Source organism: Halalkalibacter hemicellulosilyticusJCM 9152 (assembly GCF_000513115.1).
Lineage (GTDB): Bacteria > Bacillota > Bacilli > Bacillales > Bacillaceae_D > Halalkalibacter > Halalkalibacter hemicellulosilyticus.
Window position 1 is genome coordinate 1 of sequence record NZ_BAUU01000028.1, and the last position, 57,671, is coordinate 57,671.

At 38.4% G+C, this 57,671-nt stretch carries 50 protein-coding genes and 2 pseudogenes (1 of these 52 running past the window's edge); 47 read left to right on the forward strand and 5 right to left on the reverse strand.

All coding sequences use genetic code 11. The features are described 5' to 3' along the window. Positions 1-213: 213 nt before the first annotated feature. Genes JCM9152_RS16190 through JCM9152_RS22410 form a run of 3 tightly spaced genes read left to right on the forward strand, consistent with a single transcriptional unit; the run spans position 214 to position 1,407 of the window. Positions 214-792, forward strand: a complete 579-nt coding sequence (locus JCM9152_RS16190) for a TetR/AcrR family transcriptional regulator (RefSeq protein ID WP_035346278.1) — start codon at positions 214-216, stop codon at positions 790-792. A gap of 34 nt (positions 793-826) precedes the next feature. Next, a complete protein-coding gene (locus tag JCM9152_RS16195; protein ID WP_035346281.1) occupies positions 827-1,243 on the forward strand; it encodes a DUF3995 domain-containing protein in 417 nt (138 codons plus the stop codon). 32 nt (positions 1,244-1,275) lie between these two features. Then, positions 1,276-1,407 (forward strand): NAD(P)-binding protein, encoded by a 132-nt coding sequence (locus JCM9152_RS22410; protein WP_148296531.1) that lies wholly within the window; start codon positions 1,276-1,278, stop codon positions 1,405-1,407. A gap of 232 nt (positions 1,408-1,639) precedes the next feature. Here JCM9152_RS22410 and JCM9152_RS16200 read toward each other — a convergent pair whose 3' ends face one another. Then, positions 1,640-3,271 carry a PucR family transcriptional regulator gene (locus JCM9152_RS16200; RefSeq protein ID WP_035346283.1) on the reverse strand — a complete coding sequence of 544 codons (1,632 nt, stop codon included), beginning with the start codon at positions 3,269-3,271 and terminating at the stop codon, positions 1,640-1,642. A 522-nt stretch (positions 3,272-3,793) separates the two neighbouring features. Between JCM9152_RS16200 and allB the strand changes: the two genes are divergently transcribed. The 25 genes from allB (at position 3,794) to JCM9152_RS16320 (ending at position 31,030) form a co-directional block, all read left to right on the forward strand. Then, positions 3,794-5,158 carry an allantoinase AllB gene (gene allB / locus JCM9152_RS16205; RefSeq protein ID WP_052016024.1) on the forward strand — a complete coding sequence of 455 codons (1,365 nt, stop codon included), beginning with the start codon at positions 3,794-3,796 and terminating at the stop codon, positions 5,156-5,158. A gap of 191 nt (positions 5,159-5,349) precedes the next feature. Beyond that, complete coding sequence (locus JCM9152_RS16210; RefSeq protein ID WP_035346285.1) at positions 5,350-6,117, forward strand: ABC transporter ATP-binding protein; 768 nt, start codon at positions 5,350-5,352, stop codon at positions 6,115-6,117. Between the two features lie 4 nt (positions 6,118-6,121). Further along, the gene (locus tag JCM9152_RS16215) at positions 6,122-7,000 is read left to right on the forward strand and encodes an ABC transporter permease (protein WP_081728084.1); all 879 of its coding nucleotides are present in this window, start codon (positions 6,122-6,124) and stop codon (positions 6,998-7,000) included. A gap of 98 nt (positions 7,001-7,098) precedes the next feature. Then, positions 7,099-8,226 carry an ABC transporter substrate-binding protein gene (locus JCM9152_RS16220; protein ID WP_052016026.1) on the forward strand — a complete coding sequence of 376 codons (1,128 nt, stop codon included), beginning with the start codon at positions 7,099-7,101 and terminating at the stop codon, positions 8,224-8,226. 144 nt (positions 8,227-8,370) lie between these two features. Further along, the gene (gene allC / locus JCM9152_RS16225; protein WP_035346286.1) at positions 8,371-9,630 is read left to right on the forward strand and encodes an allantoate deiminase; all 1,260 of its coding nucleotides are present in this window, start codon (positions 8,371-8,373) and stop codon (positions 9,628-9,630) included. Next, positions 9,627-10,883: a pyridoxal-phosphate-dependent aminotransferase family protein gene (locus tag JCM9152_RS16230; protein ID WP_035346288.1), complete on the forward strand. Its 1,257-nt coding sequence runs from the start codon at positions 9,627-9,629 to the stop codon at positions 10,881-10,883. Before allC ends, JCM9152_RS16230 begins: the two co-directional genes overlap by 4 nt. 341 nt (positions 10,884-11,224) lie before the next feature. Continuing rightward, positions 11,225-11,986 (forward strand): sterol desaturase family protein, encoded by a 762-nt coding sequence (locus tag JCM9152_RS16235; RefSeq protein WP_035346290.1) that lies wholly within the window; start codon positions 11,225-11,227, stop codon positions 11,984-11,986. Between the two features lie 1,519 nt (positions 11,987-13,505). Beyond that, positions 13,506-13,802: a WXG100 family type VII secretion target gene (locus JCM9152_RS16240; protein ID WP_035346291.1), complete on the forward strand. Its 297-nt coding sequence runs from the start codon at positions 13,506-13,508 to the stop codon at positions 13,800-13,802. A 249-nt stretch (positions 13,803-14,051) separates the two neighbouring features. After that, entirely contained in the window at positions 14,052-15,698 is a 1,647-nt protein-coding gene (gene esaA / locus JCM9152_RS16245; RefSeq protein WP_035346293.1) for a type VII secretion protein EsaA, read from the forward strand. Beyond that, a complete protein-coding gene (locus JCM9152_RS16250; RefSeq protein WP_052016028.1) occupies positions 15,662-17,476 on the forward strand; it encodes a hypothetical protein in 1,815 nt (604 codons plus the stop codon). The genes esaA and JCM9152_RS16250 overlap by 37 nt, the downstream gene beginning before the upstream one ends. After that, a complete protein-coding gene (essA, locus tag JCM9152_RS16255) occupies positions 17,451-17,951 on the forward strand; it encodes a type VII secretion protein EssA (protein WP_035346295.1) in 501 nt (166 codons plus the stop codon). Before JCM9152_RS16250 ends, essA begins: the two co-directional genes overlap by 26 nt. 11 nt (positions 17,952-17,962) lie before the next feature. Beyond that, positions 17,963-18,214 (forward strand): EsaB/YukD family protein, encoded by a 252-nt coding sequence (locus JCM9152_RS16260; RefSeq protein ID WP_035346297.1) that lies wholly within the window; start codon positions 17,963-17,965, stop codon positions 18,212-18,214. Positions 18,215-18,258: 44 nt separating this feature from the next. Beyond that, complete coding sequence (gene essB / locus JCM9152_RS16265; protein ID WP_035346299.1) at positions 18,259-19,527, forward strand: type VII secretion protein EssB; 1,269 nt, start codon at positions 18,259-18,261, stop codon at positions 19,525-19,527. 37 nt (positions 19,528-19,564) lie between these two features. Beyond that, entirely contained in the window at positions 19,565-23,794 is a 4,230-nt protein-coding gene (gene essC, locus JCM9152_RS16270) for a type VII secretion protein EssC (RefSeq protein ID WP_439644212.1), read from the forward strand. After that, positions 23,746-24,018 carry a hypothetical protein gene (locus tag JCM9152_RS24325; protein ID WP_439644213.1) on the forward strand — a complete coding sequence of 91 codons (273 nt, stop codon included), beginning with the start codon at positions 23,746-23,748 and terminating at the stop codon, positions 24,016-24,018. The genes essC and JCM9152_RS24325 overlap by 49 nt, the downstream gene beginning before the upstream one ends. 13 nt (positions 24,019-24,031) lie before the next feature. Then, positions 24,032-24,451 (forward strand): YwqH-like family protein, encoded by a 420-nt coding sequence (locus JCM9152_RS16275; RefSeq protein WP_035346301.1) that lies wholly within the window; start codon positions 24,032-24,034, stop codon positions 24,449-24,451. Continuing rightward, on the forward strand, positions 24,452-24,745 hold the full coding sequence (locus JCM9152_RS16280; protein WP_035346303.1) for a TIGR04197 family type VII secretion effector: 294 nt from the start codon (positions 24,452-24,454) through the stop codon (positions 24,743-24,745). It begins immediately after the preceding gene. 19 nt (positions 24,746-24,764) lie between these two features. Further along, positions 24,765-26,339 (forward strand): T7SS effector LXG polymorphic toxin, encoded by a 1,575-nt coding sequence (locus JCM9152_RS21495; protein WP_052016030.1) that lies wholly within the window; start codon positions 24,765-24,767, stop codon positions 26,337-26,339. Between the two features lie 5 nt (positions 26,340-26,344). Further along, a complete protein-coding gene (locus JCM9152_RS16290; RefSeq protein ID WP_035346305.1) occupies positions 26,345-26,989 on the forward strand; it encodes a DUF443 family protein in 645 nt (214 codons plus the stop codon). Between the two features lie 189 nt (positions 26,990-27,178). Further along, positions 27,179-27,820 (forward strand): DUF443 domain-containing protein, encoded by a 642-nt coding sequence (locus JCM9152_RS16295; RefSeq protein ID WP_035346307.1) that lies wholly within the window; start codon positions 27,179-27,181, stop codon positions 27,818-27,820. Between the two features lie 101 nt (positions 27,821-27,921). Continuing rightward, positions 27,922-28,227, forward strand: a complete 306-nt coding sequence (locus JCM9152_RS16300; RefSeq protein ID WP_035346309.1) for a DUF4176 domain-containing protein — start codon at positions 27,922-27,924, stop codon at positions 28,225-28,227. Between the two features lie 393 nt (positions 28,228-28,620). Further along, positions 28,621-29,415, forward strand: a complete 795-nt coding sequence (locus JCM9152_RS16305; RefSeq protein WP_035346311.1) for a hypothetical protein — start codon at positions 28,621-28,623, stop codon at positions 29,413-29,415. 27 nt (positions 29,416-29,442) lie between these two features. Next, positions 29,443-29,895: a hypothetical protein gene (locus JCM9152_RS16310; protein WP_052016032.1), complete on the forward strand. Its 453-nt coding sequence runs from the start codon at positions 29,443-29,445 to the stop codon at positions 29,893-29,895. A 2-nt stretch (positions 29,896-29,897) separates the two neighbouring features. Beyond that, positions 29,898-30,341: a DUF5085 family protein gene (locus JCM9152_RS16315; protein WP_235715737.1), complete on the forward strand. Its 444-nt coding sequence runs from the start codon at positions 29,898-29,900 to the stop codon at positions 30,339-30,341. Positions 30,342-30,364: 23 nt separating this feature from the next. Next, positions 30,365-31,030 (forward strand): hypothetical protein, encoded by a 666-nt coding sequence (locus JCM9152_RS16320; RefSeq protein WP_035346315.1) that lies wholly within the window; start codon positions 30,365-30,367, stop codon positions 31,028-31,030. Positions 31,031-32,045: 1,015 nt separating this feature from the next. Here JCM9152_RS16320 and JCM9152_RS23440 read toward each other — a convergent pair. Both JCM9152_RS23440 and JCM9152_RS23445 read right to left on the reverse strand, forming a co-directional pair. Next, positions 32,046-33,062 carry a methyl-accepting chemotaxis protein gene (locus tag JCM9152_RS23440; RefSeq protein ID WP_235715738.1) on the reverse strand — a complete coding sequence of 339 codons (1,017 nt, stop codon included), beginning with the start codon at positions 33,060-33,062 and terminating at the stop codon, positions 32,046-32,048. Then, on the reverse strand, positions 33,059-34,045 hold the full coding sequence (locus JCM9152_RS23445) for a PDC sensor domain-containing protein (RefSeq protein ID WP_235715739.1): 987 nt from the start codon (positions 34,043-34,045) through the stop codon (positions 33,059-33,061). The genes JCM9152_RS23440 and JCM9152_RS23445 overlap by 4 nt, the downstream gene beginning before the upstream one ends. 400 nt (positions 34,046-34,445) lie before the next feature. On the opposite strand from JCM9152_RS23445, the gene JCM9152_RS16335 reads away from it, so the two are divergent. The 12 genes from JCM9152_RS16335 to JCM9152_RS16390 all read left to right on the forward strand — a co-directional run bounded on the left by JCM9152_RS16335 (position 34,446) and on the right by JCM9152_RS16390 (position 48,592). Then, the gene (locus JCM9152_RS16335) at positions 34,446-36,068 is read left to right on the forward strand and encodes a Na/Pi cotransporter family protein (protein ID WP_035346317.1); all 1,623 of its coding nucleotides are present in this window, start codon (positions 34,446-34,448) and stop codon (positions 36,066-36,068) included. Between the two features lie 317 nt (positions 36,069-36,385). Next, positions 36,386-37,798: a glucuronate isomerase gene (gene uxaC, locus JCM9152_RS16340; protein WP_035346319.1), complete on the forward strand. Its 1,413-nt coding sequence runs from the start codon at positions 36,386-36,388 to the stop codon at positions 37,796-37,798. A gap of 21 nt (positions 37,799-37,819) precedes the next feature. Continuing rightward, positions 37,820-39,319, forward strand: coding sequence for a UxaA family hydrolase (locus JCM9152_RS16345; protein WP_035346322.1), 1,500 nt, complete (start codon positions 37,820-37,822; stop codon positions 39,317-39,319). Positions 39,320-39,337: 18 nt separating this feature from the next. Beyond that, positions 39,338-40,864 carry a tagaturonate reductase gene (locus tag JCM9152_RS16350; RefSeq protein ID WP_035346324.1) on the forward strand — a complete coding sequence of 509 codons (1,527 nt, stop codon included), beginning with the start codon at positions 39,338-39,340 and terminating at the stop codon, positions 40,862-40,864. A 98-nt stretch (positions 40,865-40,962) separates the two neighbouring features. Further along, on the forward strand, positions 40,963-42,246 hold the full coding sequence (locus tag JCM9152_RS16355; protein ID WP_035346326.1) for a Gfo/Idh/MocA family oxidoreductase: 1,284 nt from the start codon (positions 40,963-40,965) through the stop codon (positions 42,244-42,246). 399 nt (positions 42,247-42,645) lie between these two features. Then, entirely contained in the window at positions 42,646-44,337 is a 1,692-nt protein-coding gene (locus JCM9152_RS16360) for a methyl-accepting chemotaxis protein (RefSeq protein ID WP_035346327.1), read from the forward strand. Positions 44,338-44,539: 202 nt separating this feature from the next. Beyond that, positions 44,540-45,283 (forward strand): response regulator transcription factor, encoded by a 744-nt coding sequence (locus JCM9152_RS16365; protein WP_035346329.1) that lies wholly within the window; start codon positions 44,540-44,542, stop codon positions 45,281-45,283. Positions 45,284-45,406: 123 nt separating this feature from the next. Next, complete coding sequence (locus JCM9152_RS16370; protein ID WP_148296532.1) at positions 45,407-45,646, forward strand: hypothetical protein; 240 nt, start codon at positions 45,407-45,409, stop codon at positions 45,644-45,646. A 210-nt stretch (positions 45,647-45,856) separates the two neighbouring features. Next, complete coding sequence (locus JCM9152_RS16375; RefSeq protein WP_035346333.1) at positions 45,857-47,278, forward strand: lanthionine synthetase LanC family protein; 1,422 nt, start codon at positions 45,857-45,859, stop codon at positions 47,276-47,278. An 18-nt stretch (positions 47,279-47,296) separates the two neighbouring features. Beyond that, positions 47,297-47,497: a hypothetical protein gene (locus tag JCM9152_RS16380; protein WP_035346335.1), complete on the forward strand. Its 201-nt coding sequence runs from the start codon at positions 47,297-47,299 to the stop codon at positions 47,495-47,497. 289 nt (positions 47,498-47,786) lie between these two features. Continuing rightward, positions 47,787-48,047 (forward strand): metal-sensitive transcriptional regulator, encoded by a 261-nt coding sequence (locus JCM9152_RS16385; protein ID WP_035346337.1) that lies wholly within the window; start codon positions 47,787-47,789, stop codon positions 48,045-48,047. A gap of 32 nt (positions 48,048-48,079) precedes the next feature. Further along, complete coding sequence (locus JCM9152_RS16390) at positions 48,080-48,592, forward strand: MogA/MoaB family molybdenum cofactor biosynthesis protein (protein WP_035346339.1); 513 nt, start codon at positions 48,080-48,082, stop codon at positions 48,590-48,592. A gap of 535 nt (positions 48,593-49,127) precedes the next feature. Here the strand turns inward: JCM9152_RS16390 and JCM9152_RS22705 are convergent. After that, positions 49,128-49,304, reverse strand: coding sequence for a hypothetical protein (locus JCM9152_RS22705; RefSeq protein WP_156315003.1), 177 nt, complete (start codon positions 49,302-49,304; stop codon positions 49,128-49,130). Between the two features lie 230 nt (positions 49,305-49,534). Here JCM9152_RS22705 and JCM9152_RS16395 point away from each other — a divergent pair, with 230 nt between their 5' ends. The 3 genes and pseudogenes from JCM9152_RS16395 (at position 49,535) to JCM9152_RS16405 (ending at position 52,773) form a co-directional block, all read left to right on the forward strand. Then, entirely contained in the window at positions 49,535-51,262 is a 1,728-nt protein-coding gene (locus tag JCM9152_RS16395; protein WP_035346341.1) for an ABC transporter ATP-binding protein, read from the forward strand. Positions 51,263-51,291: 29 nt separating this feature from the next. Further along, the gene (locus JCM9152_RS16400; RefSeq protein WP_035346343.1) at positions 51,292-51,939 is read left to right on the forward strand and encodes a futalosine hydrolase; all 648 of its coding nucleotides are present in this window, start codon (positions 51,292-51,294) and stop codon (positions 51,937-51,939) included. 1 nt (position 51,940) lies between these two features. Beyond that, positions 51,941-52,773: pseudogene (locus JCM9152_RS16405) on the forward strand (1,4-dihydroxy-6-naphtoate synthase). 48 nt (positions 52,774-52,821) lie between these two features. On the opposite strand, the pseudogene JCM9152_RS16410 reads toward JCM9152_RS16405, so the two are convergent. Continuing rightward, positions 52,822-53,999 (reverse strand): annotated as a pseudogene (locus JCM9152_RS16410) (DHH family phosphoesterase). Positions 54,000-54,149: 150 nt separating this feature from the next. On the opposite strand from JCM9152_RS16410, the gene JCM9152_RS16415 reads away from it, so the two are divergent. The 4 genes in view from JCM9152_RS16415 to JCM9152_RS16430 are tightly spaced (at most 16 nt apart) and all read left to right on the forward strand, a layout consistent with a single transcriptional unit that may run on beyond the window. Continuing rightward, on the forward strand, positions 54,150-55,106 hold the full coding sequence (locus JCM9152_RS16415; protein ID WP_035346345.1) for an AAA family ATPase: 957 nt from the start codon (positions 54,150-54,152) through the stop codon (positions 55,104-55,106). Then, positions 55,106-55,711 (forward strand): DUF58 domain-containing protein, encoded by a 606-nt coding sequence (locus JCM9152_RS16420; protein ID WP_035346347.1) that lies wholly within the window; start codon positions 55,106-55,108, stop codon positions 55,709-55,711. The genes JCM9152_RS16415 and JCM9152_RS16420 overlap by 1 nt, the downstream gene beginning before the upstream one ends. After that, complete coding sequence (locus tag JCM9152_RS16425; RefSeq protein WP_081728088.1) at positions 55,708-56,244, forward strand: DUF58 domain-containing protein; 537 nt, start codon at positions 55,708-55,710, stop codon at positions 56,242-56,244. Before JCM9152_RS16420 ends, JCM9152_RS16425 begins: the two co-directional genes overlap by 4 nt. 16 nt (positions 56,245-56,260) lie before the next feature. Beyond that, positions 56,261-57,671, forward strand: the 5' portion of a protein-coding gene (locus tag JCM9152_RS16430; RefSeq protein ID WP_035346351.1) for a transglutaminase TgpA family protein. It continues 776 nt past the right edge of the window; 1,411 of the gene's 2,187 nt are visible here — the first part of the coding sequence; the start codon lies at positions 56,261-56,263; the stop codon falls past the right edge of the window.

Sequence of the window (57,671 nt, forward strand, 5' to 3'; positions counted from 1 at the left end):
GATATGATGTGTTGCATGCTGTGTATTGCAATAGACATTCCATCCATACGTCTACCTACGTTTTTAACCGCAAAAGGATAACCGTTTTCTTTGTTATAGTCATTACCTAATTTCCTATTCGTACGAGAAAAAACACTTTAAATAATAAAAAAATAATGATAAAATGACTGTAGTCACAAAATGACTATGGTCATTTTATATTGGGGTGGTAAAATGCTACGACATGAACGAAAAAAAGAACTAAAACAGAAAATATTTTTAACGTCCATTAAATTGTTTAAGGAGTACGGATACGACAATGTAACCGTTGATAAAATTGTGTCTACTTGTGGAATTGCAAAGGGGACGTTTTTTAGATATTTCCCCAAAAAAGAACATGTGTTATTGCATTTAGGACAAACACAAAACGACTTAATTATGGAAGTAATCCAAAAGCAACAAGAGAAAAATCTTAAGGAAAGGTTAAAGCTCATTTTTGGTGAAATGTTTAAAGTATATGAAGAACATGGGGAGTTATTACAATTAACCTTATCTGAAACTATTCGAGCAGCTTTAAAGGAGGAATCAACTAATATATCGAAGTTTCATGAAGTTCTGACAGCTGTAATTGACGAATCAATACAAAGCGGATTGTTTCAGAGTCACACTGAGCCCAAGCATATTGCTTCTGTGTTAGTAGGAATATATTTCAATTCAATTATGACATGGTCGATCGCGGGAACAAATGAAGATTTAAAAGAGATCTTTCATACCCAATTTGAAATTGTATGGAAAGGAATTGAAGCACAATAAACAAGCAGGTTAAAAAGAGGGGGACGAGGGTATCATGTCATTTTTAGTCTATTCTTCTGTAGCAGTGCTAACGTTCATTAGTTTTATCCATTTTTATTGGTTATTTGGTGGGAGGCGAGGTCTAACTGCGGTATTACCCGAAAAAAAAGACGGCGGGGCATTGTTTACTCCTAGGGTAATCGAAACATTCATAGTAGCCTTTGGATTATTGCTTGTTGGATTCATGTTACTCGTTCAATTTGGGGCAATTCCTTTTCTTCAACCTAATGTCCTATCGCAAGCAGTCTGTATAATATTTACCTTTGTGTTCTTTTTAAGAGCAATTGGTGATTTTAAATACTTGGGATTCACAAAAAAAATGAAGGATTCTGCTTTCGCAAAGTATGATACAAGATACTATAGTCCTCTTTGTTTGTATCTAGCGATTACGCTTTTATTCGTGTGGTTGTAGGAGTTTATCACGTTAGTGAAATGGGGTAAATCATGAATCATAAAGTGCTTATTATTGGAGCTGGAATTAGCGGTTTAGCAAGCGCCCTTATGCTCGAAAGAATTGGATATACACCCGTTATCTTTGAAAAGTCAGGCGCCTTCGAAATGAAGGAGGCGATCTAACCTTATGGTCTAATGGAACGGATGCCTTTCATTTGATGAATACTATACGTTATCAAAAACAGTTAGCATTGGATACAAAGTACACAAAGTAATCAAAATGGAATTATCCGTGCCAACCGAACACGCCTATTCCTTATGCACTCTGATAAAAAAATAATTGTACAAGGAAGGACATCCTTAAACCACCTCTTACTAATACACATGAGGTGGTTTTCGATTGGGATCGAACCCACTATATAAACGTTCCTACTAGCAGTGCGGTTCGTAGTTTGTGGATATGACTGGCGTCTTTTAAGTCTACATTGAGGAGCGATTCGCATTTTTTAATGCGATAGATGACCGTATTTCGGTGAATGAAGAGCTCCTTGGAAGTTTCTGAGATTTGACAGTTTTTTTCAATATAAACAGAGAGAGTTTCCAAAAGCTCTTGTTTATCCCTTTCTGTGGAGTAGGCTAAGTCTTTTAAGGAGGACAAGTAAAAGTCTTTTAGCTTTTGAGAAGGGATTGTTCTTAGTAATTCGGTTACTTCCTTTGTATGACATGTTTGAATGAACAGCTTTTTTTTCAAACGATACCCGGAACGGAGTGCGTCTAAAGCTTCTTGATAGGACATGGGAATCGTTACGAGCTGCTCGGCTACATTGCCGACTCCAAATGATAACGAAATAAAGAAAGTGTCAAGAAATTCTCTTTGAATTTCTTGTAAGTTGGCAGTGATCTTTTGTTCCGCAGCTTCCCCAAATCCCTTCACCTCCACTATGATTAAAAAGAGATCGCCTTTTGTAAATAAAATAAAGTCCTGTTGATAATATCGTAATAAGGTTTCCAGGTGCTCGTAGATAGAATCTGAATATAGCACCATCGGATCATCCCCGCTAGTAAAATGGTTGTCGTCATCCATTTTACAGACAATACACATATATTGGTGGTTCTTTTTTAAGCCATAGTGGCGGCCTCTGTTGGCAATATCCTCAGTGGAGGAGTAACTACCTTCCAATAAATCAGCAAAAAACTCATTTTTTAATCGTCTCGAATTTTGCTCTAGAGCATGTAGCTTCATCAATTCAAAGGAAACTACATTGGCAGCTTGTTCAATGGCTAAATTTGTGGTGGAATCTTGAGGAGATATCGTTTTAAACACGACCATAAAGCCCTTTTGATACGTATTTGTTTGAACGGGAAATAAAGTCGCCGAGTGCTTCTCCTTGTACTGAGAAAATTGCACGTGTAGTACTAATTTTTCCTCGAAAAAAAGATCCCTAGCCTTCATTTCCTCGTTTATGTGTGTGGCAATTTGATAGCAAAACACTTCATCGAATTTTGGAGAGGAAGTAATCGTCTCTAGTCGATGATTTAATAACATCACCTTAGCATGAACTAATTTACTGAGACGATCAATCACTTCAAAAAGTCCTTTTCCAGAAATGATCATATCTGTGAACTTCCGGTGGATGTCTAGTGCATAATGAAGTTCTTCAGTACGAGCCTCTAAAATAATTTTTAAGGTTTCATTAACGAGATCACCTAAGGAACGGTGCATCGGGAGTTCAATAATTGGAAGGTTCATCTCATTGGCTAATTGGATCACAGCCTGAGGGATCACTTTTATAAAACGCTTTGTCTTGAGGCCGAGGCCTGCGCAACCCTGCTTAGCCATGGAGCGAACTAATTCCAATAAAATATCTGGACGGTTTTTGATAGAGTATGCAGTGGTAAAAAGCAGTTGGTTTTCTTTTAAATAATTCATGATGTCTGGTGCATCCATCATATTGACTGATTCAACTTTTCTATTTAGTCCTTGATGACCTGCGACAACGGTACTATCTTTTAAAAGCGATTGCTGCAAAATATCGTTTAGCTCCATAGTTTAACCTCCTCTATCAATTTCCCAGGATGACTTAGTCATTTTCTGAGCATCGATTTTGACAACCTTCTTAACCACTTTTTTTAATTAATTAATTTCCTTGCCTTACCTGTAGTTGCAAGTAACCTACCCGATGGGCACGATCTATATTTCACTTCAACAATATAATGTAATCTTAGAAAAATAAAGAATTCTGTCAACAAATGATACAAACAAAATGCTTTTTTTAGTTAGTTGACCCAAAATGGTAACCAAGCAAAAAAGTAGAGTTCCTTACTGAGGTACTAACTAAAGGAAGTCTTAGTTGATTCTTAGAACATTCAGTCATTTTTAAGCACGCTTCACTGTTTTGGTTACTTTGTACAGAAGTAGAAATGAAAATCAGCGATTTAAATGAAATGACAGGCGACAATCCGTATCATATAGTCGGCAACTAAGAGACAAATGTCAATCGAAGACTGAATTAAACATATAAGAATCGTTATCTATTAATCTGAATGTAACGAAAGGTAGGCTAAAATAATGAAAAAAGTCATTAAAAACGCAAGGCTGTACGATAAACAAGAAGAAAAAAAGAACATCGTAATGGAAGGAGACGAGATTACAGCAATCCTTCCATTATCTGATGCAACGGTTGAAGGTATGCAACTAATATACGATGCAGCAGGTGCCTATGTTTTCCCCGGATTTATCGATGTCCATGTTCACTTTAATGATCCCGGGAGATGTGATTGGGAGGGGTTTCCTACCGGTAGTACTGCAGCTGTGGCCGGGGGGGTCACTACCGTAGTTGATATGCCACTGAATTGTCATCCTTCTGTGATAGACATGATTACGTTAAAAAATAAACAGAATCATCTTCGAGGAAGATCTTATTGTAACTACGGATTATGGGCTGGTATCACGGCTAATAACGTTCACCAGGAGAAGGAGTTAGAGCAAATGGCTTTGGCCGGAATCGTGGGCTTTAAAGGCTTTCTTTCTGAAAGTGGTATTGAAGATTTCCCTTATCTAGACGAAGCATCATTGTCATCTGCTATGAAGTATTGTGCACAGCTTAACACAGTTCTTGCCCTACATGCTGAATGGGAGAATGATATTGCGCCATTGGAAAAAAGATTAAGGGCTGCAGGAAGAACCGATGTAAGAGCTTTTCTTGAAAGTAGACCAGTGGAGGCAGAACTATCTGCTATTAATAGAGTGATAGAAATAGCGGGGAAATATGGAACAAAGATCCATGTTGTTCATGTGAGTCATCCGGAAGTAGTGGCATTGCTTCAGCAGGCGAAGGCATCTGGTATTGATGTTTTCATCGAAACCTGTCCTCATTATTTACTATTTCATGAGGAGGATTTTATCCAACAAGGACCGGTGTTGAAATGTGCACCGCCTTTAAGGAGCAGGGACAGTGTAGAAGGGCTTTGGGAATGTATTGACCGAGGCTGGATAGATAGTATTGGGTCGGATCATTCTCCTTGTCTCCCTTCTATGAAGGATAGGGGAAAGGAGAATATTTGGTTAGCTTGGGGAGGTATTCAAGGAGTGCAGTTTGGGAATCAGGCATTTATTTCCGAAGGGGTTCGAAGGCAATTATCATTGTCCAAACTTGTGCCATTATTAACGAGTAATCTAGCGAGTCGTTTTGATTTGTTAAAAAATGAAGGAGAAATTTCTGAAGGAAAGCAAGCAAATTTTGTAATTTATCAAACTCAGAGAACGAAGTATGTAAGGAAAGATGACCTCCTGTTTCGTCATAAATTTTCTCCATATGTAGGTATGGAATTTCAAGGTGAAATACAGGCTACTATCGTCAATGGAAGCCTTTCCTATGAAAGGGAGAAGGGTATGTTAGGCAATCTGATGGGAGAGAGGCTTTCACCTCGATGACTAGTTAAAGTATCTAAAATAGCAGCTCATGGTTGTTTGCTTTAAACAATGACATGATGAATAACCATTTTTATAATAGGTTTAACAATTGAAAATTGGCTTTCTTAAGCTCTGTTGTTGATTGCTACTCCAAGTACTCGTATGAATTATTGGTAACTAAATGTATATCACTATGAAGGGGTGACGGAAAAGTGAGTTTACAAATAAGAAATGTATCGAAAACGTTCAAGTCGGAGAAGGAAGTTAAGCATGTGCTTAGAGAGATAAGCTTTGACGTAAAAGACAATGAATTTGTTTGTATATTAGGTCATAGTGGCTGTGGGAAATCAACGTTATTGAATATGATTGCCGGGTTCCTACGGCCGGATGAAGGAGAAATCATTGTGGAGGGAGAGTCTGTTACAGGTCCATCAAAACAAAGGGGCGTTGTTTTTCAAGAGCATGCCTTATTCCCTTGGTCCTCTGTTATTGAAAACATTGCCTTCGGACCGAAGCTTCAAGGTTTATCGAAGGAAGAGGCCTTATCGAAAGCGGAAGAATATCTGAAGCTAGTAGGTTTAGAAGCTGCTAGGGATCAGTATCCTAGTCAATTATCTGGTGGGATGCAGCAACGGGTCGGAATTGCTAGAGCACTAGCCAATGAGCCAGAAATCCTTTTAATGGATGAACCTTTTGGCGCTCTCGATATATTGACTAGGGAAACGATGCGTAGGGAGTTATTAGGCATTTGGATGGAACTAAGAACAAAGGTGTTGTTTATTACCCATAGTATTCCGGAAGCTGTTTATTTAGCAGACAGGATCATCGTTATGAAGGATGGTGATGTAGTAGCTAACGAGGAAGTAACAATGAAGCGTCCACGAGATGCAAAGCAAAAAGAATTCGGAGAATTAGTTTCCTATTTGGAAGGTACTTTAATAGAGGAAACGTCAGTAATTAAAAAGGCAGAAGGGATGTGATTGTATGCCAGTAATAGAAAATACAACAAGGTCCAAGCAATTACTCACGACAAGGGAGAAAAAATCTAACATCAGTATTCGTTTTTCGAAGTTTTGGGACAAAGATCGAATAAGTCGAATGGGGACGATTATTGGCTTTTTCGTACTATGGCAAATCATTGGGATGTTAAATGTACGTGCAGAATGGTTTAATCCGGTTTTCCTTCCGACACCCATCAATGTGATGGAAGCAGCACTTCATTTGCATGATCGCGGTGTGTTAATCGGTCATATTTGGTCGAGTGCGTGGAGATTGGGGCTCGGTTTTTCATTAGGGGTTAGCATCGCCGTTATCTTGGCTTTCTTGATTGTTAAATTTAAGGTTGTTCAAAATATTGTAGACCCATTAATTAACATGATTGGACCGATTCCACCCTTTGCTCTGCTTCCTATCTTTATAATTTGGATGGGGGTTGGAGATGTATCGAAGCTAACTCTAATTACGTACTCAACAGCTATTCCAATGATTGCTTATACGGTAGATGGCATTCGAAATGTGAATCCATTGTTAATTCGTTCCTCTTTAGCATTGGGAGCCAATCAGCGGCAAGTTTTTACAAAGGTCATTTTACCTTCTGCTCTGCCACCAATTTTTGTAGGAATGAGAGTTACGTTAGCCATCTCCTTTTCGGCGATGGTCGTGGCAGAAATGATTGGCTCGCATTCAGGGTTGGGATATTTAATCATTGACTCAAGAAACTTTTTCCAAATGTCAAATATGTTTTTAGCAGCAGCATTAATCGGAGCGTTGTATTTTGTCTTTGCCTTTTTCCTTGGATTGATTGAAGGAAAGCTATTTAAATGGAAAAAAGGTACACAAATTAGTGATGCTGTTCAAAAATAACTATCAACTTATCAGTAAATAAGACAAGCATCTACCTTTCTATTATGAATATGGAAAGTATGGATAAATAACAAAATGTAAAGATGGGGGTTACGAAAATGAGAAACAGCTTAATGGTAAAAATGAGTTCTACGTTGAAAAGTCGATGGATTATGCTGGCAGTGGTGATTTGTTTTATTATACTCTTAACAGCATGTGGTGGTAGTAGTGAAGGGTCAGCTGTAGCCGATGATACGGATCAAGAAGAGATAGAAGATTCCGATGCAGTCGATGAAGAGGAAGCAGGTACATCCTCTGAGGAGGTAGAAGTAACGGATATCACTCTTTGGGGAGTTATTGACACTCAGGTTTCCGCTCAACAATTGGTCGCTGAAGAATTAGGCTTTTTTGAAGAGGAAGGCTTGAATGTAACGAATCATATTGTGCAATCTGGTCCAGATATCGGTCCAGTAATTGCTAGTGGTGATGCGCAAACGAGCTTTGAAACAACGATTACGAATATCTCCTTAAGTGCAAATAACGTTCCAACTGTCATTGTAGCACCAATGTCGAATATTTCTGGTACACAAGCTGTTATTGCTCATCCTGATTTAGAGATTAATAGTGCAAAGGATATTGAAGGAAAAACGATTGGAATGGTTCAAGGAGCGGGTGTGTCCATTGCTCTCCATAATATGGCGCAGGATTTAGGGGTAGATATGGATACGGTGAACTTTATTAATATGTCTCCAACGGATCAAATAGCTGCTTTAGAAAATGGGGACATCGATATTATGGCTGCATGGGAGCCATGGATTACGATCGGTTTAGACCAAGACGCGCAGTTCTTATTTAGTGGTCGTATATCTGAATTGCCAGAGAGGCAAGGAGATGTGGATTGGATGCAATTCTACTCTACGTTCCAGGTAACAGAAGAGTTTTTAGAGAACAATCCAAATACGGTAAAAGCAATTCTGCGCGCACTTAAGAGAGCAACAGACTTTATTAACGATAACCGTGAAGAAGCGATCGATATTTTAGATGAAAAACTAGAGAACCTTCCTAGAGAGCAGGTAGAAGAAATTATGACGCGTAATATTTATTCCATGGAAGTAACAGACAGTATGCGTGAAGGTTCCGAGGTTATTGCAGATTTTATGTATGAAATGGATAATGTTTCACGGATACCTGACTTTGAAGAGTTTACTAATTTTGAGCTGCTAGAAGAAGTGTTAAACGAGGATTAAGGAAGGGGAATTGGCTTTCTTAAAATGGAGGGGGGAACTGTTGAGAGAAGGAGGATAAGGTTTACTTCTGACGGACGGTTTTCACTACCTTCATTTCTATTTTTTATATAAACAACAAGTTATGAGCAGAAAAGGAGGGATAAAATGTTAGCCTATAATGAAGAAGTAATAGATGTATCAGATAATATTAATGATAGATTAAAGTGGCTTGCTTCCTTTGGTGAACGAAAGGATGTTGGAATCACGAGACTGTTGTATACGGATTCGTGGTTAAAGGCACAACAGGCGTTAGCAACGTGGATGAAGCAGTTAGGTTTAAACGTTTACTACGATGATGTGGGCAATCTATTTGGCAGATTAGAAGGAAAAAATCCGTTAGCTAAACCTATATTAACAGGGTCCCATATTGATACTGTAAAGCATGGTGGAATGTATGATGGTTCATATGGTATTGTGGCGGGAATACTAGCGTTAAAGACGTTAATGGAGCGTGAAGGAGAACCGGAAAGATCGGTGGAGGTTGTCTCCATTTGTGAGGAAGAAGGAAGTAGATTTCCTTTTACTTACTGGGGTTCGAAAAATATCGTTGGTGAGACCATAAAGGAAGATGTGAGTGAGCTACGTGATGAGGAAGGAATCTCTCTTCTTGAAGCGAAGAATAGATTAGGGTTTACCTCTAAATTAACAACACGAAAGAAGAAAGATGTGAGTGCTTTTATTGAGCTCCATGTGGAACAGGGAATTATTTTAGAAAGGGAGAAATTGGATATTGGTATTGTCGAAGCTATTGTAGGGCAACGTCGCTTTAACGTCCGTCTTCATGGAGAAGCGAATCACGCGGGAACAACACCTATGAAGTATCGAAGGGATGCGGTACGTGGAGCCGGGAAACTCATTGATCACCTGATGGAGATGGCAGACGATTATGGTGAGCCACTAGTGGCAACTGTGGGGAAAATCGAAGTTTTGCCGAACACACCAAATGTTATTCCTGGAGAAGTATCCTTTACCATCGACGTTCGTCATCCGGAGGTAGAGGTGCTAGAGGCTTTTTGCGATCATTTTTATAACGAATTTTATACAATATCAAAGCGATGTAATCTCCAAATAGAAATAACGAGATGGATGGAATCAGAACCGGTCAAAATGGCACCGGAGTTAAATGAAAAAATACTTGAAGTTTGTTTACACAAGAACATTAAATATAAAAAAATGATCAGTGGAGCAGGGCACGATGCACAGGTTTTTTCAAAATATTATCCTGCCACATTACTATTTGTGCCTAGTCAACAAGGGGTCAGTCATTCTCCACTCGAATATACCGATGAAAGAAACTTACAAATTGGAATAAACGTCTTAACTGAGACATTATATAAATTAGCGTATAAGGGGGAGAGAACATGAGTCTATTAGAATTACAGCCATCTCAGCGGACAATTATGACTCCAGGTCCAGTAGAGGTAGATCCGCGGGTACTTCGGGCCATGTCGACACCTATAATAGGTCAATTCGACTACGAATTTACGACGATTATGAATGAAACGATGGAACGTCTTCGTCACGTATTACAGACGAATAATCATTGGTCTTATCCGATAGATGGAACCTCTCGTTCAGGGATCGAAGCGGTTTTATGTAGTTTAGTCGAATCGGGTGATAAAATTCTCGTCCCATCTTTTGGTCGATTTGGTTATTTATTAACGGAAATTGCCGAGCGGTGTGGTGGAGAGGTTCGCTTGATAGAATGCGAATGGGGTGAGGTGTTTGACCCGGAGCAGGTCATCAAAGAAATGCATCGAATGAAACCGAAGCTTGTTGCTATGGTACATGGGGAAACGTCTACGGGAAGAATGCAACCATTGAAGGAAATAGGCTATGCTTGTCGGGAAATGGACTGCTTATTTGTAGTAGATGCTGTTGCAACGGTTGGTGGGACTGAGGTGAAAACGGATGAATGGTACATTGATGCCCTCATTACCGGTACACAAAAATGTATTTCTGTTCCATCTGGTATGGCGCCTATTACGTACAACGAACGTGTTGAAAAAATAATACTAGAGAGAAAGTCTATTGAGAAGGGGTTAGTATCGGTAACCAAATCTAGTAACGGGAAACAAAATCGCCGGATTCGTAGCAATTATTTTGATCTGAGTCAAATCCAGGATTATTGGAGTCCTGCAAGGCTTAACCATCACACAGAAGCTACAACCATGCTTTATGCACTATATGAAGGGCTGAGGATTATTTTAGAGGAGGGCTTGGAGGAACGAATCAAGAGACATCAGCTCCATGAGAAGGCGTTAGTGGCGGGTCTGAAGGAGATGGGGATGACTCTTTTCGGGAATGACAATTGTAAGCTACCGATGGTGACGTGTATTAATATACCAGTGGGGATAGATGGAGAAGCTGTCAGGTCGATGCTATTAGATGAATTTAGCATTGAAATTGCCAGCTCGTTTGGCTTGTTGCACGGGAAAATTTGGCGTGTTGGTACGATGGGCTATAGTGCCCGGAAGAAAAATGTGTTACAAACTTTGGCAGGTTTAGAGGCGGTTCTCCTTCGTCACGGTGTGAAGGTGAATCTAGGAGCGGCTCTTCAAGGCGCATTAGACATATACGCCAAAGAACCCGTACAATCGATTAAAGCGATAGGTTAATCGACCGAAGTGTGTCGAGCGTCATGCACGTTTCTTAAAAGATAAGAAAGGGAGTAAAAAAATTCCAGTAAGACATGTGAACAGAACCGAAGAAATTAACGGGATCATTCAATGAAGAGAGTTGGCTTTGCTCGTTACATGTCATTCTAAAAGAACCCCACCTTCAGAAAAACTGAAAACCGCTGTAACGGCAGAGCACAAAGCAATTAAGAAAAGACGCTGTCGCATTTTTCTTATCTCATTTCATAATTAGTGACAACGATTACTAGAATATACTGAGTCACTCGTAAATTCATGCTAAAATATGACAATAACCCTTTTCTAGTAAAGGAGGCCAACTCATGTTTGAAAGCTCAATTGAATGGTTAAAAGATGCAACATGGTGGGAAGCTTCGGTTTTCATTTTGTCATTTAATGTCATCATACTTGTAATGTGTGTGCTGATTGGTAATAGGCTTGTTCGTCGGTTCATGAAGCACCCTGTTGCAGAAATTGTTACGAAACGGCCGTATGAGATTGTGTTAGCAAGTGTATCGGTATTGTTAAATTCAACTGTGACGATGATTGGGTTTTACTTATGGAGAAATGATGTTATCGTTTTAAGTACAAGCTTTGGTTTGCGTGCTTGGCTTGATATTTTGGTTTTATTATTCATCATGGATTTTGCGATGTATCTCTTTCATCGACTCGCTCATGTTAAATGGTTATATCCTTATATTCATCGGACACATCATCGTTTTGAAGACCCTCGTCCGATTACTTTATTTGCCTTAAATCCATTAGAAAACTTAGGATTTGGTCTGCTGTGGATTATCGTGTTATCTGTGTATCCAGCTTCATGGATTGGAATAACAGGCTATTTATTTTTTAATATCGTCTATGGGTTGATTGCGCATTTAGGAGTAGAGCCGTTTCCGAGTTCCTGGGTCAAGCATCCGGTTATGAAATGGATATCGACAAGTACCTATCATACACAACATCATCAGCAAGAGCACTATAACTTTGGCTTTTACACGATCATTTGGGATCGATTGTTCGGTACAATGTCTCCGCGTTATCCGTCTCATTTCGCGAAAAAGCTTCCAGAAGAAAGAGATGGGTAAGTTATTCAAATAGTTTTGATTTCAATGAATAGTTGAAGTTGTTTGATATTTATTCTGAATGTATAGAATTAAGTTCATGGAAGCTTTCCCATAAATCCAATTAAAGCTATTATTAGAAATACTTTTAATTAACTCCAGTGTATAAACTACAAATATCCGATGGTGACAAGTATTGGAGCGAAGGACAAAACCCATTAGCAAGGAAGCAAATGTGATGCATACGGAATACGTTTTCCATGATTTGGTGTATTGGTATATCAGCATAAAATAGAGATGTAGTGCAGTAATATCATAAATAAAATTGTTGGGTTTCAGCGGCAAAATAGATGCTTTGTAAATGAAAAGTTGAAATTCGAGACAAAAACATCAAATACAACACTAAATACAGAGATTAGTGAGCCATAAAGGATAATTTCAACAAGCCTTTGTTTATGTAATAAAATGAAGACATGCACATAAGAAAAAACAAGGTACCCTATCAGCTCTCACCATTTTAAAGTGAAAACTTCTTGTTCTATCCACCTAGATTTTATAAGACTGTTTAGAACATCATTTGCTTCAGAAATCATTTCTATTGTAATCAAATTAACACTTCCTTACAAATATTGTGTAACGTAGTTCCGCTTTTGACTAATCGAATAACAAATGAACATATACACATTAATCTTTTGAACGATAAGTTACCATCTGAATTAAATACATATTCAATAAATTGTTATTGGTTGGATAAAGAAGTTTATTAGTGAATATTTTTTAACTTTAAAAGGAATTTTATTCTAGAGAGTTAATATTTTATTGTTTAGCAGCGTATTTTCTTGTATGTATATAAATTGTCTTGTGATAAAGGGCACCCAAAAAGTTTGGTTTTAACTTTTTGGGTGCCCTTTAAGCAATGAGTGAAACTATTCCTATTTTGGAAAGGTAGATAGAATGACTAGTTAAATGAAAAGTATTGAAAATATCGATTTGTTTTTGTTCAGTGGATTCCTATGACGACTTTTTTGGTTTGATTTTGACAAAAATATAAATTGATATTTCTATATAATTACTAATGTATTTATAATATAAACTATTTGACTTTTTTACATAATGTCCCGTTGATTCCTATCTGTTCAATATCGAAATATACTATACTGAGAAATTGAATTAGGACTTTATTCCTTTATGCCAAACAACCATTCAGAGGCTAATCATCAATTTTCTACAAATGAGAAAGCGATTTGACCGATTACCACAAAAAATAAAACGTTTTCTATCAGATTTTCCACATTCTATCGGCAAAAGAAGGTAATATTTTTGAGTCATTTTTCATAAATTTCATAGGTAAAAAGAAATAAAAAAATGTTGTTTTTAGTATAAATGGACTTGAGTATCAGTCCTAAATATCGATTTTTAGAAAAGTCTACCAGTTTCGTTGACTTTGTATATTGCCAGTAATACCATAATATAGGCTAAGAAAAAGGAAAAACATGACTTTAACTTAGCGGTTTCCCAATTTTGAATAAGGAGATGAGTATTCATGGCAGGCCAAATTCGTATGACTCCTGATCAGCTGCAAGCAAAGGCTAAGCGTTACGGTCAGAGCTCACAGCAAATCGACCAAATTTTAAGAGATTTATCGAACTTACAGGAAGAATTAAGAGGTGAGTGGGAAGGACGTGCATTTGAGCGCTTCGACGATCAGTTTAGAGAGTTAAGTCCACGTGTGCAAGATTTCTCTAATTTAATGTTAGAAATTCAAGAACAATTAACTAAAACGGCTGAAGCTGTTGCGCAACAGGATGAAGCTCTTTCTCAAAATTTTGGTCTTAGATAAGAAGGCTAACGAGATAAGTAGCTTTAAAGATTGTACTTACCGTTGTATGAGCTACATGACTAAATGTTGTGTAGCTCATACTTATGAAGTGCGATAGTAACTGTGAAAACAAGATTGATTGATGAAGGTTACTTTTTTAGAAAATGGATATAGAATATTATATATTTTTTGCCATTATTTAATTATAGAATTATTTTTCATTAGGAATGTCTGATTAAATACGAAGAAGTTGCAGGAGAGGAATATGAGATGAAAAGAATAGAGCTACGGTTAATAGCATTCTTACTATTAGTACTAGCACTAGCTGCTGGTTTGTCTTATTTGGCTTTAAATCAAGTAACACAGACTAACAGTGTAGATGCTGGACACAGGATGACGATTGCGTTAGTTAATGAGGATGAAGGTGCGATATTTAATAATGAGCAATTGGCTTTTGGAGATGCTTTCGTTCGTAGTGTCGATCATGACTCAAACCATGACTGGTTTGTCGTCAGTCGGGGAGTAGCGGAGAGTGGCTTGGAAAGACAAACGTATGACATGATGATTGTGATTCCGAATGATTTCTCTGAAAAAGCACTCTCGATGGATTCTATTTCACCAGAGCCTGTCACATTGAATTATAAAATTAATGCATCAGAAAATGATGAAATTAGAGCAGAGGCTGAAAGAGCAGCGAGTGACATATTAAACGACTTTAATCGTCGTGTCATTGATGTGTACTTTGCTAGTGTGATTGCAAACTTACATGAGGCACAGGATCAAGTCGGCTATATTGTTAACGAACAAGCGAAATATACAGCTACATATAATACGGCTATTCAGAGCCCATTGTCTAATTATACGAATCAGTTTAATACGGTGAAGGATTTTACAGATGTATCACGAGGTAGCTTTAGTAGTTTAGAAGATATGTTGGAATCATTTACGGGTCGTTTGACAGAAGAGGTTGAATTAAGTCAAAGCTTTGTATCAAATGTGAATGACGTAACGAATTTGACAGAATCGAATCAAGCATTGTCGCAAGGATTCTATGATTCTTTGAACCAATTTAATGCAACGATTAATGATGTAGATGCCCAAAGGCAGTTGGATCAGCTTGTTCGTGCTAATGAGAGGATCTTCAAACAATTTCAGCTCCAGGAAGAGAGTGCAACTATTATTTCAGATGCCGCTCTTTTGCGTGATTATTTTGAACGTGCCAATCAGCAAGTAAGCAGCTTAGAACAAGATTTAGAAGAAACTCTACGATCAAATATGGAAAGAACGGTATCAAATCGATTGTCAGGAATCTTTACTAACGCATTTAAAAATGAGTTAACGAGCTTAAACTCATTATTTAGACGTCCTGATCGAAACATGAACCGTACAATTGAAGAGCACATTAAACAATTACCGTCATTAAGTATACGAGATATAGATGAATCTGGTCTATCCGAACAGATGACATTGGAATTAACGAACGTCATTGCAACAGCAAGAAAGTACAATCGCGAACGTCCAGATTTTGAGTTTTCTCCAGATGATTTAGATAACAGCCATATTTTATCGACGCAAATTCAAGAAATCAAAAATCGGTTAGCTGAAACCGGAGTGATCATGACCAACTCTGTTGAATTACCAGCTAACGAAAAGACAGGACAAATCTTCACATTGTCCATTCCGAATGAGTATGAGTTAAAGCGATTATGGTTAACGTTACCAGGCTCAGATGAAGTTAATTATACAGAAGTGTATAAAGAAAATGGTGAAGTGAAATTACCTGCTAATGATGAAGGTATTTTCACAGTAAGAATTAAGCTTCAATTGAAGAATGCTAATAGTGAGATTGATGTGTTTCAACAGCGACTTGGAGCTGGGATATGCTTCAAGAAGATATTACTGATGTTGATCATGTAGAGGAAGAGTCTGGCTATGAGGTTTCTGTTGCTCCATTACTTGCTAATACAGTAACGGAGGGGACAGAAGAAGAGGAATCAGAAGTTGATGAAGAGAATGACAGTCGTGAGGATGAAGACAGTACTGATCAAGAAGGAAGAGAAGAAGATCAGCCTGATGAAGACGTAGACGACGATACAGGTTCCGATGATCAGGGAGAATCTGATGGATCGGATGAGTCTGGTCATCAAGATGGAGATAGTGATGAGGGGAATGACGAGGGTGATGAAAAAGAGCCTGAACCGATTATCGAAAAGGTAACAGTGATTAATAATTATATTCACCATCGTGTCATGTCACCAGTATTAGATGATGGTACGCAAGCGCTCATTCATGCAGCGGAACATACGATTAGTGACTATCAGAAATTATCAGCTCTATTTGACATTTATTTTGGACTTGATATGAGCTCACCAGAATTAAGAGATTCGTTTTCAGGAAATCGGTTATCTGACTTAGCAACTGAGTCTTCTCTCTATTACCTCTTTAATGTTCAAGAGTTAGATGAATTGCTTACAAACTATGTGGTTGAGCGCGTAACGGCTGGTGTTACGGCAGAACTGAGAGAGCCGATTAAGCAGCTCTATGAGCAAGTAAGGGTATATCATGAACGTTCAAAACGTGCTGAGCATCGAATGGACCAGCTAGTTGAGAAAATTGTTTCAACGACAGAGCAGGCCCAGATCATGAATCAAAGTCTATCTGGAGTGCTAGAGGAAGTCATGAACTGGCGCGACCGAAGCATGGCGTTAATCGAAGAGCAGTCTGGTGTGCAAGCTGCGAATAATGAAGAGCAACAGGCGATTCTCGCATTAAGTAATGATTTTATGCCGATTTTAGCAACAAGTGAATTTCTCTCTGAACAAGCGCAAAGTAATTTCTATTCGGCAGAGACAGTTTATCAAACCTTTGAAGAAATAGATAATCAAGCGACATTGATTCAAGAAAGTGGGAATGACTTAATCAGTCAGGCTGAGGAGCTTTCTACTAATATGACAAATAAATTAGTAGAGGATGAGGAGTTTGCTGAGAACTTTACGGAGGTACTTGCCAATAGTCGAATTGGTGAGAGACAAAATGAGGACCTTTTAGATTTCTTATCAAGTCCTGTGCAAACGAAAAATGATGGGGTCATCCTCTCAGGTGATACATTTACTCCTTATTTTATCGTGTTAACAGCCTTTATAGTCGCTCTTTTTACTGCGTATGTGATCTCAACGACTCACCAGCGCCGTATAGAGAAGGATGAATTTGTAGGGGAAAGAACGATTTTCTCACAAAACACACCTATTACGATTATTACAGCAGGTATCGGAATGATTGAAGGTGCAACGATTGGTCTCATTTCAGGATTTAGCTTAGGGATTGAAGGATCTCAATTAGTGTTATGGACGCTATTATTAACGACTCTTGTCTTAACGATATTACTTATTGCTACTTATTTGTTACGACAATTGAAGATGATTGGGATGTTCTTGTTACTTGCCGTATTTGGAATGTATTTATTCTTCACAAGAGCGTTAGGCTCAGTATCCAGTGGGGGATTACGTACGTATTCGCCATTGCAATATGTTGAAAATGTTCTAGTTCGTGCCTTCAGTGATTCGATTAACTATCAAGCGACATTCTTTATGCTGATTATACTATGTTTAATAGGTGTTCTGCTTAATTTGTTGGTGTTCAATCTTTCTACAAGAAGTGAGGAGATGGACGATGAAGAGGTTTCAAAAGCTAGTTAATATCATGGTCTATATGCTCATCATTAGCTTATTCTTACCTTCGTTCGCAGTGCTTGCTGAGGAGCAGTCAAGCACTGCGGAAAGAGGGAAGTTAAATGTCGATCTCGACCGAATTAGTGGAAGTAATCGTGGAGGAGATCAGACGAACACGGTAACCGAGCTTGAGAAAGTGTTTCCAGAGTTGTTTAGAGACGAGACGAAAGAGGTCATTGATACGAAGCAGCTTGAGCAAGAAAAATGGCTTGAGCGCCTTCAACAATCTATTTTTGAAATGGAAAGTCAAACAGATGCGACGGTAGCTCTTATTCAAGAGTCTCTTTTTACCGAGAGCTATACAACTCCGGCAACTGAAAGCCGTGCAAGCGAAGAGAGATCTGATGAGGGCGCTAATAACGTCCTCCTTTTCTCCATTATGGGGATGATTACGATGATTGGTGGAGCCGTGTTTATGATGATGCGACAAGTTATGGATTAGGAGAGTCGATGATGGCAAAGTCTACACATATTAATGTAACGGTTGATTTTCAAAATTGGGGTGGAGGCGTATATGACTTACGTATTCCAGTTCAATTAACGGTAAAGCAATTACTGTTAAGTGTCTCTGAGACGCTACGTATTGAACGGACGGATTCTTCTTTATGTGCCATTAAGGTATTAACGAAAAAGCTGTTCATTACGGATGATGATATGTTAAGTCAGTATCCGATTACAGATGGAGATATTTTACAAGTTTTATAGACTAGAAACGGAAGGTCTGTGGAAAAGGTGAAGGAGTCAACGTTATGAAGGAAAAAAAGATTCAGTTGGATTCGCTCACGCTTCATTTTCAAATTGAAGGTGAAGAGTGGCGCACAGAATTAGCCAAATCACAAACGAAGGTGAAAAGTATTCAACAAATGGGACTGATTACAACAGAATCGGACTATTTTTTGCCAGTTTCGATCGAAGAGGAAGAGGATCTTTTTAGGTTTTCGTTTGTGGTGGAAGATGAGAAAAAGAAATGGAAGGATATAAAGGCGCTTCAACGGAATGAAAAGTTACGATTGCTTTGGAATTTAGCTAAGCTGAAACCTTATTTATCAACGCGGACGACTTTCTTTCTCCATCCTGATAACGTCGTGTTTGATGACAATTTAATGCCAGCTATTATGTATCGTGGGATTCGACAATTGTTACCACCTTATGAAGTGAAAGAAGATGATTTCTTCCTACAATATAAATGTTTCATTCTCGCTCTATTTTCCAAACAGTATACGTTTGATGATCTATACAACGGCTCGTTAAAGAAGGTGAAGGAAACAGAGTTTGAACGCCATGTTCATGAGACGGAAAGTCTAGAAGAATTAATCACTTATATACAGACATGTTATCACAAAGAGCAACAAAAGACGGAAAAAACGATGACGACAGTCCCGTTGAAACGGTTTCGATTATTCAAGCAATTGTCGATCATTATGATGACATTGTCGATCGTGTTAGCCGTACCGTTATTTTATTACATGTTTGTGAAAGATCCATATCAAGATAAATTATTAACGGCACATGGTGAATTTTTGTCGTCAGACTATAGCGCGGTCATTTCAACGCTGCGGAGAGAAGATCCTGAGCCATTACCGTTTCGGACTAAATATATTTTGGCGTACTCGTATATTCAAGTTGAGAGTTTATCCAACCGAGAAAAAGAAGCGATTATGAGAAATGTCAGCTTACGTAGTGATGAAAATTATTTGCTCTATTGGATATTAAATGGTCGTGGTCATTTTGATGAGTCGATCGAAAAGGCGATGTTTATTGATGACCCACAATTAATTATGTATGGACTCATTCAGCAAATGGAGCAAGTTCGCAATGATCCTCAATTAAGTGGTTCAGAGAGAGAAGAAGAAGTTAGAAGGCTTCAAGACGAATTAAATCGATATCAAGACGACTACTTGGGAGAAGACGAAGAGACGGAGCGAGTTCCTGTAGAAGGAGCGAATGCTGAACAAGAACTTGATCTAGAAACTGATGAAGACGAAGAAATAATAGATAATGAAGACGAAGATGAGTAGCGATGCAAGCTTGGCTGATTGAGAGAGGAAGAAAACCATGGAACAAACGAAACTATTAATTCTTTTTGATAAGCAGTTACACAAGTGTTTATTACCGAAAGGAATATCAAAAGAAATAACAGTAAGTAACGATTGGTCTGATACGGTCACATTTTCGAGCTTAGCTGAACCTGTTGTCATGAAGTGGGATGGAGAAGAGTGTGTTCTTGAAGGAAAAGATCTTCCTCCTAATGAACGAACTCGTTTACGAGTCGGTTCAGCGGAAATGGAGCTCCTTCTTATTGAGGAAGAAGAAGTGACTGTTTATGATTTAGCGGGTGCTCAGGCGGTGACAGTTGGAAATAGTGAACATCACGATATTCAGCTCGCATCGACGGACGTTGATTTTTCTCTTGTACGACCATCAGACGATCGATTCTTTCAGTTAACGGTGAATAGTGGTGAAGTGTATCATAACGGTCTATGTAAGGAATATGTTCAATCGCTTGAACCGGGAGATCAGCTCTATGTTGATGGGATCTCAATTATTATGAATGAAGAGGATATGGAGGTCAGTGGTGCCAAAGAGAAGCTAGTATCGGGTCTGACGCAGCTAGTGGACCGAGATACGTATTATAGTGAGGAGTACCCAGACTATCATCGCTCGCCTCGCGTCATTTATCGAGAGCCGACCAAAAAGCAGACCATTGCTAAGCCGCCACACCAACCATCCAAGCCGAGTGAACAATTAGCACGTACTATTGTCCCTCCTCTTGTGATGATTGCGGCATTTGTTCTATTGACGATCTTTCAGCCGCGAGGAATCTATATTGTCGTTATGCTTGCGATGACGGTGACTACGATTCTAATATCAGTGATTTATTATGTGAAAAACTTGAAGCAATATAAAGTCGACACAAAGGAACGGTTAGAGAGCTATCGAGAGTACTTACACCGAAAGACGAAGGAGTTATATCGCATAACCGAGGAGCAAAGGCATTCCTTGAACTATCATTTTCCTCATATCGAACAAATTCGGAATATGGCTGTACGAGTTGACGCAAGAATTTATGAGAAAACGATGTTTCATCATGATTTCCTGCAATATCGTACAGGACTTGGTACAGCAGAAAGAAGCTTTGAGATTGACTTTAATGAAGAAGAGTTTACTCAAGAAAAGGATGTACTCGTAGACGAGGCGAGGGAGCTTCTGAATCAGCATGAGGATCTACACGATGTTCCTGTCGTAGCCTCCTTAATGAAAGGTCCAGTTGGATATATTGGCCAGCGTCATCTCGTGTTAGAGCAGCTACAGCTTCTAGTTATGCAGCTTGCGCTATTTCAAAGCTATCATGATGTTCAATTCATTACCGTATTTCCTGAAGAGGAAAAAGAAGAATGGAATTGGATGAGGTGGCTTCCTCATGCAAGCTTGCGTGATGTAAATGTGAGAGGGTTTGTTTATCATGAACGCTCACGAGATCAAGTGCTGTATTCGATGTATCAGATCTTGAAGGAGCGAAAACAAGTCATTGATGAGAAAGGGAATACGAATGAAAAAACGTACTTTTTCCCGCACTATGTCGTCTTAATTACGGATGAAAAGCTCATTTTAGATCATACGATTATGGAATTCTTTAATGAAGATCCGAGCGAGCTTGGTGTTTCTCTTTTGTTCGTTCAAGATGTTATGCATTCATTGCCGGAGCATGTAAAAACGGTTATTGATATTCGTGATTCTAAGACAGGGAATATGATTCTAGAAGAGGGAGAGCTCGTTAATCGTTCCTTTGTTCCAGATCACTTTCCGTTGAATTTCGATAAGGAGGAAGTGTCTCGTGCGCTTGCACCAATTAATCATTTGCAGAGCTTAAAGAATTCAATCCCTGAAAGTGTAACGTTCCTTGAAATGTATGGAGTTGAGAGGGTCGAGGAATTAGGTATATCGACAAGGTGGCGAGCAAATGAAACGTATAAAAGCTTAGCGGTTCCACTTGGATTACGTGGGAAAGAGGACATCGTTCAGCTGAACCTTCATGAAAAGGCACACGGGCCACACGGGCTTGTTGCAGGAACAACTGGGTCAGGTAAGTCTGAAATTATACAATCGTACATTTTATCTTTAGCTGTTAACTTTCATCCATACGAAGTAGCATTTCTATTAATTGACTACAAAGGTGGAGGAATGGCGAATTTATTTAAAAAGCTTCCGCATTTAGTTGGAACGATTACGAATTTAGATCGCAGTCAATCGATGCGTGCGTTAGCTTCGATTAAAGCTGAGCTTCAAAAGCGCCAGCGCCTGTTTGGTGAAAATGATGTGAATCATATTAATCAATATCAAAAGCTATATAAGCAAGGAAAAGTTCAAGAACCGATGCCGCACTTATTTTTAATTTCGGATGAGTTCGCTGAGTTGAAGTCAGAGCAGCCTGATTTTATGAAGGAGCTTGTTTCAACGGCACGTATCGGTCGCTCACTTGGCATTCATTTAATTCTTGCTACGCAAAAGCCAAGTGGTGTGGTCGACGATCAGATATGGTCGAATTCAAAATTCAAATTAGCATTAAAAGTACAAAATGCTAGTGATTCAAACGAAATATTGAAAACACCAGATGCTGCTGAAATTACATTACCTGGTCGTTCCTATTTGCAAGTAGGAAACAATGAAATATATGAGCTATTTCAAAGTGCGTGGAGTGGTGCTGATTACATTCCTGATCAGGACGATTATGAATTAGTCGATACGACGATTTATGCGATTAATGATCTAGGTCAGTATGATATTTTGACGGAGGATTTAAGTGGGTTAGGTCAGAAAGAGCAAGTTGAGAAGGTGCCTACGGAGCTTGATGCTGTGATTGATCATATTCACGACTATACGAAGGAGCAGGAAATTGATCCGTTGCCGCGTCCGTGGCTGCCGCCGCTACCTGAGCATTTAACGACAGAAGAGCTCCATCCTATTAACTTTGAAGAGGCTTGGGAGGAAGAGAAGAAGCCATTGCAAGTGACGATTGGTTTACTCGATCAGCCTGAGCTTCAGTCACAGAAGCCGTTAACGTTAGACTTAACAAAGGATGGTCATATTGCTGTCTTTGCGAGTCCAGGGTACGGGAAATCGACCTTCTTACAAACGATTGTAATGGATTTAGCTAAACAACATCACCCTGAGCATTTCCATGTATACTTACTCGATTTCGGTACAAATGGTTTGTTACCGTTAAAGGATTTGCCTCATGTGGCTGATACGTTCTTAGTTGATGATAGTGAGAAGGTTGGAAAGCTGATACGTTTGTTATCGACGGTCATGAAAGAACGAAAGCAGCTGCTAAGTCGATATGGTGTCGCTAATTTAGCTATGTATGAAAGGGCAAGTGGAGAAGCTGAACCGAATCTATTAATCGTCATTGATAACTTTGACACTGTTCGAGATACGGATTTCTCTGAGGAATTTGAGAAGATTGTGACACAAATCGCCCGTGAAGGAGCAAGTGTGGGGGTTCATTTAACGATTAGTGCAGGACGACAAGGGGCTATGCGAGTTCCGTTATTATCAAATATTAAGACCCAAATCCCTCTGTATTTAATTGAACACACAGAAGCGCGCTCCATTATCGGTAGAACCGAATTAGAGATTGAAGAAATCCCAGGTCGTGGGCTAGTGAAGCTTGAAGAGCCAGCACTATTTCAAACGATGCTGCCTGCTGATGGGATAGAGGCATTAGACATAATCGATGCTATTCAGTCAACAGCAAAGCAGATGAATGAGCATTGGCAAGGAGAGCGTCCTGAGGAGATTCCGATGATGCCAGAAGGGGTCATTGAGTTTGAGAAGTTTAGGCAGAGTAAGAACACCAATAAATTAGTAACACAAAATCATTTACCTCTTGGATTAGATTTTGAAGAAGTAGCCCCCCTTGGATTTGATCCAAGTAAAGATGGCTTCTTAACCGTTGTGAGTGATCGAAAAGATAGATTGGATCAAATAATATATGCAATTTCGAAAAATATGACATTACTAACTGATTCTTTTAAAACAATGATCGTTGATACTTCTGATCAAGGGTTTGAAGAAATAGGTAATATGATGAATACGTATATCGCTGAATCAGAAGATATTAAAGCTATTAAACGGAATATTATCACAGAAATTAACAATAGAATAAAAGGTGATTCTAACGGAGTGAAATGGATGATTCTGATTAAGGATCTTAAAGATTTTGATGAAAGAAGCTCTTGTCGGAAGAGGATCTGTCCATTTTATTTGAACAAGGTCCAAAAGTAGATGTGCATTTTATTGTTTGTGGAGATTCTAGTTATATTAACTCGAGTTATGAAACTTCAGCAAAAATGGTTCGTAAGTTATCAAATGTAGGGCTAGTAAGCATGCGTCTAGGTGATCAAGATATATTTAGTCAACCGTATGTTCGGAAGGAAACGTATCCTAAAGAATTTGAAGCTTATTATGCAAGAGATCACCAACATATTAAAATAAAGGTGCCGAGATAAGGAGGAGGATTGGATGAGTTCGTTGCATTATTTACGCTGGAGAAAAAGTACTGTACAAAATCAAATTCAATTTAATCGTAATGCGGTAGCTAGTACAGAGGATAAGCTCATTCGTTTACGGCAAGCTCTAAATGAACTATCATCAACCTTGTCAGATTTAGATTCTGTAAGGTATTCGATTAATAGTCTATCCATTGATTTAAAAAGTTGGCGTGGGAAGAAAGAGGATGATTTTGAACAGAAATATAACCGGTATAAGGATAATACGAAAGCCTATGTTTTTAAAGTTGATGATGCAAAAGAGGCAATTAATGATGATATTAGGAGGTATGAAGCAGAAAAGGCTTCCTATCAATCAAGTATAAGCAGTTTAGAGCATACAATACGTTTTTTGGATAACCAAATAGCCCATGTGAAAAGGGGGGTGAACTAATTGTCTAAAGAAGTTTCTATTAATCTTCCTGTTTTCCAAGCAAATGTATCAAATTTAAAAACTTCTGTTGCAAATATAGAGTCAAATCATCTTACTAATGCATTTAGTAAAACAAATATTGAACCATTTACGAAGGGTTTAGAGAATGCCAACGAATTGATGGAGTTATTGGAACGCTATAAAAGTATAGTAGAAGCAGATGCGGCTACTTTGGAAAAGACAGGTGAACAGATAAGAGAGAAAGATGCGGAGTTAGCTCCAGCAAGTCATCCTGGTCGACAACGCATACGCTAAGGGAAGAGAGGGAGTTTCTATGGGACATAAAGTAGATTTGTCAGAAGTACTTGAATTTGTAGATGAATTTAAATTGAAGTCAGATGAGATAAAAAAAAGTTTGTCAAAAGTTGAACAGAACATAGAAGTTATTTGTAATATGAACTCTTTTTCAGGTAAAACGGCAGACCAGGCTAAGTTTTATTTTGAGGATCTGCATCTTACTGTTTTGAAAACATTTAAAGGTGTATTTACTGACTTAAATCATAATCTGAACAACCATATCGAAACCTTTCAATCGCAAGTGGATGAAAGTGCTAAAACGATAATTAGGAATGATTATGTGAGAGACACGATTGAGGATGTCTATGAAGGGTATGAAGTATTAGAAGCGCATCATGATGCAGTGAATAACACTATTCGCAGTATTTCAGATATCAGCAGTGCAACGACTCCTTCTTTCGGTTCTGTAACGAATGATCGTGATTTAGCTATTAACGTGGCTGAGAATCTACTAGACGATTTAAGTTCATTCACCAGCACAGGTCGGAGTGACACTTCACAAATAGAGAATCTATTGCAAGAAATCAAAACGACGTTAAATTATGCGGGAGCTGTAAGTGGAAGTGCTAGGTTTACGGATTATAAAGGAGACACGTTGACATCAGGGTTGGCGGCACTCAAAGAATATAATGATACCATTACAAGTTCTGAAAACATGGATCAAGATTCAATTCAATATATGTCTATCTATGAAATTGAACAATTAAAGGAAGTATCATTAAAAGATATGGATGAAACAGGACAAAAGATCTTAAATAGCGCTTTTACTGATCTGAAAAATGGAAAGATTGATCGGGAAACTTACTATAGTATCTTTACAACGATGGAAAAATCCACTAAAAAATTAAATGAAGCAGAACTAAATGAAGAAGTACCAGAATCGGTTATTGAGTATATATTTAATAATAGTGGCAAGATCGGTATTGATTTAGCAGTGAATTCTACTGTAGGAGCAGTAAATTATATCGGGTATCAAACAAAAGAGATAGCAAAAGAAGTAGGGAAGATAGGGGCTAATATAAAGAACATAGGGGATTTATTTAGTAGGCTTTCAAGCAATGTAGGGAGTGCTGTAACAACAGTTGGAAAAACAACAAAAACAGTATCTAATTTTATTACGAAAACGGGTCAATTTGTTCAAGGTGCTGGTAGAGCTTTAGGTGGGGGATTTATAGCGGTTAGTGCTGGTTTCGGATTCTATGAAGACGTGACTGAAAAAGGTAAGACAGTTGGAGAGGCTGTAGCGCATAATGGAGCAAGTGTGGGAATTGGTTTAGCAGCCGGTGCAATTGGTAAAGGTGCGGTTACTTTACTAGCAGCTGGGACCCCTGTTGGATGGGGAATAGTAGCTGGTGTTGCAGTTGGGGCAGTTGCAACATGGGGTTTTAATTATATGTATGATAACAATATTTTAGGGCTTCAAGATGGGTTAGATGCTGTAGGAAGAAAACTAGACGATATTGGTGAATCCATAGGATCTTTTGCAAAGGATGCTGGAGAGGCTATTAGTAGTGGATTAAGTGCAATTAATCCGATGAATTGGGGGTGGTAAGCTCTATGAAATGTGAGATACAAAAAGTGATGAATAATACTAGATTTAGAATTCTAAAGATAGAAGGTCATACTTATATTTTAGATTTGAGCCAGTCGATATGGAATATATTATTTCCTTTTTTGACATGGATTGTTCCTAATACGATTTATAAAGTAGATGAAAATGAACTACATCAAAGATTACAACTTGTAGGCAAGGACCAATCCAAAAATAACATAAGTATTTTATTAATAGGCGGTATCGGAATCGCTTTAGGGAATTTACTAACTGCTTTGACGGATTATTTTTATATTCAAAGTACGATGGTAGTGAATAGTATCATTGCAGGAATTGTGATGGGAATAATCATTGTAGTACGATTCGTTTTAAGTAATCGGAATAAAAATAATTTCTATAAAAAGATTGCACCAAATTTATTGTCAAAAGAACGTATTTGGATTAGACCAAAGTCATTTAAACATTTTATTCAAGCTTTGTTTGGTTATATTTTCTTTTTAGTATTTTTTATTGCTATGTTTGTACTGTTTATTACAGATGGAAATATCATGTTAATCATTTCTGCGACTATTTTTGCATTGTTTTTATCAATTTTTAATGTTGTATATGTAGGAGATGGTCCTACTACAGTGAAATTCAAGAAAAAATAGTAATATCGACTCCAACTGATTTGCAAAGAATGGAACAAAAATATGATGCACTTTGTATCAAGCAATTAAATTCAAAAAAAGGACATTTAAAAGAAAAACAAATAGTGGATGATTCTAAATAGAGGTCCTGGTCATGAAGTCGTAAGAGCTAGATGCACTTAACCCTATGAATGGGGGAGGGGAAGCTCTATGAAGTGTGAAGTACAAAAAGCCATGAATATAAGGTTTAGAATTTTAAAGATTGAGGGAAATACCTATATTTTAGATATGAGCCAGTCCATATGGAAAATAGTATTCCCATTTTTAACATGGATCATTCCACTTACAATCTATAAAGTGGATGGAGAAGAGATTAATAAAAAATTACAATTTTCCACTACAGAACCAAAAAAAAATAACATAAGTATTTTATTATTAGCGGGAATCGGAATAGCATTAGGAAATTTATTAACTGCTTTGACGGATTATTTTTATATTCAAAGTACGATGGTAGTGAATAGTATCATTGCAGGAATTGTGATGGGGATAATCATTGCAGTACGATTCGTTTTAAGTAATCGGAACAAAAAAAATTTCTATCAACGGGTTGCACCAAATGTATTGTCAAGAGAACGTATTTGGATTAGACCAAAGTCATTTAAACATTTTATTCAAGCTTTGTTTGGCTATATTTTCTTTTTAGTATTTTTCATTGCTATGTTTGTACTGTTTATTACAGATGGCAATATCATGTTAATCATTTCCGCGACTATTTTTGCATTGGCTTTATCAGTTATTGATGTTTTGTATGTAGTAGAAGGTCATACTACAGTGAAATTCAAAGGCAAATGATGTAAATAGACTTAATAGGAGCAAGGAAGACAAGAAAGAAAACAATACGATGTGTTTTATAACAAGTAGTTAAAATAAAGGGTTAAAAAGGAGAAATAAGTATGCTACCTATCGGTTCAATCGTATATCTAAAAGAAGGAACAAGTAAATTAATGATTTTAAATAGAGGTCCAATTATTGAAGAGAATGGAGAGAATAAAATGTTTGATTATTCAGGGTGCTTTTATCCACAAGGGTTAGTTCCTGATAAAGTCTTTTACTTCAACCAGGAAAATATAGATGAAGTAGTATTTGAAGGGTTTCAAGATGAAGAGGAAAAACGATTCCAAACGTTATTTAAAGATTGGAAGGAGGAAAATAAAAATAATTTTGTAGAAGGGAAGGTAGATGGGCCATTGGCTAAATGATAACCAACTAATGATTTGTGTTTAGTTTATGCTCATATTTATAAGTAAGCTATACGAATGACTATTCTTATTGTAAGCAAACAAAGGGGAGAATATCTCCTTTGTTGTTTTTGGTTATAAATGAAGTAAGAACAGGCGGGACGAACGCAGGCAGCAAGCTTTGAATATGCAGGTTTATAGTATTTAGGTGTTGGCTAATAATGTGACTTCTGTTGAAATCGTAAAGAGGCAATAAAGGTAGGTGCTCATGGAACAAATGGAAAAGAAGTAGGAACAGCTCTAGGGATGATAGCAGGGATTGAACTCAATGCACTTTAAAACAGAAAAGGGAGGGTTGGAAAGTCAGTCATGGATAGAATGAAAGGCTGGTTTAGTTAATTTGGGGGAATTATCATGTTTAGCAAACTAACAGAAAAGGATTTTTTAGTACTAAGAGGACCGTTTGAATCCGGAAGGCAGTCACCTGTCTCTTTAGGTAGCGCAATGATACTCGCTATTTTCGGTCAAGCGTTACTGGTTTTTTTAAGTTTTTTTATTGGTAATTATTCCGTACTACCTTTTACAGATACTCTAGTAGCCATTCATTTCTGGATAACAGTTGTAATTGTTGCACTAACGATTGTATACTCATTTCCGTATTTTTATAAAAATCATCAAAAGTCACAATATTTGCTAAGTGTATTTACGGCACAAAATTTATTTACTTTATCGCCATATATATTGATTTTGCTAACAATGGGTGCGAAATTACCAGAAGATTATATTTTAGAGCATATTGTAATATTTATTTATATTACAGCAGGAGTAGGAGTGATATTATTTATTGCAACGTGTATTCGTTTTTATATTTTGCTTATGAAAGGGGCATATAGAAAGGGATCTTCGCGGGATAGATTGAGGGGAAAGTTCGAAGGGAAAATCAATATGGCTTCGATTGGAGCTGGAAGTATAGGTGTTGTTGCTAGTGTGCAATATTTGATGAGAAATGTCGATTTTATGGATTATGAGGTTTTGTTTATCATTGCAATATTTTTATTAATATTCTATACAATGATCTTTATTCTTCCAGAACAGCTTGTCATTTTGTATTGTAAATATCGCTTTAAAAGCTTTAATTTTAGACCGAGTGGTAAGTATTTAACGTTAATTCCACTGCAGGAAACGGATAAAGACGAAAAAAACGCATAATAACTGATGATAGAAAGGATGAACGAAATGACCATCGAGAAACGTGCACTTCAATTTGATAATCTATTAGTATACGAAAAAACACAGCTACGCACCGATTGGCAGGAAGGCTTTTTTATGATGGAGGATCTATTGCTTTCTGAAGGAATCTATAAAACAGGGCCTGTCTTTTTCTCTGTTGCACCTGCAGAGGGAGAAAAGTCTTTTGGTCATTTTACGTATTATTTACCGATTAATGAAGCGGTTCGTTTGGAGGATGAACCTGACTTTCGTTTTGAGGAGACATTTCGTATAGAGGATGCTCTAGTATTGCGACAAGCCAATGAATCGGTTGATTTCCACGCAGCTAATGATCGAGTACGAGAGTATGCCAATGAACAAGGGATCCTGTTAGAGGATACTTTTTATTGTGTGTTATTAGAAGTGTATGGTGATATGATCATTGATTTATATGTACCAATTCAAGGGAGAGGCGAGTAATTATGATCGATAATCATACTATTGCCTATCGAAATGTTGTATCAAAGTATTATCAATTTGTGCCGGAGGAAATTGAACTTGCTTTTCAAGATTTTGAAGCGTTGTTAGAGAAGCATCAATACCATCCAACGGGTACGGTTTTTTTCTCTATTATGAGTGATCCTACGGAAGAGATTATGACTGCGGAAATTTTCTTTGGGATAGAGGAAGAGCAATTTGCACTCGAATCAGAAGATTATTTACGGTTTCGTAGCTACTTTTCGGTGAAGCCGATGTTCATGACGCGTGTAGAAGGGGATATTCAGGAACAAGCACAAGTGAAATATTGGGAGTTAATAGAACGATTGAATCAATTGGGAGTTGAGCAAGCAACTCCTGTCTTTGTGGAATATAAACGAACACATTCAGATCAATCGTATATTGAGATGAGTGTAGGATATCGATGACAATACTAGAGGGAGACAAAAATATGAAAAGGTTATTGATGACCATTATTTTCTTAATAGGTATGACGATAGTCGGCTGTAGCTCTGAGGATACGAATACAGATGAGGAAGGGGCCGATGCAAGCATGGAAGAAGAAAATCGAGACGGAGTTGAAGAGGATGACAACTTCACAGATGACGAAGAGACTTCTGCAAATGAGAAAGAAGAATTAGATGTAGCCGATGATGAAGACTCTGCTGCTATAGCAACTGAAGGTTTGCAGCTTCAAGTAAATAAAGTCGACCAAGAAGCGGGGGTAACGATTGAAAATCATCCTCTATATGCGGACATTAATGAGCTTGTCACAGCTGATCCTGAATTGGGCATTCCGAATGATTTTAGTGTTGTTCCACTTGATATTTACATAACAGAGGAAGGCAGCAGTTTGTTCTTCTTAGCGGTGAATCGTCTAGATATACCGATTAAAAATGCTTCATTCGATTTTACATTAGGGAATACGGATGGTGAGCTCGTGTTTGATCAGATAGACATCTATTTGAGTGAAGAGGAATTTGGTGTTATTGAACCAAATCATACCCTTCCTTTCTTTCTCGATCTGACACCAGAAGGCGAAGAATTATATGAATCATTAACAATGGATAATGTGTTCATGGATATTGAGAACTTTTCAATGGATGTCGAGGAATAACTGATAATAAAGATGAACAATCAATTGATTGTTCATCTTTATTATGTGCAGTAAATAGGTTGTTTAAAAGGAGATCTATCATGATAAGAAAACTTAAAGAGGAAGATTTTCTAGTACTAAGAGGTCCTTTTGAGTCTGGAAGGCAGTCACCTGGTTCATTAGGTGCAGCCTAATAATGTTTCTATTTATCCAACCATTATTCTTGTATTTTGAGCATGATTTAGGTGTATATTCTGTATACCCTTATTCAGATGAGATTATATTTGTACATACAACCATAACTGTTATATTGATGGTTTTGTCAATTATTTTCTGTATATCAAAAATATATTTACGTTTTCAAGAAATTCAATATTTGGTTGTTATTCTTGTTTCTCAAAATGTTGGTCTCACATCTTCCTTTATTATTTCGATTTTGTTACTTGGAGAAGAGGTCTCAGATGTGTCTCCCGTACCAACTCATTTTTTACTTAGTTATACGATAATAACTTTATCTATAGGTCTTGCCTTGTTTTGTATCACTTTCTTGCGTTTCTACATCCTAATCCATAAAGGACAATACCGCAAAGGTTCGTCTAAAGATCGACTCAGAAGTAAACTTGAAACTAAATCATATCTACCCATGGCCATTATGTATAGTATAGGATTTGTCTTTGTACTCCAATATTTATTTAGAAATACTGGATTTGTACAATATGAATCTATTTTCATTCTAGTTATGTTGCTACTTATTTTTTATTCCATGATCTTTGTTCTTCCTGAACAACTGGTCATTCTTTATTGCAAATATCGTTTTAAAAGCTTCAATTTCGAATCCAATGGGAAATACTTACTACCGCTAGCAGAGGACGAAGATAATCAGTACTAGAGCTATTAGCAGATATATGAAGAAAAAGAGGTTCTTAGATAATTAGATTTATGAATATAATTATTTATTCAATTGGCAAATGTATTCGTAAAAAAAGCTAACAAGGAAATACTTTCCTCGTTAGCTTTTGCATAGCGATTAATCAGATTACACTTTAAACTTTGCTAAAACTTCCTTTAACTCTGCTGCCAAATGGCTCAAGTCTTGTGCGGATGAGGATACCTCTTCCATTGAAGCGAGCTGTGCTTCAGATGAGTGGGCGATCTCTTGTGTGCGATTGGAATTTACTTCTGTAATTTGGGCAATTTCGTTAAAGGCTGCTGTGACTTCCTCAGCGCCTGCTGACATTTCCTCCGATGTAGCAGCCATGTTTGAAATTTGGTCAGCAACTTGATTGGTTAACTCAATAATTTCGCTAAACTGTTGTTTGGTTTTTTCGGCAATGGTCAATCCTTCGCTTACTTCACTTGTAACGGCGTTCATCGACTCATTCGAATGTTCGATATCGAGCTGAATTTCGTTAATAATGTTTGAAATTTGCATCGATGATTGTTGCGAATCCTCGGCAAGCTTTCGAACTTCGTCTGCTACGACCGCAAACCCTTTTCCATGACTTCCCGCTCTTGCTGCTTCAATTGCCGCATTTAATGCTAACAGATTTGTTTGCTCAGCAATACCTGTAATGACATTTAAAATGTTGCTAATATCCTTTGATTTAACGGCAAGCTTTTTCGTAAGGTCGTCTGTTTCTAATACGGACTGTTGGATGACGTTCATTTGTTGGATGTTTCGTTCAACAGAACGTCCACCTTCCTGCGCTTTTTCAATCGTAGTTGAGGCTGTTTCTGAGACAAATGAAGCCGATTCGGCCATGTCTTGTACGCCTCTTGCTACTTCATCCAATGATACCAAGCTCTCCTTAACCCCTGTAGCTTGCTGAGTCGAGCCTTTTGCTACTTCTTGAATGGATGCAGCGATTTGCTCAGTTGTTTGAGACGTCTGCTCGGAGGTTGCTGATAGCTCTTCCGCTGAGGCAGCGACGGTATCAGTGCTCGTGTTCACTTGCTCCACTAACGCTTTTAAATGTTCAGTCATTTGATTCGTATGGTGAGCAAGAGCCCCAATTTCATCTTCTTTTTTGATGGATAGTGGTTTACTCGTCAAATCCCCTTTGGCAACGTTTTGAACATGACTTGTAATTTGCGAATCGGACGGCTAATATTTCTGGCGATGATTAAAGCTAGGCCACTAATGATTACGGATGCGATGATCATGATGATAATCGATGTCCATTTAACCGTTTCAGCTCCTGCTAGGACGACGTTCATCGGAGTGAAAAAGTAAATGCTGTAACCAGCAGTTGGTATGGATGCGTGTGCGACTAAGCTTTCCTCTCCGTTCGCTTGAACAATCGATGTTCCGCTTTCTTCACTTCTAGATTCAAATAAAGTCATTAAGTCACTTTCAAGGTTAGCTTCTGTTATATGTAAGCCAACTAAATCCTCGTTGGGGTGGGATTGAATAATATCTTGATCATCGATAAAGACTGTGTGGCTGTTGGCGTTTGATGTATTTAATAGAAACTGTTCGATCAACGCTTCAAAGTTAACAGAAGCAGACATGACACCAAGTCTATTGCCAGAAGAATCATTAACAGGCGTAGCGACAACAACGATGCGATTACCAGTAGCGTTAGACGTTAGTACGCTAGACATATTCTGGTCGCCAGCCATCCCTTCTTGAAAGTAGTCACGATCTGAAAGGTCGAGAACGCCAATATGCTCTTCTGTTGTATGGGCTTCTACGATACCTTCTGCTCCAGTAAAGACGACAGTCTCATAAGTAGGGTCTTGGGCTTTAACGGTATTCATTAATTGGAGTGTATCCTCTAAATGCTCACTACGAATCGCATTGGATTGTGAGATAATTGAAATTTCATCAAGTCGTTTAACAAGCCACTCTTCCATACCTTGAACCGTACTTTCGGCTTGTACTCCCAACAACATTTCTTCTTTCGTAATTAATTCCTCACGACTAGATTGATAGATAAGTGTAGATGTAACCATGATTGGAATAATACCAATTGATAAAAAAGCTAAGACAAATTTAACATTGATTGATTTTTTGATTTTAGAAAACAAGTTCATTCGATCCTCCTATGTAAAGCTTTAATAAGATAATTGTACCACCTTTATTTAGTAACAAATACCCGGTAAAAATTAACCTCAGAGACCGTTTTTTGTAAAAAATTCTATTTTAAAATAATAATAGGTGCCATATGTAAATGAATAGTAAATATGAATAGTACGAAGTGTATGAGAATCAATGGGTGATTTGAGTACACTAGGAAGCGTAAAAGCTAGGTTTATTAGGTGTATCTTATGGAGGCCGACCTTACTACTTTTAAAAAAGCACGTTGATATTTACAAAACCTTTACAAAAACTTTACACAAGGTTCATGTACAAAAATATGTATTTTCTTTAGGATGATGGAGGGGAATAAAGATGTTAAAAAATGTCGAATGAATAGAAGAAGGGATGATTGTATTGGATGTGCAATCCTTATTATTTATGTTCTTTGGGGGTCTGGGAATCTTCTTATTTGGGATTAAATATTTAGGAGATGGCCTTCAAAAGGTTGCTGGCGATGGGCTTAGAGACTTATTGGAACGCTTTACGTCAAACCCGATTATGGGTGTATTTGCAGGGATATTTGTTACGATTTTGCTACAAACGAGTACAGGAACGACAGTATTAACAATTGGTCTTGTTAATGCAGGCTTTATGACGTTGAAGCAAGCAATTGGCGTTATTATTGGCGCCAATATCGGTACGACCGTAACCGCATTTATCATTGGAATCAAAATATCGACCTATGCTTTGCCGATTGTCGCTGTCGGAACCTTTTTCATTTTTTTCTTTAAAAATCGCAAGTTAAATAATTATGGACAAGTCATCTTTGGCTTCGGTGCTTTATTTTTAGGTTTGAACTTAATGAGTGATGGATTAAAGCCGCTAAGAGACGTACAAGCATTTGCTGAATTAACCGTTAGTATGAGTAACAACCCATTACTTGGTGTGTTAATTGGGACGTTGTTTACGATAGCTGTACAAAGCTCCTCTGCTGCGATTGGTTTATTGCAAACCCTTTTTGGTCAGGGATTAATGGAGCTAGACGCGGCATTACCAGTTTTGTTTGGTGATAATATCGGAACGACGATTACAGCTGTACTTGCGTCAATTGGGGCATCAATCGCAGCTAAGCGAGCGGCGTTAACCCATGTTATATTTAATTTGGTTGGTGCAACGATCGTCTTAATATTACTAGTTCCTTTTACAAGGCTGATTGAATTTATACAAAGTCAATTAGGGTTAAATCCTGAAATGACGATTGCGTTTGCTCATGGGATATTCAACGTGTCTAATGCGCTAATTCAACTCCCTTTTATTGCGGTGTTAGCTTGGATCGTTATGAAGCTTATTCCGGGTGAAGATTCAGCGATTCCGTATAAAACTGTTCATTTAGATGAACAATTTATTAGACAATCACCTGCTATCGCACTAGGGCAAGGAAAGAAAGAAGTGCTTCGTATGGCTGAGTTATCTGAGAAAGGATTAGAGGAAGTTAGCCATTATTTTAGGACACAAGGGAAGAAGCATGGTGAACTGATTCCACAATACGAGGATGCGATAAATAATTTAGATAAGAAGATTACGGATTATCTTGTGCAAGTTTCCTCACATTCATTGTCTGGAGCGGATTCGAACATTCATCATATGCTTATGAATACGGTTCGAGATCTTGAACGAATTGGTGATCATATGGAAAATATGATGGAGCTCATTGAATATCAAATTGTGAATAAAGTGAAATTTTCTGATTTGGCTGTTTCTGGCTTAGAGGAAATGTTTGAATTAACGATTTCAACGCTGAGACAATCTATTAGAGCGCTTGAATCTGGTGATCTTACTGAAGCGAGAGCGGTTCTAGAAAAGGAAGAGAAGATTGATAAAATGGAGCGCGACCTTCGTAAGAAACATATTAAACGTGTCAATGAAAATCAATGTACAGGCTCTGCGGGGATTATTTATGTTGATATTGTAAGTAATTTAGAGCGAGTGGGTGATCATGCTGTGAATATTGCTGAAGAGGTCATTGGAGAAGGATAAGTGAAAGAAACGCTTATAATAAAATATAATTCGAAAAGCGCTTGGATGGGGTTCCAAGCGCTTTTCAGCATTGTCGAATGAATACTTTTTGGGATGAGTATTCGTTGCTAGTATATCGGCACATTGTAGCTTGGACAATGAAATTTACTCTTTTTTTACAAAATTTACGTAAAGTTTAGATTTTACTTCATTTCGTTATTGATCAAAAAAGAAACCGTTGTCATTTTCTTGTATTCATATTATGATGAATACATAAAGATGTGTAAAAAATATTAGTGAGAGAAATAACAACGTTATTATTTTGAGGAGGATATGAAATGAAACCGTTTATTCACGATGATTTTATGCTGCAAAATAAGGTAGCGAAGAAGCTATACCATGAATATGCAGCAGGTATGCCTATTTTCGATTTTCATTGTCACTTAAGTCCACAAGAAATCAGTGATAATCATCAATTTTCGACGATTTCGGAGATTTGGTTACATGGTGATCATTATAAATGGAGAGCGATGAGAACGTTAGGGATTGATGAGCAATATGTAACAGGTTCAGCATCTGATGAGGAGAAATTTCAGCAATGGTCAAAAACGGTTCCACATACGATTGGGAATCCGTTGTACCATTGGACACACCTTGAACTGAAACGATACTTCGGAATTGACGAGCTATTAAATGAGCAAACGAGTAAGCGAATTTGGGAAGCGACGAATGAGCAGCTACAACAGCCTGAATTAACAACACAAAGCATTATTGAAAAGTCAAACGTTCGTGGGATTTGTACAACAGATGATCCGACAGATACATTGGAATACCATAAACAAATTGCGCTTAATCAAGACATTAAGACAGCTGTATTGCCTACGTTCCGTCCTGACAAAGCGATCGAAATTCAACAGGATGGCTTCCAAAGCTATATTCAGAAATTAGGAGAATCAGCAGACATCTCGATTCAGCGTTATGATGATGTGCTAAAAGCGTTAGAGCGTCGAATGGATGCCTTTGCTGAAGTAGGATGTGTCGTTTCTGATCATGGACTACAAACATTACCATTCGAATCGGTTACGAAAGAGGAAGCAGATCGTATTTTTGAACAACGAATGAGTGGTGAGCATGTGACAGAGAAAGAAATTGAGAAATATCGTACGTATACAATGGTCTTCTTAGGAAAGCAATATCATCGACGTGGTTGGGTGATGCAGCTTCACTTAGGAGCGATTCGTAATAATAATAAACGAATGTTTCATAAGCTAGGTCCAGATAAGGGCTTTGATTCGATGTACGATTTTGATATGGCCTCTTCACTAAATGGCTTTTTTAATAAGTTAGATTCGACCGATCAATTGCCAAAGACGATCGTCTATAATTTAAATCCGATTCACAATGAGGTGATCGCGACAACGATAGGGAACTTCCAATCATCAGATGCGAGAGGGAAGCTCCAATTTGGATCAGGCTGGTGGTTTAATGATCAAAAGGTAGGTATGGTCAGACAAATGACAGATCTAGCGAATCATGGGTTACTTAGTACATTTGTTGGGATGTTAACGGATTCAAGAAGCTTTCTTTCCTATACACGTCATGAGTATTTCAGACGAATTCTATGTAATGTAATAGGTGAGTGGGTAGAGCTTGGTGAAGCTCCTGAGGATTATACGCTACTTGGGAAAATGATCGAGGACATTTGCTTCCGTAATGCCAATCAATTCTTTGGTGTAGAGCTTGAGCGATAATAAGAATGAGGAGGGACGAAGATGACGGCTGTTGCGGATTATTTGCAAGTACACACAGAGGATAATGTGATTGTTGCTCTGAAAAACTATGAAACTGGCGATCGCATCTCTTTCCAAAATCAAGATATCACATTAAGAGAATCTGTTGAAACAGGGCATAAAATTGCGATTCGACCGATTGAGAAAGGCGAGAACATCATAAAATATGGCTACCCAATTGGTCAAGCTACGAATAGGATTTCAATCGGTGATTGGGTTCATACACATAATGTCGGGACGAATCTATCTGGTACGTTAACCTATGAGTATAAGCCGAAGAGTCTCTCCTTTCAGCCATTGCAAACAGATCGAACCTTCCAAGGCTATGTTAGAGCGAATGGTGATGTCGGCATTCGGAACGAAATTTGGGTGATTAATACCGTTGGCTGTATTAATAAAACGTGTGAAACCGTAGCTAAGACGGCAAATGACATGTATAAAGGCGATAATATTGATGGTGTTTACCACTACCCTCATTTATTTGGCTGTTCACAGCTTGGAGATGATTTGCATAATACGCAAAAAATCTTAAGTAATTTAGTTCATCATCCGAATGCAGCGGCGATTTTAGTGATGGGGCTAGGCTGTGAAAATAATTACATTGAGTTTTTTAAGCAAGTGCTAGGTGATTATGATGAAAAGCGGGTTCATTTTATTGAAGTGCAGCAGGTTGATGATGAAATTGAAGAAGGATTAGATGCAATGGAAGAGCTTGTTGCTTACGCAAAAACATTCAAGCGTCAGCCTGTCCCAATATCGAAGCTGAAGGTTGGCTTGAAATGCGGCGGCTCTGATGGCTTCTCAGGAATTACAGGCAATCCGTTATTGGGAGCATTCTCAGATAAGTTAATTGCCCATGGAGGCTCAACGATCTTAACCGAAACGCCAGAGCTATTTGGTGCAGAGCAAATTCTTATGGAGCGCGCACAGGATGAAGGTGTTTTCCGTCAAGTGGTCGACATGGTTAATGGCTTTAAAGAGTACTTTATCAAGCATGATCAAAATGTGTATGAAAACCCTTCGCCAGGGAATAAAAAAGGTGGGATTACAACATTAGAAGAGAAGTCACTCGGTAATGTTCAAAAAGGTGGGTTTGCACCGGTTGTCGATGTGCTTGATTACGGAGGGAGAATGAAGGAAGCGGGCTTGACCCTCCTTGAAGGACCAGGAAATGACCTAGTTTCTGTAACCGCATTAGCTGCATCTGGTGCACACATTGTCCTCTTTACAACAGGACGGGGAACGCCGTTTGGTGGACCTGTTCCAACAGTGAAAATATCAACGAACACAGCGCTTTACAATAAGAAGAGAAGATGGATTGACTTTAATGCAGGGCAATTAGTCGAAGGAAAGGATAAGGACGAATTAACGGATGAGTTTTTTGACTATATTGTCGCGCTTGCATCAGGTGACGTGCAAGCAAACAATGAAAAGTATGGCTTTAAAGAGATTTCTATTTTCAAAGATGGTGTTATTTTATAGAGGGAAGGAGTGTGGAAGATGAAGACATTGACGAAGCGGCTATTGGAAACGGAAGGCTCACAAAATGCTGAATATGTTGAGCTTGATCAGTTGCCAGAAAAGGTTCTTCAGTTTGGAAAAGGTAATTTTCTTCGTGCTTTTGTTGATTGGCAAATTCATCAGCTGAATAAGCAGCATTTGTTTAATGGGAAAGTGGTGATCTATCAGCCTTCCCCACACGGACAGTCAAAAGCGTTCTTAGAGGATCAGGATTTTCTATATACAGTCGTTCTTCGTGGGATTGAGAATGGGAAGAAGGTCGATACGAGTGAAGTGATTTCCTCTGTTTCACGTTCATTAGCCTATGATCAATGGTCGTATGCTTTGGAGCTTGCGAGTTCAGAAGAGCTTGAGCTCATTGTTTCGAATACGACGGAAGCTGGAATCACATATGTAGCGGAAGCTCCACCAAACAAGGAGGACATTCCAAAGTCGTTTCCGACAAAGCTGACGATGTTCTTATTTGAACGTTATCAACGCTTAGGTGAGAGAGAGGCCCCAGGTCTTACGATTTTACCTTGTGAGTTAATTGAGCAAAACGGAACAAAGCTCAAGGAATATACGATAAAATATGCGCGAGATTGGCAATTACCTGAAAGTTTTATAGAGTGGATTAAGAATAAGAATACGTTTTGTAATACGTTAGTTGATCGAATTGTGACAGGATACCCTCACGATTCGATAGAGGAATATCGTGAGCGGTTAGGGTATGAGGATAAAGGGTTAACTGTTGGAGAACCGTACCATTTGTTTGTTATTGACGGTGATGAAGCTGTTCAACGTGTGTTTCCATTAATAGCAGGACGTCTGAATGTGAAGTGGGGCGATATTACGCCATATCGTGAAATCAAGGTGAGGCTGTTAAATGGTCCGCATACGATGATGTTCTCAGTCGGTCACTTATATGGTTTAAAGACGGTACAAGAGGTTATGGAAACGGAAGCAACACGTCAATTTGTTGAAGCGGCTTTTCGTGAAATTAAACAAGTAGTGAGAGGTGATGAGCAAGAGAAGGAAGCCTTTATTGCGAGTGTAAAGGAACGCTTTCTCAATCCTTATAATCACCATCATTTATTAGATATCGGGTTAAATGCTGTTAACAAATTTAAAGCGCGCTTACTACCTACATTGAAGCGCTTTGTAGAGGAAAAGGAAGAATTACCTCAATCCATTGTTTTTTCGATGGCGTCATTGTTTCTTTATTATAAACCAATTCGAAGAGAAGAAGATGGACTAATAGGATTGAGTAACGGTGTCGAGTATAAAATGAAAGAAAATGATGACGTTCTATCATTAGTTACACAAGCGTGGGAGCTTTATGATAAGGGCGGTAAGCTTGCAACGGTTGTTTCTTCATTATTAGAAGCTGAGCATGTCTGGGGCGAAGATCTATCACGATTACCTGGGTTGCAGGATGCTGTTACAAATGACCTTCAAAGAATGCTAGAAGAGGGAATGAGTAGCAGTCTTGAACATTTGTTAAACACTTGTAAAAGAGCAGAATGAAAAGGATAAGAAGAGCAGAGGTCGAATAAAGATTAAATAGGAAAATAAATAACGAAACCATAACAACGTTGTTAGATGACAATAAGGAGATGGAAGCTATGAGAAAAAAATACGTATTAATTGGAACGGGTGGAAGAGCAGAGTTCTTTTACGGGGCATTAGCAAAGGATTTTAAAGAGACTGGGGAATTAGTTGCTTTTTGTGATGTGAACCAAACGAGAATGAACTACGCGAATAAGCTATTAGTTGAAAAGTATGATCATCCTGAAGTAAGAACTTACTTGAATACAGAGTATGAAAAGATGATCAAGGAAGAACAGCCTGACTTTGTCATCGTGACAACGGTAGATCGTACACATCATACGTATATTATTCAGGCGTTAGAATTAGGATGTAATGTCATAACGGAAAAGCCGATGACAGTTGATGCAGAGAAATGCCAGGAGATTATTGATGCTGTGAATCGTACAGGGAAGGAAGTTCGCGTAACGTTTAATTACCGTTATGCGCCACACAATACAAAAATTCGTGAGCTCATCCGTGATGGTGTGATTGGTGATGTGTATTCAGTTAACTTTGAATGGGCACTTGATACGCAGCACGGAGCAGATTATTTCCGTAGGTGGCACCGTGATAAGAGAAACAGTGGTGGCCTGCTCGTCCATAAGTCGACTCACCATTTTGACCTTGTGAACTTTTGGTTAGGAACGGAGCCAGAGACCGTTTATGCGAACGGTGGATTACGTTTCTACGGTAAGGAAAATGCTGAAGCTCGTGGTGTGAAGCATTTCTATCAACGTGCTCACGGTAGTGAATATGCGAAGGACGACCCGTTTGCGATCCAGCTAGAAGACAATGAACATTTAAAGGCGATGTATTTAGATGCTGAGGGCGAGGATGGCTATCAGCGTGATCAAAGTGTATTCGGAGATGGCATTAACATTGAAGATACACTTGGCGTTATGGTCTGTTACAAAAATAAGGCAATCTTAACGTATTCGTTAAATGCTTATTTACCATGGGAAGGGTTTATTATTTCCTTTAATGGTAGTAAAGGGCGGATTGAAGTGAAGGTAAGAGAACAGTCTTACATTAACTCAGGTGGCGAGAAGTCGGATGAAGGAGCAATTGAAGAGAAGGCCATTACTGTGCTGCCTATGTTTGGTCAACCTTATGAAATAGAAGTGGTTGAAGGTGAAGGTGGTCATGGTGGGGGAGACCCTGTATTGCTTCAAGATATATTTGGCGAGCCAGGTGAGGATGAATTCCAACGAGCAGCCTCCCATATAGATGGAGCGAAATCAATCTTAACAGGAATTGCTGGCAATATTTCATTGCAAACAGGTCATGCAGTTAAGGTAGATGAGTTAATTAAATTATAGCTTTTTTTGATAGTGAGAAGACAGCATATAAATAGCGGTCTCCAGCCTATCGACTGTCTCGTTTTTGCGAGACAGTCGATAGGCTTTTCTAGTGGAGAAGCCAGTATCAATTAGTCTTCAATTTTCTTTAAAGTAAGCAAATATGAGGCGACTTATAGGCATTTCTCTATCTTATGAATGGAAACGAGACTAAGGTGGATGACTCTCAAAGGTATCTTGTTTAAGATCAGAACAATTTTATACTAACATTATTTTATTCAATAAGTATGATAAAAAAGTTTGTTTACAAAAAATTAACAATTCTTATCATGAAATTAATGGATGTGGAAGGTGTAGGTCTATTAATCTATATAGAGAATAAGACTAATAGACTATATAGTGGGTTGGGGGTTCAAACGAATGAAACGAATATTTCATAAGTTGAATAGGCAAGCTTCGTCAGTATCGATTCGCCAAAAGTTGTTAACTATTTTTATCACGATTCTTTTATTATTTAGTTTGACGTTTATCCTTCAAATTGTTCAAGTGTTAGACGTAGAAGAACAAATAAAAGAGATGGCTAATAGTACAGAAGATGCTATTCTCCTCTCTTCTATTAATTCGCTTATGAAGGAGAAATATATATTAGTAAATGAATTTGTTGAACGTGGTGGTTACGTTGAGCCGGCGCTAGAACAAGCAGAAGGAGAGCTAAGTGAGTTGTTTATTGGATTAGAAGCTAGTAGTCAATCTGATATTCAACATTTGATTTTAGAAAAAAATAATGAATTTAACGAGATTGTCGATCAAATTTATGAGGGTACCGGTAGTACGATGAGCCATATGTCAACACTTTTTCTACATATTCAAGATATAGATCAAACCATTTTGAATTTCTCTGAAGAAGTATTAGCAGCGACAGAGACAAATAGGACAAGGAGCATGGAGACGATTCAACAGTCTCTTCAATTGTTTGTTGTCACATTTATTATCGCAACTGTTGTTGGAGTAGGTTTCATCTATATTTATAGTAGAAGGCTGAATAGACGTTTACATGCCGTTGTAAACATCACCGATGAATTAAGTCAGGGAAATTTAGCTATTCATAAGCTTCCTGCCCATTCGACCGATGAAATAGGACGATTGAGCCTATCGATTAATGACATGCTAGAGCAGTTGAAACGACTTGTTCAGCACATTGCTGAGTCGTCGCATGAAGTAAAGAATTCTTCAAGTATATTAAGCAATCATGCTTCCGAATCACTACAAGCGTCTGGAATGATCTCTCATTCGATGAAAGAAATACTTGCGGGAACAGAAGAGGTACTACGAACCTCGCAAAAAGATGAGAGTCACATTCAAGAGTTGTCGTATATAGCAAGAGAAGTGAAGGATTACATGATGATCGTTGATGAAAGAACGGAGCAATCTAAGTCCTTAACAACGAATGGAATTTATAAGATACAAGCTGCTAAACAACAAATGACCGACATATATGAAAGAACGACTAGTTCGGTTACAATGATTGAAGAATTAGATAAGAAGTCTAAGGAGATCACGTCGATCTTGAGTATGATTACATCTATTTCCGAACGGACGAACTTGCTAGCGATTAACGCATCCATTGAAGCAGCACGTGCTGGGGAGAATGGTAAGGGCTTTGCCGTTGTAGCAAGTGAAGTTCGTCAGTTGGCTGAGCAGTCAGGAAATGCAGCAAAGAAAATTGCTACATATGTTGGTGATATACAAACAGATATTACAGAGTTTGTTACGGTTATAAGCTCTAGTCATCAATCGGTTCATCACGGTTTGGGATTAATGGATGATGCTTCGTCCATTTTCACATCAATCACTGAGGCGGTTGAAGATGTTTCAATAAAGGTTCGGGAAACGACGTCTGCGGTGACGACGATTGATGAATCAATCGTCCGACTGCATCTACGTATGAGAGATACAACGAAAACAATTGAAGAGAATGCCCACTTTGCAGACCAAGTAGCAGCTTCTACTCAGCAGCAGCATCAGGCAATGACTGAAGTGACTGCAACATCAGATTCTTTATCTAGTATGGCATTAGAGCTTGAACGAGCAGTACAGGCTTTTAAAAGGTAAAAAGAAAACTCCTTACTCATCATATTTTGATGAGCGAGGAGTTCTTTTTAGGCTATAGTACCGATTTAAAAAAGTCATATTTTTATAAAAAATAGTCATCACTTTCGAGTGAAAAGTCACAATCTTTCATAATCATATAAAAGTACGGTTTATTTTTATTATGATGAATGTTAGAAGAATGCTTGAGAAAGGGGTGGGTGCAATGCTAAATGAGCAACCAACTATCCTCATTATTGACCATGAAGTACACGTTCATCAAATTGTAAAGGCTTCGCTAGAGCAAAGTGGTTATCAAATTAGGAGTTGTTATTCTGGGAAACAAGCGATATCCGAGGTTACCAAATATCAACCGGATCTTATTTTAATGGAGGCAGCCTTACCTGATATAGACGGGCTCTTTATTTGTCAGCAGCTCAGGAAAACGTTAGATATTCCTATTCTTTTTTTAAGTGTAAAAAGTGAAGAAACCGATAAAATTGTAGGACTAACTGTTGGAGCTGATGATTATATTTCAAAACCGTTTGGAACAGGGGAGCTCATTGCCCGCATAAAGGCACATATTAGGAGAACGATGTTAGATGTGATGAAAGAAAAAATACCAAATTCGTATAGACCTGAAAATAAGGTGATATCCTATCATTCAATGACTATTGATGAACAGCGTTGTGAGGTGATGTTAGAAGGGCAATTTGTTGAATTATCTTCGAAGGAATTTAAGATTCTTGTTCTGTTCGCTAAACATCCGGGAAGAGTATTTGAGCCAGAGGAAATCTATCGTCTTATTTGGGGTTGTGATGGTTTAGATGATTTTCGTACAGTAGCGGTTCATATTAGTACGCTTAGAAAGAAGCTTGAGAAACAAGGGGCGTATCGAATGATTCAGAACATTAGAGGATTAGGATATAAGCTTGAGCTAAGAGAAAGTAGAATTCCGAATGAAACTTAAAGGTTCTTTATTATAATATAATCTCAATTTTAAGTTTTTTTTAAGTGAGGTTTTTATACTATAAATAAGCATAGCAGTCGTGCTTATGCTTTGGGGGATTTCTAGAAAGGGACGTGATTGATCGTGAATTCAATGGAACAGCTAGTTGATTTCCTAGAGGTTGTACGTCATGATATTCGGTTGAAGCAGAACGTTCAAGCTTTACTAGAACAAGGGAAGGAGGTGTTTGTAGAAGGACTTGTGACGTTGGCAAACAATGAGTATGGGTACTCATTGGATAAAGGTGAGGTTATGCGTATTATTGAGGGTGAGATAGAGGTTGCTTTTAATAATTGGCATCAACAGTATATAAATTGTAAATAAGGAATGAACGTTATTAAGTCTCAAAAGAGCGATTTTAAGGCTCGAGGGGCTTTTTTATTTGGAGAAGTTTTCCCCCATTACTTTGTACAATTGACCAACTAAAATTAAAATACCATTTTAATGGAACTTTAATTTTCATTTAATTGGATTTAAACCTAGAATGATAAGGTTTAGATGAAGGTAAAGAGGAAAGTAGGGGGAGTGGGTGACGTGCTTGCTTCATTAGAAAAATGTCAGTTAGTACTGAAAGCGAGTTATTGTGAGTTGTTGAATGAAACACTTTTTAAGCGGACTATAGAAGATTCAACTTTTTTATACAATAGATGGATTGATCGTGAAGAAAAAAAGGCTTCTCATAAGCCGATGGAAGCACTTGATTTGCACTTAGATGAACGTGCAAATCTATGGAATAGTGGAGATTTGGAGCAGCTTTTTTTAGAGGAAGCTGAATCGATTTTTAAGGAAATATGGCACAGTAGAATGGGAAATGGTGACGACGAAATGACATGGGTTTTCAAGCAGCGGGGAGATTCGAACGATAAAATAATACGGTCTACTGGATGGGATTTATTTGAGGGACGTACCGGTATTGCTCTGTTCTTTGCTGCATTATATGCGATTAATCGTGATGAGTTAGTGAAGGAAGCGGTTAAGAGAGTGTTATCCCCATTACTGGAGGACATTCAATCTGGAGTAGGAACGGATCAAGAAACGATTTCATTAGGTAAAGCATATGGAATAGCAGGGATTGTTCAAGCTCTTTTTTTCGTTGGAGAGTATGTCGATGAAAAGAGTTATAAAGAAAATGCGTTGTCTCTCCTTTATCAAGTAACTGTATTGAACATTCAGTCTGATCTGCTTTTAGATATTTTAGAGGGAACAGCTGGATTATTGTCCGTTGTATCTGATTTATACGCTCAAACGCAAGATAAGAATATGATCTCATTAGGCAATGTTTTAGCAGAGCATCTAATGAAGTGTCGAGTTGAAAGTGAGTTAGGTGTTAAAGTCTGGTTATCTAATAGTAGAAATCAGCTATTAACAGGGTTTGGTCATGGTATTTCAGGGATGGCACATGCCTTGTATAAATGGTATAGGATCACAGGACATCTTCCTTATAAAAAAGCTGCTGAAGAGGCGTTACAATATGAAGGTTTGACGAGCGAGGGGGAAGAAAGTAGTTGGCTTGACTTTAAAGACAGGAGTCATTTTGATACGCTGGAGCAACCATTTATGGCAGGTTGGTGTAGTGGTGCCCCTGGAATTGGTTTAGCTCGACTTACGATGTTTCAAAAAGCTGATATAAGCTTCCAACGGGATTTGAAAAGAGCTCTAGCATTTACGGAATGGTCTTCCGTGCAAGGTGTTGACCATCTCTGTTATGGAAATGCAGGGCGATTGGACTTTTTATTAGAGGCGTCAGTTGTGATGAATAATGATCATTTATTTCATACTGCAAGGCAGAAGCAAAAGTGGGTCATAGAACAGAAGCGAGTACGAGGTCATTATGTACTAAATAGTCTGGAAGGTGGACGAAGCTTTTATCCCTCTCTATTTCAAGGGCTATCAGGAATTGGCTACGTGATGTTACGTTGTATAAACGCAAAAAAGATTCGAAGTATTTTAACATAGAAAGTAGAGGGGGAGAGGGTGGCTAAAAAGGATAACAAATATGATATAAGTGAAGGTCATTTGTTTCATTATGTGAAACATGATGAATTTCACTTAATTTTCGGAGGGGACGAGCAACACGCGATTCAAGTATGTTCACATTGTAATTCTCGAATCGCTGTACAAGGGTTAAATATTTGTGGTGTATGTTATCGGCGTGAACACATAAAACGAATTTAGAGGCTCTAAAAGCTTTCCATAGAATTAGAAAGTATACAATTTGAGGTAGGAAGCCGAAGAAGTTAGCGGGATAATTCAATGAAGAGTGTTGGCTTCGGTCGTTTCACATTTTTATGAATGAACCCCACTTTCATAAAAACGAAACCCCGTTGTAACGGCTCCGGGCAATGTTAATAAGAAAGAGGCCGCTACCGTGGTTTTTCTTATTCAACCTAGCGGCTACTAGTTGACCAAACAAAGTGCGATGTATATTGTGAATAGTAAGAATAAAAGTGAAAGGGGTGGCGATATGGAATATACAGATCAGATGAAAAATAGAGTGAAGCGTGTAGAGGGGCAAGTTAAGGCAATATTAAGAATGATGGAAGAAGGAAAGGATTGCAAAGATCTTGTTGTTCAAATGACAGCGGCCCGAAATGCTTTAGATCGAACAATAGGTGTCGTTGTAAGTACAAATCTCGAATCTTGTGTACGAGAGCAAGTTGAAAAAGGGGAAGATACAGAAGTGTTGGTTCAGGAAGCGGTTAATTTACTAGTCAAAAGTAGATAATTTCAATTATTTCAAATAGGAGTGAGCGATAAATGAGTGTGACTGAGCATAAGAAGGAAGCACCTAAAACCGTTAATTGTAAAGTCATTACGGTTAGTGATACGAGAACTGTTGATACAGACAAAAGTGGTACATATATAAAGGAATCATTATTAAATCACGGGCATATAATTGCTGATTATGAAATCGTTAAAGATGAGCAAAGGGAGATACATGACGCTATAATAGAGGGCATTCAAGCTGATCATATTGATGCGGTTTTATTAAATGGAGGTACAGGAATTGCGGATCGTGATGTAACCATTGAAACGGTTAAGGCACTCATAACAAAAGAAATCGTTGGATTTGGTGAATTATTTAGAATGTTAAGTTACACAGAGGATATCGGGCCTGCTGCGATGTTAAGTCGAGCCATTGCGGGAGTGAGTCATCATACGGCTATCTTTGCTATGCCTGGTTCTAGTGGTGCGGTAAAGTTGGCAATGGATAAATTAATTATTTCGGAGCTAGGTCATGTTATGAGAGAAATACGTAAGGATATGTGACGAGAATATTCTTGTTTAAGGATGTCCCAAAGAAAGGAGTAGACCTTATTGGAACATCCTTGTTTTATAGAGGCCGCTGAAAAAGTGTGATTTTCACTTTTTCAGTGGCCTTTAAGTAATGTGCGTAGCCGTTGCCCGAATTTTGAAAGCCTTGCTATGAGTGGGTTTCTCATAGCAAGGCGCGCGACGAGCGGAGCCATTACTCTTCTTTGAGTTACTAGAAAGAACTTTTTCAGTGCTCTCGTTTTATATGCTTTGTTCACCACTATGATTGGTTCGCTATTATAAGAGGATCCTCATGCCGTTAAAGGTTCAAAATCGTTACAAGAGAGCCTAATGTGAAATGGAGGTTCCACTATTTGGCTAAAAAGTGTTCGGGACACACTGAAAATAGAGAAATAGCGGCATGAAAGACCGTATAAAGGCTGAAATCGGTAAAAAGAAGCAAATAGAGGAATGAGGAACCGCTAGTTACGAGGGCACCAAAAAAGGTATAAACCAAATTTTTTCAGTGCCCTTCTGCTTCGTGGTTTTCTTAATCAGAATTAGCTCGATCTGTCATTCGCCAATTGATTAAACCGATGATCATGAAGATGATGAATAAAAATATATACACGCGTGTAGACCAATTACCGATTCCGGTAAAAGCAAGGAATAGCCATAGAAGAGAAGCGATAAAAAACAAAACACTACCTACAGGCATTTTATTCATATAGAAAAAACTCCTTTCATTAAGGGTACTAAAAAGTACAAATCATCTTTTTCAGTGCCTGGCCTTTCACCTCTTTTCTCGTTAGTTTCTCCACCTTTAAGCGAAATAACCTTCACATTGAAAAGAGAATGTATCGTTTTATATTGAACGTTGTTGCATAGTCCGTTATAATTGATATTCATTATCATTTGTAGTCATGTAGAGATAGAAAATATGTGAGGAGTGGGGAAATGATTAAACGGTTTTTCTCCTATTATCAGCCTTATAAAGGCTTATTTATATTAGATTTTTCGTGTGCTGTATTTGTTGGATTACTAGAGCTTGCGTTTCCTCTTGCGGTAAACCTAGTGATTGATCGATTATTGCCATCGGGTGATTGGTCAGTCATTTTTTGGGCTTGCTTTGGTCTGTTGTTGATCTATGCTCTGAATACAGGTATGCATTATATTGTTACATATTGGGGACATATGCTTGGAATAAATATTGAGACAGATATGCGGAGGAAATTATTTAAGCATATGCAAAAGCTTTCTTTTAGCTATTATGACCGAAATAAAACGGGTCATTCCATTTCGAGGCTAACAAAGGATTTAGAGGAAATTGGTGAGGTCGCTCACCATGGTCCGGAGGATGTTTTCGTTGCTGTTATGACGTTAGTTGGGTCGTTTATATTAATGGTCACGATCAATTGGAAGCTTGCTGTTATTTCGTTTTTAGTGATCCCACTTTTAACGTATTGTGCGATTTATTTTAATAAAAAGATGACTAGGACGTTTCGAAAGATGTTTAATGACGTGGGTGAGATTAATGCACGAGTAGAAGATAGTATTGGTGGGATCCGTGTCGTTCAAGCATTCGCGAATGAGAAGCATGAACAAAAGCAATTTGCTGTTAATAATCATCGTTATCGTAAGACGAAGCTGCAATCTTATAAAATTATGGCGCAAAATGTAACAGCAAACTATATGTTCATGCGTATTATTACGCTATTTACGTTATTATTTGGATCGTTCTTTGTTATTCGTGGAGAGTTAACGAATGGAGAATTTGTCGCTTTTATATTGTTAGCAAACATTTTATTAGGGCCGATTCAGAAAATTAATGCGGTCATTGAGAGCTATCCTAAAGGGATTGCTGGGTTTAAACGATACACAGAAATTTTGGATACGGAGCCTGACATTGAAGATGAACCAAATGCCAAGGATGTGATTTTGCAAGGTGATATTTCATTTAACAAGGTGACGTTTGGCTATGAAGGGTTGACTCCCGTATTAGATGGTATTGATCTAACCATTCAAAAAGGAGAAACCGTCGCATTCGTTGGGCCTTCTGGCGCTGGGAAAACGACGTTGTGTAGCTTACTGCCAAGGTTTTATGAAGTGACGGATGGAGAGATCATGATTGATAACGTTCCTATTCGTGAAATGAAGTTGGATTCATTGCGAAGTCAAATTGGTATCGTCCAACAGGATGTGTTCTTATTCTCTGGAACCATTCGGGAAAATATTATGTACGGTAACCTCGATGCAACGGAAGAAGAAATTATGGAAGCGGCGAGACAAGCGCAGCTAGAATCATTTATCGACGCTCAGCCTGATGGCTTAGATACAGTCATTGGCGAAAGAGGAGTGAAGCTTTCAGGTGGTCAGAAGCAACGACTTTCGATTGCTCGCATGTTCTTAAAGAACCCGCCTATTTTAATTTTAGATGAAGCGACCTCTGCCCTTGATACGGAAACAGAAATTGCGATCCAAAAGGCATTAACACGGTTATCTGAAGGGCGAACGACATTAGTGATTGCTCATCGATTAGCAACAATTAAAAATGCGAATCGCATTGTTGTTGTCACTCAGGATGGTATAGTAGAACAAGGAAGCCATGAGGAGCTATTACAACAAGGTGGGAGCTATAGTCGGTTATATGAAGCGCAATTTGGACAAGAGCGTGTTCAAGTTTAGCTTCATTCTAGATTAAAGGAGTTAAGAAGATGAAGGAAAGCGACGTACTCATTATGACTTCAGTAGAAGCAGAGAAACAGGCAATTGAAGCAGGCTTAGGAAGAAATGAACGATTTCATGTGAAGCTGGCAGGAGTTGGTCCAGTTGAAGCAGCGGTTGCAACTGCGTTAGAACTGTCAAAAGGTTCCTATCAATATGTACTGAATATGGGAATTGCCGGTGGCTTTGAAGAACGGTCCTCAGTCGGGTCTATTGTCATTGCTTCGAGACAAATTCTTGCAGACTTAGGAGTGCAAACGGATGAAGGCTTTCAAAAGGTAGAATCACTAGGTTTTGGTCAATCAACACTAGTACCAGACCAAACGTATGTTGATAAATTAACTCGTTTTGGGAGTCATTCAAATATAAGCATGCAAGTGGGCGAAATATTAACATTATCGACGGTAACAGGTACAGCAATGCGAACGATTGAATTAAAGAAACAATATCCTGAAGCGGCTGCTGAAGCGATGGAAGGGTTTGGCGTTGGTTTAGCGGCGAGCAAAGTAGGGATACCGTTTATGGAAGTCAGAGCTATTTCCAATGTGGTCGGTCCACGGGATCGTGATGCATGGCGCATTGCCGATGCATTGCAAGCATTAAAGGAGACAACTCAATATATAGCGGAGGTATTATAACATGAACATTGCGTTTTCCCCTTGTCCGAATGATACATTTGTCTTCCATGCATGGGTGCATGGGTTAGTCGTAGGAGCTCCAAAGCTTGAGGTGACGTATGCTGATATTGATAAGACGAATTATTGGGCCGCAGAGAGAACAGGTCCAGAAGTAATGAAAATTTCATATGCAGCCTTACCCTGGGTTCTTGAGGATTATGCTCTACTTCCTTGCGGAGGAGCATTGGGAAGAGGCTGTGGACCGCTGTTATTAACGGCTGAGCCTTCAACAGACCCTAAGCAATTACAAGGAGCTACAGTAGCGGTTCCAAGTGAACGCTCAACGGCTTATTTGCTATTTCGTTTATTTGCTGCACAGCAAGTTCATGGGGGGGTAGGACAAGTAGTCGTCATGCCTTTCCATGAGATTATGCCAGCTGTGCGTGATGGTAAGGTTGATGCAGGGTTAGTCATTCATGAAGCAAGATTCACTTATCAAAACTACAATTTGCACATGCTAGTTGACCTTGGAGATTGGTGGGAGAAGGATACAGGACATCCCATTCCATTAGGAGCCATTATTGCCAAACGGTCGCTTGATAAAGAGGAGGTAACGAACTGGATTAGAGCCTCCGTCCAAGAAGCTTTTAAGCACCCTAATCAATCAGCAGAATATGTTGCTACACATGCTCAGGAGATGTCTAAAGCTGTGACTGAAGCCATATTCGATTGTATGTGAACGATTATACGCTCGATTTAGGGGAGTCTGGCTACGGTGCGGTTGCCGAGCTGTTAGGAAGAGCAATGCAGGAGCAATTAGTACCTGAATTTGATTTATCTTTACTTAATGCATGAAAGAGAGGATTCCCAAGGGGCAAACAAACCTTTTGGAATCCTTTTAACTTATCTCCTTGAACTTAATGCACTTTGCGCTAGAAAGGTAATATAGGATTCATCTCGTACGAGCCAAGCTTGATAACGGCGTTTGATATAGGACTCGCCTTCTGAAAAAGTTCCAAATGTTTTGTATGGTGTATGGTTATGTTCTAACATCCAATTTTCATGATAAGGATAGAGGTAATAGAGAGAGCCATCCTCTGAACGATAGAGTGTCCCATTTTCTGATCCTTTTACATTATGTTTATTATGAATAGGATCAACATGTAGAGGATTTCGTGAAAAGGCATCTTTAACAAAGGCCTCAAAAGCTGAGTCGGTTAATGTTGCACCCGCCGCTTTTGTATGACCGCCCCCTTCATATTGTTCAGCTACCGTTGATACGTCTATGTGGTCATGAATCGTGCGAAAACTCATTTTACGTTGCCCGACATTTAAAATGGCAATGTAATCTAGGTGTGGACACTCCTTTCCTAGCTTATTTCCTAGCTCGGAATGGTATGCTTCTGCATGGACGATACCGACACATTTTTCTCCGAGCATCATTTGTACTAGTTCACGGCGCTTGCGCTTAATATAGCGAGTGATCTTATCCTCTTCGATATCGAGAATTTTGTCTTCGAAATCATCAAATTGAAAGCTGTTAGATGTATGTAGTCGTTGTACCATCCTTTTTTCAAAATCATCGATTGGCAATAGAAAAAATAAATCATTCAACCGTTTTGAACGGAAGTTTTCGTTGCGATCCCATTCCAAGTGTCCCATTGACGTACTAGTTCGACAAACTCATCGAGAGCTTGAGACCGCTGTAAGTAATCCGATTTTATTAAGAAATCGTAAAGTAAGGATGTAGCAGATGCAAGCTTATCTTCTTCGTGAGCTATCTTAACGTGCGCCCACGAATGATCGTTGAGGTGTAAGGCTGTTTTGTGATGATCGATCAGTTGGGCACTTCCTCCTAATTCTATAAATGTATGGATGCGTTCTTCATTTTCGCTATTCATAGATAAATCAGTAACCCATAATGGATCAGTTGTTTTTGCTGTTTCAAGGTGCTGTTGGATTTTTTGATCCAATCGTTGGATAGATACATATTGAATTTCTACGTTTGAACCAAAGGCTAGTCGGGCTAATATCCCACAGCTAACACCATCAAGGTCATTATGAGAATATAAATAGTGCATGTTTTCATTCCTCCTTATGTCTCTAGTATGAAGCAAATGGTATAAATATAAAGGTATTATTTAAAAAATGGTAAAGCAAATGTAACGTTATAGCAGTCGATAAAATGGTATGATGGAAATAGACTGGTTGAAGTAGATTGGAGGAAATAAATGGATACGGCAACAAAGCGAATAAATGAAGTAATTGAAAATATTGAGCGAGTCGTTGTTGGGAAAAGAGATGAAATTAAACTTAGCTTGGTGGCCATGTTTGCCGGGGGGCATGTTTTGCTTGAAGATGTGCCGGGTGTAGGGAAAACGATGATGGTCAAAGCGATTGCGAAATCTTTAGGGGCTGAGTTTAAACGAATTCAATTTACTCCTGATCTCTTGCCATCGGATGTGACAGGAGTTTCAATCTATAATCAACATACACAGCAATTCGAATTCCGCCGAGGTCCAGTTATGTCTCATATCGTGTTAGCGGATGAAATAAATCGTACATCACCAAAGACTCAGGCCGCTTTGTTAGAATCTCTTGAAGAAGGCAGTGTAACCGTTGACGGGGAAACAATTAAATTGGACAAGCCTTTTTTTGTTATGGCCACTCAAAATCCAGTTGAGTATGCTGGAACGTTTCCTTTGCCAGAAGCACAGTTGGATCGCTTTTTACTCAAATTGAAGCTAGGGTATCCCGATGAGCTAGAGGAATTTGAGGTTCTGACACGTGTTCAATATGAGCACCCCCTTGATCAATTAGAATCGGTCATGACTACACAAGAGGTGTTAGCGATTCAAGAGGATGTGCACAATGTGTTTGTGAGTGACGATGTGAAAGAGTATATTGTCGAGCTTGTACAAGCAACGAGGAAAAATCGACTCGTTGAACTTGGGGTGAGTCCTCGTGGGACAATTGCGCTTATGAAGGCCGCACAAGCATTTGCATTTATAGAAGGTCGTGAATTTGTTATTCCAGATGATATTCAGTATTTAGCTCCATTTGTTTTAGCTCATAGGTTGATTTTAACAGATGAAAGCAAAATGACGAACAAATTAGAGGAACAAGTCATACACCAAGTGCTTGAGCAAGTGCCTGTTCCGGTGATAAAACGAAAGGTTCCACAATAATGACTCGTTGGATGAAAGCGGCATTTAAGTATGTTTTTCTTTCTATCATCATTGGTGCACTATTTGCCTATGCGATGTTTCAAGGTGGCTTTGTGAGTTGGTATTTATTCTATAGTGTTATAACAATTATTGTTTTAATGATTGTCGTCACTCTGTTTCCTTTTAAAGTGAAGCAAATACGGCGAGTCATCTCTAATGAAGCGGTGGAGGCGGGAGGGGCTGTTGATGTGACAGTCAAAGTTGAAAAATACCCATTTCAGCCCTTCTTTTTCGTAAGAATATTCGATGAACTTCCTGAACAATTAAAGCAAGAGGATACACCTGGAGCGTTATTTTTCTTTTCGTTTCAAAGGACATTGTCCTTTACGTATACGATTAGCAATTTGGAGCGTGGTGTGTACCGTTTTGGAGAGGTGAAGTGTAAGTTAGGTGATCTGTTCGGTTTATTAGAAGTAGAACGAACGTTACAAGGTGGCGAAACAGACATTCTTGTGTATCCATCTTTTCGCTATTTCCGTAGCTTACCTCCAGTTGCTAAGCATAGAGAGAGAGAGGCCAACGTAATCGCACTTCTCTCCAAGAAGATCGATCTCTTGCCGGTGTGAGGCAGTATGTTCCGGGGGATCGGTTAGTCAGTATTAATTGGAAGCAAACAGCAAGGTCCTCTAACCTCATGACCAAAGAATTTGAATCGTTTCAAGGTGAAGGTGCTTTACTCGTCTATGATTCCTTTTCAGAGAGGTCAAGTCATCGCATGTTTGAACAATCGATTGAATTAGCGACGTCTCTATTAGCGACGCTTATTAGAAAACATTCATATGCTCGTTTTTATATTCGGAAGGATAGATGGGAAGCGATAACGGTTCATCAATCAATGATCCCTGCTTTACAAGCGCTTGCTTATGCTGAGCCAAATCGTAAACCTATTGAAGCTATTGACGGAGTATATCGAAAATGGAGCGGAATGCATATTTACTATGTTTGTGCAGAGCTTAATCAAGCTTTGCTAGCGGCATGTAGAACGCTCCAAGCTCAACGAGTAACGATGACGATATGTACTGTAGCACTTACAGGAACAGAACAGAGAATAGTAAATGAACTAGAGACATTAGGTGTAAAAGTGGTTGAAATTAGCTAACAGGAGGAGAGAGTTTATGCGCTCAAATAGAAAAACACTCGATTTAAGCAGAGACTTTCTTCTTTACGGATTAAGTTTTTTATTATTAATGGAATGGCTTTTGCCGCTTCCGTATGTAACTGATACAGGTTATATTCATATTTTTGTGTTGTGTACAGCTGTGTTTTTCTTTATTACGTTTTTACAATTACCTGTTGGGTTATCGGTTTTAATGAAAATTGCGATCGTCTTTTATGGCTTGTTTTTAGTGTTCTTTCAAGACCAATTTTTTTCGTTTGAATGGGTAGCTGCTATTCTTGAAGATGTAGCCTTAAATATTAGCTACATGATAGGCGGTAGCTGGTATGCGCTAACGGATTTATTTCGTAGTTTGCTATTCTTTGTCTTGCTAGCGATTATGAGCTATTTATTATTTTATTGGATTGTGTATGCACGGCGAATGCTTTTTTTCCTTATTTTCACTGTCATTTATGTAGCGGTTATCGATACATTTACGGGGTATGATGCGACCTTTGCTATTGTTCGTACGTTTTTTATTGGTTTTCTTTTACTAGGACTTGTGACGATGTATCGATTCATTGAACAAGAACGATTGCATGCTGCTTCTACTATGCTACCTGCTAGGCTAGGAGGGGTATTAATTACGATTCTTGTGTTAGGAGGAGTATTTGGATTTCTTTTCCCTAAGCCTGAGCCTCAGTGGACTGATCCTGTTCCGTATGTTCGAGCAGCAGTAGGATTAGAGTCAAGGAATGAGCCTGTTCAACGGATTGGCTACGGTGATTTTGATGAACAGCTAGGCGGGGGGTTCGTTGATGATCATACGACGGTGTTCTTTGCGGCTGTAACAGAGGAGCATTATTGGCGAGGTGAAACGAAAGATCATTATACGGGGAGAGGTTGGGAAACGACAACTCCAGAAGGTATGAAGAATCCGCTTTATCGCACAGAGAGAGAAGGAGCTATTTCAGTTAATCCATTAAGCACAGAAATAGCTTTTGAAGGTGAAGAATCGCGTTTTGATCATATTTTTTATCCAGGTGATTTCGTTGAATTAACGAGCCATGACACGATCGATGTCGTTGTTGATCAATATACGGAACGAGCAAATACACTTAGGGAAGATGAAGCGATTGCTTTGACACGCTATCGATATGATTACGTGTATCCAAGCTTCCATGTGGACGTATTGCAAGCAACCAATGAAGAAGATCCAAATGATATCGTGGACTATTATACGCAACTGCCTGATACATTACCTGATCGTGTACGTGAATTAGCTGAGGAAATTGTTGCAGATGAAGACAATCGTTATGATCAAGCAAAAGCGATTGAAGCATATTTCCGTCTATCCGATTTTGTCTATGAAACAGAAGACGTTCCCGTTCCTAGTAGTGGACAGGACTATGTTGATCAGTTTTTGTTTG

What these genes read in the sequence shown, in the direction of transcription:
- JCM9152_RS16200 (WP_035346283.1), bottom strand. Translation starts at nt 3,271, where the DNA reads ATGGAGCTAAACGATATTTTGCAGCAATCGCTTTTAAAAGATAGTACC.
- JCM9152_RS16300 (WP_035346309.1), top strand. Translation starts at nt 27,922, where the DNA reads ATGCTACCTATCGGTTCAATCGTATATCTAAAAGAAGGAACAAGTAAA.
- JCM9152_RS16215 (WP_081728084.1), top strand. Translation starts at nt 6,122, where the DNA reads ATGCCAGTAATAGAAAATACAACAAGGTCCAAGCAATTACTCACGACA.
- essA (WP_035346295.1), top strand. Translation starts at nt 17,451, where the DNA reads ATGAAGAGGTTTCAAAAGCTAGTTAATATCATGGTCTATATGCTCATC.
- esaA (WP_035346293.1), top strand. Translation starts at nt 14,052, where the DNA reads ATGAAAAGAATAGAGCTACGGTTAATAGCATTCTTACTATTAGTACTA.
- JCM9152_RS16400 (WP_035346343.1), top strand. Translation starts at nt 51,292, where the DNA reads ATGAAGGAAAGCGACGTACTCATTATGACTTCAGTAGAAGCAGAGAAA.
- JCM9152_RS16365 (WP_035346329.1), top strand. Translation starts at nt 44,540, where the DNA reads ATGCTAAATGAGCAACCAACTATCCTCATTATTGACCATGAAGTACAC.
- JCM9152_RS16420 (WP_035346347.1), top strand. Translation starts at nt 55,106, where the DNA reads ATGACTCGTTGGATGAAAGCGGCATTTAAGTATGTTTTTCTTTCTATC.
- JCM9152_RS16345 (WP_035346322.1), top strand. Translation starts at nt 37,820, where the DNA reads ATGACGGCTGTTGCGGATTATTTGCAAGTACACACAGAGGATAATGTG.
- JCM9152_RS16360 (WP_035346327.1), top strand. Translation starts at nt 42,646, where the DNA reads ATGAAACGAATATTTCATAAGTTGAATAGGCAAGCTTCGTCAGTATCG.
- essC (WP_439644212.1), top strand. Translation starts at nt 19,565, where the DNA reads ATGGAACAAACGAAACTATTAATTCTTTTTGATAAGCAGTTACACAAG.
- JCM9152_RS16350 (WP_035346324.1), top strand. Translation starts at nt 39,338, where the DNA reads ATGAAGACATTGACGAAGCGGCTATTGGAAACGGAAGGCTCACAAAAT.
- JCM9152_RS16290 (WP_035346305.1), top strand. Translation starts at nt 26,345, where the DNA reads ATGAAATGTGAGATACAAAAAGTGATGAATAATACTAGATTTAGAATT.
- JCM9152_RS16395 (WP_035346341.1), top strand. Translation starts at nt 49,535, where the DNA reads ATGATTAAACGGTTTTTCTCCTATTATCAGCCTTATAAAGGCTTATTT.
- JCM9152_RS16240 (WP_035346291.1), top strand. Translation starts at nt 13,506, where the DNA reads ATGGCAGGCCAAATTCGTATGACTCCTGATCAGCTGCAAGCAAAGGCT.
- allB (WP_052016024.1), top strand. Translation starts at nt 3,794, where the DNA reads ATGAAAAAAGTCATTAAAAACGCAAGGCTGTACGATAAACAAGAAGAA.
- JCM9152_RS16310 (WP_052016032.1), top strand. Translation starts at nt 29,443, where the DNA reads ATGACCATCGAGAAACGTGCACTTCAATTTGATAATCTATTAGTATAC.
- JCM9152_RS16260 (WP_035346297.1), top strand. Translation starts at nt 17,963, where the DNA reads ATGGCAAAGTCTACACATATTAATGTAACGGTTGATTTTCAAAATTGG.
- JCM9152_RS16235 (WP_035346290.1), top strand. Translation starts at nt 11,225, where the DNA reads ATGTTTGAAAGCTCAATTGAATGGTTAAAAGATGCAACATGGTGGGAA.
- JCM9152_RS16315 (WP_235715737.1), top strand. Translation starts at nt 29,898, where the DNA reads ATGATCGATAATCATACTATTGCCTATCGAAATGTTGTATCAAAGTAT.
- essB (WP_035346299.1), top strand. Translation starts at nt 18,259, where the DNA reads ATGAAGGAAAAAAAGATTCAGTTGGATTCGCTCACGCTTCATTTTCAA.
- JCM9152_RS16355 (WP_035346326.1), top strand. Translation starts at nt 40,963, where the DNA reads ATGAGAAAAAAATACGTATTAATTGGAACGGGTGGAAGAGCAGAGTTC.
- JCM9152_RS23445 (WP_235715739.1), bottom strand. Translation starts at nt 34,045, where the DNA reads ATGAACTTGTTTTCTAAAATCAAAAAATCAATCAATGTTAAATTTGTC.
- JCM9152_RS16295 (WP_035346307.1), top strand. Translation starts at nt 27,179, where the DNA reads ATGAAGTGTGAAGTACAAAAAGCCATGAATATAAGGTTTAGAATTTTA.
- JCM9152_RS16390 (WP_035346339.1), top strand. Translation starts at nt 48,080, where the DNA reads ATGAGTGTGACTGAGCATAAGAAGGAAGCACCTAAAACCGTTAATTGT.
- JCM9152_RS22410 (WP_148296531.1), top strand. Translation starts at nt 1,276, where the DNA reads ATGAATCATAAAGTGCTTATTATTGGAGCTGGAATTAGCGGTTTAGCA.
- JCM9152_RS22705 (WP_156315003.1), bottom strand. Translation starts at nt 49,304, where the DNA reads ATGAATAAAATGCCTGTAGGTAGTGTTTTGTTTTTTATCGCTTCTCTT.
- JCM9152_RS16230 (WP_035346288.1), top strand. Translation starts at nt 9,627, where the DNA reads ATGAGTCTATTAGAATTACAGCCATCTCAGCGGACAATTATGACTCCA.
- uxaC (WP_035346319.1), top strand. Translation starts at nt 36,386, where the DNA reads ATGAAACCGTTTATTCACGATGATTTTATGCTGCAAAATAAGGTAGCG.
- JCM9152_RS16220 (WP_052016026.1), top strand. Translation starts at nt 7,099, where the DNA reads ATGAGAAACAGCTTAATGGTAAAAATGAGTTCTACGTTGAAAAGTCGA.
- JCM9152_RS16250 (WP_052016028.1), top strand. Translation starts at nt 15,662, where the DNA reads ATGCTTCAAGAAGATATTACTGATGTTGATCATGTAGAGGAAGAGTCT.
- JCM9152_RS16320 (WP_035346315.1), top strand. Translation starts at nt 30,365, where the DNA reads ATGAAAAGGTTATTGATGACCATTATTTTCTTAATAGGTATGACGATA.
- JCM9152_RS16305 (WP_035346311.1), top strand. Translation starts at nt 28,621, where the DNA reads ATGTTTAGCAAACTAACAGAAAAGGATTTTTTAGTACTAAGAGGACCG.
- JCM9152_RS16385 (WP_035346337.1), top strand. Translation starts at nt 47,787, where the DNA reads ATGGAATATACAGATCAGATGAAAAATAGAGTGAAGCGTGTAGAGGGG.
- allC (WP_035346286.1), top strand. Translation starts at nt 8,371, where the DNA reads ATGTTAGCCTATAATGAAGAAGTAATAGATGTATCAGATAATATTAAT.
- JCM9152_RS16275 (WP_035346301.1), top strand. Translation starts at nt 24,032, where the DNA reads ATGAGTTCGTTGCATTATTTACGCTGGAGAAAAAGTACTGTACAAAAT.
- JCM9152_RS16195 (WP_035346281.1), top strand. Translation starts at nt 827, where the DNA reads ATGTCATTTTTAGTCTATTCTTCTGTAGCAGTGCTAACGTTCATTAGT.
- JCM9152_RS16415 (WP_035346345.1), top strand. Translation starts at nt 54,150, where the DNA reads ATGGATACGGCAACAAAGCGAATAAATGAAGTAATTGAAAATATTGAG.
- JCM9152_RS21495 (WP_052016030.1), top strand. Translation starts at nt 24,765, where the DNA reads ATGGGACATAAAGTAGATTTGTCAGAAGTACTTGAATTTGTAGATGAA.
- JCM9152_RS16190 (WP_035346278.1), top strand. Translation starts at nt 214, where the DNA reads ATGCTACGACATGAACGAAAAAAAGAACTAAAACAGAAAATATTTTTA.